The sequence below is a fragment of the Mesorhizobium sp. WSM4820 genome (assembly GCF_055811075.1).
In genome coordinates this window covers 145,403-201,363 of record NZ_JBVVQN010000011.1, presented here as the reverse complement: position 1 = coordinate 201,363, position 55,961 = coordinate 145,403, and the positions used below count along the sequence as shown (strand labels likewise).

53 protein-coding genes and 2 pseudogenes (1 of these 55 cut by a window edge) are annotated in these 55,961 nt (G+C 62.6%); 22 read left to right on the top strand and 33 right to left on the bottom strand.

The features are described from left to right. The 7 genes from AC0L2R_RS19410 to AC0L2R_RS19380 form a co-directional block, all read left to right on the top strand. On the top strand, positions 1 to 452 hold the 3' portion of the coding sequence (locus AC0L2R_RS19410; protein ID WP_473510874.1) for a TetR/AcrR family transcriptional regulator. 232 nt of this gene lie to the left of the window's left edge; the window shows 452 of its 684 coding nt (coding positions 233-684); its start codon lies off the left edge, out of view; it ends in the stop codon at positions 450 to 452. Between the two features lie 359 nt (positions 453 to 811). After that, a complete protein-coding gene (locus AC0L2R_RS19405; protein ID WP_023797333.1) occupies positions 812 to 2,128 on the top strand; it encodes an extracellular solute-binding protein in 1,317 nt (438 codons plus the stop codon). Between the two features lie 66 nt (positions 2,129 to 2,194). Continuing rightward, entirely contained in the window at positions 2,195 to 3,100 is a 906-nt protein-coding gene (locus AC0L2R_RS19400; protein WP_473510873.1) for a carbohydrate ABC transporter permease, read from the top strand. A 1-nt stretch (position 3,101) separates the two neighbouring features. Then, complete coding sequence (locus tag AC0L2R_RS19395) at positions 3,102 to 4,061, top strand: carbohydrate ABC transporter permease (protein WP_473510872.1); 960 nt, start codon at positions 3,102 to 3,104, stop codon at positions 4,059 to 4,061. Next, positions 4,058 to 4,267 carry a hypothetical protein gene (locus AC0L2R_RS19390; RefSeq protein WP_095493280.1) on the top strand — a complete coding sequence of 70 codons (210 nt, stop codon included), beginning with the start codon at positions 4,058 to 4,060 and terminating at the stop codon, positions 4,265 to 4,267. Before AC0L2R_RS19395 ends, AC0L2R_RS19390 begins: the two co-directional genes overlap by 4 nt. Next, entirely contained in the window at positions 4,264 to 5,373 is a 1,110-nt protein-coding gene (locus AC0L2R_RS19385) for an ABC transporter ATP-binding protein (protein ID WP_473510870.1), read from the top strand. Before AC0L2R_RS19390 ends, AC0L2R_RS19385 begins: the two co-directional genes overlap by 4 nt. Beyond that, positions 5,373 to 6,458, top strand: coding sequence for an ABC transporter ATP-binding protein (locus tag AC0L2R_RS19380; protein WP_473510868.1), 1,086 nt, complete (start codon positions 5,373 to 5,375; stop codon positions 6,456 to 6,458). Before AC0L2R_RS19385 ends, AC0L2R_RS19380 begins: the two co-directional genes overlap by 1 nt. Before the next feature lie 70 nt (positions 6,459 to 6,528). Here the strand turns inward: AC0L2R_RS19380 and AC0L2R_RS19375 are convergent, their stop codons facing one another. Then, positions 6,529 to 7,500, bottom strand: a complete 972-nt coding sequence (locus AC0L2R_RS19375) for an AraC family transcriptional regulator (RefSeq protein ID WP_287303083.1) — start codon at positions 7,498 to 7,500, stop codon at positions 6,529 to 6,531. Positions 7,501 to 7,592: 92 nt separating this feature from the next. Here AC0L2R_RS19375 and AC0L2R_RS19370 point away from each other — a divergent pair, with 92 nt between their 5' ends. Further along, a complete protein-coding gene (locus tag AC0L2R_RS19370; protein WP_473510866.1) occupies positions 7,593 to 8,804 on the top strand; it encodes an MFS transporter in 1,212 nt (403 codons plus the stop codon). A 56-nt stretch (positions 8,805 to 8,860) separates the two neighbouring features. Here AC0L2R_RS19370 and AC0L2R_RS19365 read toward each other — a convergent pair whose 3' ends face one another. Beyond that, entirely contained in the window at positions 8,861 to 9,433 is a 573-nt protein-coding gene (locus AC0L2R_RS19365) for a TetR/AcrR family transcriptional regulator (protein WP_473510864.1), read from the bottom strand. A 104-nt stretch (positions 9,434 to 9,537) separates the two neighbouring features. Here AC0L2R_RS19365 and AC0L2R_RS19360 point away from each other — a divergent pair, with 104 nt between their 5' ends. Continuing rightward, positions 9,538 to 10,446 (top strand): SDR family oxidoreductase, encoded by a 909-nt coding sequence (locus tag AC0L2R_RS19360; protein ID WP_473510863.1) that lies wholly within the window; start codon positions 9,538 to 9,540, stop codon positions 10,444 to 10,446. A 57-nt stretch (positions 10,447 to 10,503) separates the two neighbouring features. After that, positions 10,504 to 11,799, top strand: a complete 1,296-nt coding sequence (locus AC0L2R_RS19355; protein WP_473510861.1) for an amidase — start codon at positions 10,504 to 10,506, stop codon at positions 11,797 to 11,799. Between the two features lie 11 nt (positions 11,800 to 11,810). Here the strand turns inward: AC0L2R_RS19355 and AC0L2R_RS19350 are convergent, their stop codons facing one another. The 5 genes from AC0L2R_RS19350 to AC0L2R_RS19330 all read right to left on the bottom strand — a co-directional run bounded on the left by AC0L2R_RS19350 (position 11,811) and on the right by AC0L2R_RS19330 (position 16,066). After that, the gene (locus AC0L2R_RS19350; protein ID WP_473510859.1) at positions 11,811 to 12,197 is read right to left on the bottom strand and encodes a hypothetical protein; all 387 of its coding nucleotides are present in this window, start codon (positions 12,195 to 12,197) and stop codon (positions 11,811 to 11,813) included. A 43-nt stretch (positions 12,198 to 12,240) separates the two neighbouring features. Further along, positions 12,241 to 13,221, bottom strand: a complete 981-nt coding sequence (locus AC0L2R_RS19345; protein WP_473510857.1) for a hydroxyacid dehydrogenase — start codon at positions 13,219 to 13,221, stop codon at positions 12,241 to 12,243. Position 13,222: 1 nt separating this feature from the next. Beyond that, the gene (locus AC0L2R_RS19340) at positions 13,223 to 13,939 is read right to left on the bottom strand and encodes a FadR/GntR family transcriptional regulator (RefSeq protein ID WP_027153131.1); all 717 of its coding nucleotides are present in this window, start codon (positions 13,937 to 13,939) and stop codon (positions 13,223 to 13,225) included. A gap of 2 nt (positions 13,940 to 13,941) precedes the next feature. Then, entirely contained in the window at positions 13,942 to 15,111 is a 1,170-nt protein-coding gene (locus AC0L2R_RS19335; RefSeq protein ID WP_473510855.1) for a mandelate racemase/muconate lactonizing enzyme family protein, read from the bottom strand. 67 nt (positions 15,112 to 15,178) lie between these two features. Beyond that, entirely contained in the window at positions 15,179 to 16,066 is an 888-nt protein-coding gene (locus tag AC0L2R_RS19330; RefSeq protein ID WP_473510853.1) for a sugar phosphate isomerase/epimerase family protein, read from the bottom strand. Between the two features lie 394 nt (positions 16,067 to 16,460). Here AC0L2R_RS19330 and AC0L2R_RS19325 point away from each other — a divergent pair, with 394 nt between their 5' ends. The 3 genes from AC0L2R_RS19325 to AC0L2R_RS19315 all read left to right on the top strand — a co-directional run bounded on the left by AC0L2R_RS19325 (position 16,461) and on the right by AC0L2R_RS19315 (position 19,952). Next, positions 16,461 to 17,516 (top strand): sugar phosphate isomerase/epimerase family protein, encoded by a 1,056-nt coding sequence (locus AC0L2R_RS19325; protein WP_287066992.1) that lies wholly within the window; start codon positions 16,461 to 16,463, stop codon positions 17,514 to 17,516. 155 nt (positions 17,517 to 17,671) lie between these two features. Then, positions 17,672 to 18,859: a Gfo/Idh/MocA family protein gene (locus tag AC0L2R_RS19320; protein WP_473510852.1), complete on the top strand. Its 1,188-nt coding sequence runs from the start codon at positions 17,672 to 17,674 to the stop codon at positions 18,857 to 18,859. Positions 18,860 to 19,070: 211 nt separating this feature from the next. Then, positions 19,071 to 19,952 (top strand): sugar phosphate isomerase/epimerase family protein, encoded by an 882-nt coding sequence (locus tag AC0L2R_RS19315; protein ID WP_473510850.1) that lies wholly within the window; start codon positions 19,071 to 19,073, stop codon positions 19,950 to 19,952. Here the strand turns inward: AC0L2R_RS19315 and phnE (AC0L2R_RS19310) are convergent. The 11 genes from phnE (AC0L2R_RS19310) to phnG form a co-directional block, all read right to left on the bottom strand. Next, positions 19,940 to 21,490 (bottom strand): phosphonate ABC transporter, permease protein PhnE, encoded by a 1,551-nt coding sequence (gene phnE, locus AC0L2R_RS19310; protein ID WP_473510848.1) that lies wholly within the window; start codon positions 21,488 to 21,490, stop codon positions 19,940 to 19,942. The genes AC0L2R_RS19315 and phnE (AC0L2R_RS19310) overlap by 13 nt on opposite strands. A 4-nt stretch (positions 21,491 to 21,494) precedes the next feature. Continuing rightward, positions 21,495 to 22,469 (bottom strand): phosphonate ABC transporter, permease protein PhnE, encoded by a 975-nt coding sequence (gene phnE, locus AC0L2R_RS19305; RefSeq protein ID WP_473510847.1) that lies wholly within the window; start codon positions 22,467 to 22,469, stop codon positions 21,495 to 21,497. Between the two features lie 73 nt (positions 22,470 to 22,542). Beyond that, positions 22,543 to 23,451 carry a phosphonate ABC transporter substrate-binding protein gene (gene phnD, locus AC0L2R_RS19300; RefSeq protein ID WP_473510845.1) on the bottom strand — a complete coding sequence of 303 codons (909 nt, stop codon included), beginning with the start codon at positions 23,449 to 23,451 and terminating at the stop codon, positions 22,543 to 22,545. Positions 23,452 to 23,613: 162 nt separating this feature from the next. Then, complete coding sequence (gene phnC, locus AC0L2R_RS19295; protein WP_473510844.1) at positions 23,614 to 24,471, bottom strand: phosphonate ABC transporter ATP-binding protein; 858 nt, start codon at positions 24,469 to 24,471, stop codon at positions 23,614 to 23,616. A gap of 209 nt (positions 24,472 to 24,680) precedes the next feature. Continuing rightward, positions 24,681 to 25,298, bottom strand: a complete 618-nt coding sequence (locus tag AC0L2R_RS19290; protein ID WP_128173456.1) for a DapH/DapD/GlmU-related protein — start codon at positions 25,296 to 25,298, stop codon at positions 24,681 to 24,683. After that, entirely contained in the window at positions 25,295 to 26,002 is a 708-nt protein-coding gene (gene phnL, locus AC0L2R_RS19285) for a phosphonate C-P lyase system protein PhnL (protein WP_473510842.1), read from the bottom strand. Before phnL ends, AC0L2R_RS19290 begins: the two co-directional genes overlap by 4 nt. A 2-nt stretch (positions 26,003 to 26,004) precedes the next feature. After that, a complete protein-coding gene (gene phnK, locus AC0L2R_RS19280) occupies positions 26,005 to 26,781 on the bottom strand; it encodes a phosphonate C-P lyase system protein PhnK (protein ID WP_023797357.1) in 777 nt (258 codons plus the stop codon). Continuing rightward, a complete protein-coding gene (locus tag AC0L2R_RS19275) occupies positions 26,778 to 27,689 on the bottom strand; it encodes an alpha-D-ribose 1-methylphosphonate 5-phosphate C-P-lyase PhnJ (RefSeq protein ID WP_473510840.1) in 912 nt (303 codons plus the stop codon). The genes phnK and AC0L2R_RS19275 overlap by 4 nt, the downstream gene beginning before the upstream one ends. Beyond that, positions 27,686 to 28,798, bottom strand: a complete 1,113-nt coding sequence (locus tag AC0L2R_RS19270) for a carbon-phosphorus lyase complex subunit (RefSeq protein ID WP_473510838.1) — start codon at positions 28,796 to 28,798, stop codon at positions 27,686 to 27,688. The genes AC0L2R_RS19275 and AC0L2R_RS19270 overlap by 4 nt, the downstream gene beginning before the upstream one ends. Before the next feature lies 1 nt (position 28,799). Then, positions 28,800 to 29,411, bottom strand: a complete 612-nt coding sequence (gene phnH / locus AC0L2R_RS19265) for a phosphonate C-P lyase system protein PhnH (RefSeq protein WP_473510837.1) — start codon at positions 29,409 to 29,411, stop codon at positions 28,800 to 28,802. Then, entirely contained in the window at positions 29,411 to 29,875 is a 465-nt protein-coding gene (gene phnG, locus AC0L2R_RS19260; protein ID WP_473510835.1) for a phosphonate C-P lyase system protein PhnG, read from the bottom strand. Before phnG ends, phnH begins: the two co-directional genes overlap by 1 nt. A 123-nt stretch (positions 29,876 to 29,998) precedes the next feature. On the opposite strand from phnG, the gene phnF reads away from it, so the two are divergent. Further along, a complete protein-coding gene (phnF, locus tag AC0L2R_RS19255) occupies positions 29,999 to 30,748 on the top strand; it encodes a phosphonate metabolism transcriptional regulator PhnF (protein WP_473510833.1) in 750 nt (249 codons plus the stop codon). An 8-nt stretch (positions 30,749 to 30,756) separates the two neighbouring features. Here phnF and AC0L2R_RS19250 read toward each other — a convergent pair whose 3' ends face one another. The 6 genes from AC0L2R_RS19250 to AC0L2R_RS19225 all read right to left on the bottom strand — a co-directional run bounded on the left by AC0L2R_RS19250 (position 30,757) and on the right by AC0L2R_RS19225 (position 38,359). After that, positions 30,757 to 31,773: a zinc-binding alcohol dehydrogenase family protein gene (locus AC0L2R_RS19250; RefSeq protein ID WP_473510831.1), complete on the bottom strand. Its 1,017-nt coding sequence runs from the start codon at positions 31,771 to 31,773 to the stop codon at positions 30,757 to 30,759. Positions 31,774 to 31,838: 65 nt separating this feature from the next. Next, positions 31,839 to 32,804 (bottom strand): ABC transporter permease, encoded by a 966-nt coding sequence (locus tag AC0L2R_RS19245; RefSeq protein ID WP_473510829.1) that lies wholly within the window; start codon positions 32,802 to 32,804, stop codon positions 31,839 to 31,841. Continuing rightward, the gene (locus AC0L2R_RS19240) at positions 32,801 to 34,354 is read right to left on the bottom strand and encodes a sugar ABC transporter ATP-binding protein (protein WP_473510827.1); all 1,554 of its coding nucleotides are present in this window, start codon (positions 34,352 to 34,354) and stop codon (positions 32,801 to 32,803) included. Before AC0L2R_RS19240 ends, AC0L2R_RS19245 begins: the two co-directional genes overlap by 4 nt. Before the next feature lie 116 nt (positions 34,355 to 34,470). After that, positions 34,471 to 35,466, bottom strand: a complete 996-nt coding sequence (locus AC0L2R_RS19235) for an ABC transporter substrate-binding protein (protein WP_027153111.1) — start codon at positions 35,464 to 35,466, stop codon at positions 34,471 to 34,473. A gap of 327 nt (positions 35,467 to 35,793) precedes the next feature. Beyond that, positions 35,794 to 36,792, bottom strand: coding sequence for an aldo/keto reductase (locus AC0L2R_RS19230; RefSeq protein ID WP_473510825.1), 999 nt, complete (start codon positions 36,790 to 36,792; stop codon positions 35,794 to 35,796). Positions 36,793 to 36,853: 61 nt separating this feature from the next. Further along, complete coding sequence (locus AC0L2R_RS19225; RefSeq protein ID WP_473510824.1) at positions 36,854 to 38,359, bottom strand: UxaA family hydrolase; 1,506 nt, start codon at positions 38,357 to 38,359, stop codon at positions 36,854 to 36,856. 259 nt (positions 38,360 to 38,618) lie between these two features. On the opposite strand from AC0L2R_RS19225, the gene AC0L2R_RS19220 reads away from it, so the two are divergent. The 7 genes from AC0L2R_RS19220 to AC0L2R_RS19190 all read left to right on the top strand — a co-directional run bounded on the left by AC0L2R_RS19220 (position 38,619) and on the right by AC0L2R_RS19190 (position 45,653). Beyond that, a complete protein-coding gene (locus AC0L2R_RS19220; RefSeq protein WP_473510822.1) occupies positions 38,619 to 39,512 on the top strand; it encodes a GntR family transcriptional regulator in 894 nt (297 codons plus the stop codon). A gap of 142 nt (positions 39,513 to 39,654) precedes the next feature. Beyond that, a complete protein-coding gene (locus AC0L2R_RS19215) occupies positions 39,655 to 40,011 on the top strand; it encodes a DUF2946 family protein (protein WP_473510820.1) in 357 nt (118 codons plus the stop codon). A gap of 104 nt (positions 40,012 to 40,115) precedes the next feature. Next, positions 40,116 to 40,652, top strand: coding sequence for a copper chaperone PCu(A)C (locus tag AC0L2R_RS19210; RefSeq protein ID WP_473510819.1), 537 nt, complete (start codon positions 40,116 to 40,118; stop codon positions 40,650 to 40,652). A gap of 39 nt (positions 40,653 to 40,691) precedes the next feature. After that, positions 40,692 to 41,210: a YcnI family copper-binding membrane protein gene (locus tag AC0L2R_RS19205; protein ID WP_473510818.1), complete on the top strand. Its 519-nt coding sequence runs from the start codon at positions 40,692 to 40,694 to the stop codon at positions 41,208 to 41,210. Positions 41,211 to 41,264: 54 nt separating this feature from the next. Continuing rightward, the gene (locus AC0L2R_RS19200; RefSeq protein WP_473510817.1) at positions 41,265 to 42,890 is read left to right on the top strand and encodes a copper resistance CopC/CopD family protein; all 1,626 of its coding nucleotides are present in this window, start codon (positions 41,265 to 41,267) and stop codon (positions 42,888 to 42,890) included. A gap of 188 nt (positions 42,891 to 43,078) precedes the next feature. After that, positions 43,079 to 44,506, top strand: coding sequence for an NADP-dependent phosphogluconate dehydrogenase (gndA, locus tag AC0L2R_RS19195; protein WP_473510816.1), 1,428 nt, complete (start codon positions 43,079 to 43,081; stop codon positions 44,504 to 44,506). Positions 44,507 to 44,786: 280 nt separating this feature from the next. Continuing rightward, positions 44,787 to 45,653, top strand: coding sequence for a serine protease family protein (locus AC0L2R_RS19190; RefSeq protein ID WP_473510814.1), 867 nt, complete (start codon positions 44,787 to 44,789; stop codon positions 45,651 to 45,653). Positions 45,654 to 45,818: 165 nt separating this feature from the next. On the opposite strand, the gene AC0L2R_RS19185 is transcribed toward AC0L2R_RS19190, so the two are convergent. The 6 genes and pseudogenes from AC0L2R_RS19185 to AC0L2R_RS19160 form a co-directional block, all read right to left on the bottom strand. Continuing rightward, the gene (locus tag AC0L2R_RS19185; protein ID WP_473510813.1) at positions 45,819 to 47,678 is read right to left on the bottom strand and encodes an ABC transporter ATP-binding protein; all 1,860 of its coding nucleotides are present in this window, start codon (positions 47,676 to 47,678) and stop codon (positions 45,819 to 45,821) included. 375 nt (positions 47,679 to 48,053) lie between these two features. Beyond that, positions 48,054 to 49,112, bottom strand: coding sequence for a hypothetical protein (locus AC0L2R_RS19180; RefSeq protein WP_473510812.1), 1,059 nt, complete (start codon positions 49,110 to 49,112; stop codon positions 48,054 to 48,056). 83 nt (positions 49,113 to 49,195) lie between these two features. Next, a complete protein-coding gene (locus AC0L2R_RS19175; protein ID WP_473510810.1) occupies positions 49,196 to 50,110 on the bottom strand; it encodes an HNH endonuclease in 915 nt (304 codons plus the stop codon). 74 nt (positions 50,111 to 50,184) lie between these two features. Continuing rightward, on the bottom strand, positions 50,185 to 51,144 hold the full coding sequence (locus AC0L2R_RS19170; RefSeq protein ID WP_473510809.1) for a hypothetical protein: 960 nt from the start codon (positions 51,142 to 51,144) through the stop codon (positions 50,185 to 50,187). Continuing rightward, positions 51,137 to 51,421, bottom strand: coding sequence for a hypothetical protein (locus AC0L2R_RS19165; protein WP_473510808.1), 285 nt, complete (start codon positions 51,419 to 51,421; stop codon positions 51,137 to 51,139). The genes AC0L2R_RS19170 and AC0L2R_RS19165 overlap by 8 nt, the downstream gene beginning before the upstream one ends. Before the next feature lie 685 nt (positions 51,422 to 52,106). Next, positions 52,107 to 52,392: pseudogene (locus tag AC0L2R_RS19160) on the bottom strand (LacI family transcriptional regulator); the annotation flags it as partial. Between AC0L2R_RS19160 and AC0L2R_RS19155 the strand changes: the two are divergent. Continuing rightward, a pseudogene (locus AC0L2R_RS19155) lies at positions 52,386 to 52,634 on the top strand (NADP-dependent phosphogluconate dehydrogenase); the annotation flags it as partial. The pseudogenes AC0L2R_RS19160 and AC0L2R_RS19155 sit on opposite strands and share 7 nt — an antisense overlap. A 160-nt stretch (positions 52,635 to 52,794) precedes the next feature. Here the strand turns inward: AC0L2R_RS19155 and AC0L2R_RS19150 are convergent. The 3 genes from AC0L2R_RS19150 to AC0L2R_RS19140 all read right to left on the bottom strand — a co-directional run bounded on the left by AC0L2R_RS19150 (position 52,795) and on the right by AC0L2R_RS19140 (position 55,803). After that, positions 52,795 to 53,769: a LacI family DNA-binding transcriptional regulator gene (locus AC0L2R_RS19150; RefSeq protein ID WP_473510806.1), complete on the bottom strand. Its 975-nt coding sequence runs from the start codon at positions 53,767 to 53,769 to the stop codon at positions 52,795 to 52,797. 98 nt (positions 53,770 to 53,867) lie between these two features. Beyond that, positions 53,868 to 55,370 (bottom strand): tripartite tricarboxylate transporter permease, encoded by a 1,503-nt coding sequence (locus tag AC0L2R_RS19145; RefSeq protein ID WP_473510805.1) that lies wholly within the window; start codon positions 55,368 to 55,370, stop codon positions 53,868 to 53,870. 13 nt (positions 55,371 to 55,383) lie between these two features. After that, the gene (locus AC0L2R_RS19140) at positions 55,384 to 55,803 is read right to left on the bottom strand and encodes a tripartite tricarboxylate transporter TctB family protein (RefSeq protein WP_473493313.1); all 420 of its coding nucleotides are present in this window, start codon (positions 55,801 to 55,803) and stop codon (positions 55,384 to 55,386) included. Positions 55,804 to 55,961: the final 158 nt, after the last annotated feature.

The window sequence follows — 55,961 nt, the reverse complement described above, 5'->3', positions numbered from 1 at the left end:
GGCTCGGGCCGATCCTCACCTGGAAGTCGGCCTCGGCCGATCCCGAGCGCCGCGTCGTCGAGCTGTTCGACACGGCCATGCCACGCATCGAAGCCTTCGAGGCGACGTTCAAGGCGGCGCTGAAGCTGTCGCTCGACCAGTGGGCACGGCGGCAGGCCGGCACGCTGGACGGCGAGCCAGCCTTCACGCGCGGCCATCGCATCGATTTGCTCAAGGACGCGATCGCACCGCTCAAGCACCGGCTGCCGCCACGCGAATTCAACCGCCTGGCACAGGCCCTGTCGCTGATCTTCGGAGTCGAAGTGCTGATCGTGCTGAAGGATATATGGGGGCTGGACAGCCGCAAGATGATGTCGGTAGCGCAATGGGCAGCTGGCGCCCTGGTGCGGGCCGCGGTGATGGAATCGATGACTGGAGGAGGCAGAAGCGCGCCGGCGACAGCTGCGGAATAGTATCGATCTGGTTCGACCAGATGGGGACGCCTACTACTGACAATAGTCGGCGTGCCGTACCGCGAACAAGAGCCTTGCGTATCAACGAGTAGGAAAATTTAAGAAAAACAGACAGATGTTGCTGGAATCTGCTTGTCTGAGGCCCTGCCATCGTCCAAGAAAGAGCTTGACGTGCGTCCGAAATTGGTAATACCAGATCAGGACAATATAGCGGATCGAAAGTGAGGGCTGCGATCCATTTCCGGTTGGGCGAGGAGGCTCGAAAACCGGAACGGCGCCATCACGGAAGGAACTACCAGGGCCGGCGTCGCCGCCGGCTCGGATGATACGGTAGAATGCGCACAAGGGAGGAAATCATCATGCGCAAGACAATGACCAGCATGCTTGCTGGTATCGGCTTAGTGCTCGCCTGCGGAACGTCTGTCTACGCGCAGGATAAGGAACTCACCATCTTCTGGGCTGAGTGGGATCCGGCGAACTATTTGCAGGAACTCGTCAACCTTTACGAGGCCGAGAGCGGCGTGAAGGTCACGGTCGAAACGACGCCGTGGCCGGATTTCCAGACCAAGGCGTTCACCGAGTTCAACGCCAAGGGCAGCGCCTACGACATGGTCGTCGGCGATTCGCAGTGGATTGGCGCGGCCTCCGAGGCAGGCCACTATGTCGACCTCACCGACTTCTTCAACAAGCACAATCTGAAGGAAGTGATGGCGCCGGCAACGGTGAAATACTACGCCGAATATCCGTCCAACTCCGGCAAATACTGGTCGATACCGGCCGAGGGCGACGCGGTCGGCTGGTCCTATCGCAAGGACTGGTTCGAAGACCCGAAGGAGATGGAAGCCTTCAAAGCCAAGTACGGCTACGATCTCGGCGTGCCGAAGGACTGGAAGCAGCTGCGCGACATCGCCGAATTCTTCCACCGTCCCGACGAGAAGCGCTACGGCGTCGCCATCTACACCGATAACTCGTACGATGCTCTGGTGATGGGCGTCGAGAACGCCATTTTCTCCTTCGGCGGCGAACTTGGCGACTATTCCACTTACAAGGTCGACGGGATCATCAACTCCGAGCAGAACGTCAAGGCGCTCGAGGCCTACAAGGAGCTCTATTCCTTCACCCCTCCTGGTTGGGCCAAGAGCTTCTTCATCGAGGACAACCAGGCGATCACCGAGAACCTGGCGGCGATGAGCATGAACTACTTCGCTTTCTTCCCGGCGCTCATCAACGAAGCCTCCAACCCGAATGCCAAGGTCACCGGCTTCTTCGCCAACCCTCCAGGACCGAACGGCGACCAGTTCGCCGCGCTCGGCGGCCAGGGCATCTCCGTCATCTCCTATTCGCAGAATCAGGAAGAGGCGATGAAGTTCCTGGAATGGTTCATCAAGGACGAGACGCAGAAGAAATGGGCGGAACTCGGCGGTTACACGGCAAGCGCCAAGGTGCTCGAGTCGCCTGAATTCCAGAACGCCACGCCTTACAACAAGGCCTTCTACGAAACCATGTTCAAGGTGAAGGACTTCTGGGCGACGCCGGAATATGCCGAGCTGCTCATCCAGATGAACCAACGCGTCTATCCGTACATCACCGGCAATCAGGGCACGGCCAAGGAAGTGCTCGATGCGCTCGCCGCGGACTGGAACGCGACGTTCAAGAAATACAACCGCGTGAAGTAAACGGCACTAACGCTCGGAGGGGGCGGGAGCCCGCCCCTTCCGTTTTCTTTTCCGGAGGAACGGCCCTTGGCCACTGCAGTCATGACCACGCTGGATCCCAAGTCGCGCTCCGCCGCCCGCGGTATGAGCGACCTTACGATCCGCAATCTCTTCATCATTCCGACGATCGTTTTCCTGATCGTCTTCAACATCTTTCCATTGCTCTATTCGCTCGGCTATTCGTTCACCGACTTTCGCGCATCGGGCGCGGCACCGGCAACTTTCGTCGGACTGCAGAATTACCGCGAGCTGCTCAACGACCCGTTCATCTGGTCGAATTTCGCCATCACCGCCAAATATGTCATCGTCTCCGTGGTCGGCCAGGTCGTCGTCGGCTTCGGCGTGGCGTTGCTGCTCAACCGGGATATCCCGTTGAAGGGCCTGCTGACGACACTGCTGCTGTTGCCGATGATGCTGTCGATGGCTGTTGTCGGCCTGTTCTGGAAACTGCTCTACGATCCGTCCTTCGGCATCATCAACTATACGCTCGGCCTCGGCTCCTTCGAGTGGCTGTCCAACCCCGACATGGCGCTCTACGCGGTTGCCATCACCGACATCTGGATGTGGTCGCCCTTCGTCATGCTGCTGTCGCTCGCCGGCCTGTCGGCGGTGCCGAAGCACCTCTACGAGGCGGCCGCGATCGACCGCGCCGGCTCGTTCTATACGTTCTTTCGCATTACGCTGCCCCTGGTCGCGCCGATCCTGATGATCGCGATCATCTTTCGCACCATGGAGGCGTTCAAGACATTCGATCTTGCCTACATCCTGACCAGCCAGCCAACCACCGAGGTGATCTCGATCCGGCTCTACAAGATGGCGTTCCAGGAATGGCAGACTGGGCGCTCCTGCGCGCTCGCCTACATCGTGCTGATCATGATCCTGGCGATCACCAACATCTACGTCAAATACCTGAACAAGGTGAAGGAGCGCTAGCATGGCCGCTGTCACCACCTCTGCCGAGCGTTCGCTCAACAAGCTCGCCATCGTCGGTGTGCTGATCGTCACGATTATATTCCTGGCGCCGATCTACTGGATAGCCTCGACGGCGTTCAAGCCGCGCAACCTTGCCACCACCATTCCACCGACGGTGGTCTTCCAGCCTGAGATATCGCCCTTCGTAAAGCTGTTCACCAAGCGGTCGCAGTTGCGCACTGCGCCGACGCCGGAACAATACGCCGCCGCCCCGTGGTGGGAGCGACTGGTGTTTGACGGCGGCGAGAAGGTGGTGCGCTCGGGCAAGGGCGAGGTGCAGTGGTCCGGTTATCCGAGCCGCTTCATGAATTCGCTGATCGTGGCCATCACCTCGACGATCCTTGCCGTCGGCATGGGCACCTTCACCGCTTACGGTTTCTCGCGCTTCAAGATAAAGGGGGAACAGGACCTGCTCTTCTTCATCCTGTCGACGCGCATGCTGCCGCCGGTGGTGGTGGCGATCCCGATGTTCCTGATGTACCGGGCGGTCGGCCTCAACGACACGCATTGGGGCCTGATCATCCTCTACACCGCCTTCAACCTCAGCTTCTCTGTATGGCTGATGAAGGGGTTCATGGACGAAATTCCGAAGGAGTACGAGGAGGCGGCGCTCGTCGACGGCTATACGCGCATGGAGGCCTTCTTCAAGATCGTGCTGCCGGAGGCGGCCACCGGCATCGCCGCCACCGCCGTGTTCTGCTTCATCACCGCGTGGAACGAATATGCCTTCGCGCTGATCATGACCAACCGGCGGGCCCAGACGGCGCCGCCGTTCATTCCAAGCCAGGTCGGTTCCGGCCTGTCGGACTGGACGGTGATTGCCGCCGGAACCTTCCTGTTCCTGCTGCCGGTCGCGATCTTCACCTTCCTGTTGCGCAACCACCTCTTGCGCGGCATGTCCTTCGGAGCGATTCGCAAATGATCCGCCATGCTACAATCCAGCGCACGGCCGAGATCGTGATGGTGTGCGGCATCATCGCGCTCTGTCAGCCGTGGAACCTCTTCCTGCACCGCTATGGGCTGACGATCATCATCGTCGGGCTGCTGACGTTCATGATCACCGGCTGGGTCGGTCCAAGGCAGAAGCCGCAGGCGACCGGCGCGCCGGAAAAAGAAGGTCACGCATGACCCAGATCGAGCTTCGTGGCGTCCAGAAATTCTTCGGCGCCGTCCAGGTCATCAAGGACCTCAACCTCAAGATCGACGACAACGAGTTCATCGTGCTGCTCGGCCAGTCGGGCTGCGGCAAGACGACGACGCTTCGCGCCATCGCCGGGCTTGAGACGATCGACGGCGGCGATGTCCTCATCGACGGCAAGCCGGTCCAGCATCTCAAAGCTGCCGACCGCGACATCGCCATGGTTTTCCAGTCGTTCTCGCTCTATCCGCATATGAGCGTCTACGAGAACATCGCTTTTCCGTTACGCGCCATGCGCAAGAGCAAGTCGGAGATCGACGGCGAGGTGCGCTCGGTCGCCAAAGTGCTGCAGATCAACGATCTGCTCGGCAAGAAGCCGTCGGCGCTGTCGGGTGGCGACATGCAGCGCGTGGCAATCGGCCGGGCGCTGGTGCGGCGGCCGAAGGCGATGCTGATGGACGAGCCGATCGGCGCGCTCGACGCCAAGCTGCGCGAGGAGATGCGCGCGGAGATCAAGCGGCTGCACATCAAGCAGGGCTCAACCACCATCTACGTCACCCACGACCAGATCGAGGCGATGAGCCTTGCAGACCGCATCGTCATCATGCATGAGGGCGTTCTGCAACAGGTGGGCAGCCCATCGGAAGTGTATACGCGCCCGGCCAATTTGTTCGTCGCGCAATTCGTTGGCTCGCCGGTGATGAACATCGCCAACGCAGCGGTGACGATGAACGGTTCCGGCGCCAGGGTCACCGTCGACGGTGCCGCGGAAGGGTTCGTTTTCCCGGCCGAACTGGTCGGCCAGCTCGACGCCGCGAACGTCGGGCAGGACCGCCTCTCACTCGGCATTCGCCCCGAAGGTGTGATAGTCTCGCGCGAGCCGGCGGACGGTTATCTGCCGGTCGAGGCGCACATCATCGAACCGCTTGGCTCCTACGACATCGTCGACCTCAAGGTCGGGACACAGATGCTGCGCGCCCGAACCCGTTCCGGTTTCGTCGGCAAGGCGGGGGTCCAGGTCTTCGCCAAGCTCGACCCGGCGCAGGCGCATTTCTTCGACACGGCAAGCGGCAATTCGCTGGGGGTGAGACTCTGATGGCCCATATCCAGCTCAAGAACATCTCAAAGACATTCGGCAATCACACCGCATTGACCGGGCTCAATCTCGACATTGCCGACGGCGAGTTCTTCGTGCTGCTCGGCGAGACCGGCGCCGGCAAGACGACGACGCTGCGCATGATCGCCGGCCTGGAAAAACCGGACGAAGGGCAGATATTCATCGACGGCGCTGATGTCGCTGACTGGGGTGCGGCCGAGCGCGACGTGGCGCTGGTGCTGCAGCAATACTCGCTCTATCCGCGCTACACGGTGCGCGAAAATCTCGAATTCCCGCTGAAGCCGAAAATCCGCCGCATCGAGCCCGACGAGATCAAGAGGCGTGTCGACCGCGTTGCCAAGACCTTGCGTATCGAGCATCTGCTCGACCGCAAGACGGATCGCCTCTCTGGCGGCGAGATGCAGCGCGTCTCGATTGGTCGCGCCATCGTCAGGAAGCCGCGCGTGTTCCTGATGGATGAGCCGCTGTCGGCGCTCGACGCCAAGTTGCGCGAGGCGCTGCGCACCGAGCTGAAGAACATCCAGATGAACCTTGGCCAGACCTTCCTGTTCGTCACGCACGATCAAATCGAGGCGATGTCGATGGGCGACAAGGTTGGCGTGCTCAACCATGGCCGCATCGTCCAGACCGGCACGCCCTATGATATCTACAACAATCCGCGCGACACCTATGTGGCGAGCTTCGTCGGCTCGCCGCCGATGAACCTCATCGACGGCAAGCTCGTCAACGGCCGCGCGGTGATGGCGCCGCTGAATTTCGAACTGCCTTTTGCAGGGGGGGCCAGGACGAGCGGCGAGACCGACGGTCGCCCGCTCGTCTTCGGTATTCGTCCCGAGGATCTCTATCTCGAGAGCGGGGCGTCGGTCGAAGCGCGCGTCCATGATGTCGAGAACCATGGCGTCGAAAAGATCCTGACGCTGCGGGTCGGCGACGCCATGTTGCGGGCCACGGTGCCGGCCAGAACCGATGTCGAGATCGAGCAGCCAGTGCGCTTTGCCTGGGATCCGGACAAGGTGGTGCTGTTCGACAAGGGTACCGGGATAAGCCTTCGTCACGCAGGCTAAAGCGCGTCGCGCAAAAATGCGCGTCTGTTGGGCGGGAGGATGCCAGGCGGCTTGAAGCCTGTGGCCAGGTTTAGCCGGCTTGGCGGGTCTCAGCCTGTTCCTCGGCCCGGAAATGGCTGGGAGCCGATCCGATGACGCGCTTGAACGCCCGACTGAACGACGCGTCGGATTCATAACCCAGCCGTGCGGCGACGACGGAAATCTTCAACCGGTCGCGGACCAGCCATTGCCGTGCCTGGTGCATTCTCACCTGGGTGACATATTTGGCCGGCGTTTCGCCGACGATTGTCGCGAAGCGTTCGGCGAAGCCTGATCGCGAGGCGCCCATCATCCTGGCCAGCGTTTCCACCGTCCAGTCGCGGTCCGGTTCGAGGTGGATCGCGGCCAGCACGCGGCCGATCTCGCGATCCCTCACCGCCGCAATCCAGCCGGACGAGTCGCCGCAGCCGCGCTCGACCCATGAGCGAATGACGGTGGCGGCCAGCACATCGGCAAGCCGTGCCAGAATGCCGCCGGAGCCGACACGCTCCATCGTCACTTCGCGGGCCATGGCCTCCAGCAGATGCGGGATACCAGGTTCATAGGCTTCCAACTCGTGCGCGCGCATCACGTCCGGCATCATGCCGAGCAATGGGTGCAAACCGTCGAGGTTGAAATACATGCTGCCGAAAAACAGCAGCGTCCCCGGCCGACAGCCTTCGTTGGACAGGCAGTAAACGCCCTTGCAGACCTCTCCGACCTCGTAACCCTGGATCGGCGAAGCCTCGGTGCCCGGCTCGCTCGCCAGGACGTGTGCGGCGCCGCGCGGCAGCAGCACCGCGTCGCCCGCCTTGAGCTCGACCCATTCGCCGGACGGCTGCAGCAACCAGCATCCTGTGCGGCCGATGAAGTGAAACCGCGCCGCCGTCTGGGCCGGAAACTGGAGGCCCCAAGGCTCCTGCATTTCACAACGGCCATATTCGACGCCGTCGAGCCGTAACCCGCGCAGTATGTCTGTCAGCGGATCGCCGGTGACCGGAACTTTGGACGAATGGTCAAGCATGATGGTGTTTCTAGCATGGAAACTCCAGGCGGTCACCCCCTATGTTGCACTGCAGCCAAATGTTGCGCGCTGCAACCATCGGAGATCCCATCATGACCGAACCCGCGACAGGCGTCATGTCAGCCGTTCTCGATCCGGCGGAAACCGATGAACGAGCCGAGCCGGCGTGGGGAGCGGTCGTATCCCTCGCGCTCGGTGTGTTTGGGCTGGTGACCGCGGAATTCCTGCCTGCCAGCCTGCTGACGCCGCTGGCGCAGGATCTCGGTGTGACCGAAGGCACCGCCGGCCAGGCGGTGACGGCAACCGCCGTTGTCGGCGCGATAGCCGCTCCGACCATGGCCATCGTCACCAAACGGCTGGACCGCAGGCTCGTCATGTGGGGACTGACCGTGCTGCTGATCCTGTCGAACCTGTTGGCGGCGTTTGCGTCCTCGCTTCCCGTCCTTCTGATCGCCCGCATCATGCTCGGGATCAGCCTCGGCGGCTTCTGGTCGATGTCGGCGGCCATGGCGATGCGGCTTGTCCCGATGCGGCTGATGCCGCGCGCCATGTCGATCATCCTCACCGGCGTTTCGGTGGCGACCGTCTGTGCGGCCCCGGTCGGTGCCTATGTCGGCGACATCTGGGGATGGCGAACGGCGTTCATGATCGCGGCTGTTGTCGGCGCCCTGGCGCTGCTGGTGCAGATCGCCACCCTTCCGAAGCTGCCGCCGGCGGGCGTGGCAAGCTTTCGGACTTTGCTGGAGGTAATAAAGCGGCCGATGATCAGGGTTGCGCTCCTGGTGGTCCTGTTGGTCGCCTCGGGACATTTTGCCGGCTTCACCTATGTCCGCCCGTTTCTCGAGAAGGTGCCCGCGCTGGACATCGAGACGATCTCGCTTGTGCTTCTCGCCTACGGCATCGGTGGCTTCTTCGGCAACTTTGCCGGCGCCTTCATGGCCGAACGAAGCCTCAAGACCGCGGTGGGCCTGGCGCCACTGCTGATTGCGGTCGCGGCACTTCTGCTGCTGACCATCGGCGCTTCGCCCGCGGTGGCGGCGATAGCGGTGGCCGCCTGGGGTTTTGCCTTTGGCGCGGTGCCGGTCGGGCTGCAAACCTGGCTTGTGCGAGCCGCTCCCGACCAGGCAGAAAGCGCTGGCGGGCTGATGGTCGCCACGTTCCAGGTTGCCATCGCGCTGGGTGCCGTTTTCGGCGGCCTGCTGGTCGACAATGCCGGCGTTGCCAGCGCTTTCGCCTATTGCGGGATCGCGACGTTGCTGGCGGCCTTGGCGGCGTTCCTGCTCGGCCCGAGGAGCGCAACCTAAGCCATCCGGAGGTGCGTCCCCCCTAGGACGCCTCCAAGAACTGGCCCGAATATCGGTTATGGTTTTCGGGCCTTGACGATTGCGGTGACAAAACGGCCCAGACTGTCTTCGACGTAGGATGCAACTTCGGCCTTCGGGTCGAAACTCCACCAAAGCAGCGAACCTTGCCAGTGCGATGCCATCAGCAGGCCGATGTCCAACGGCGTGTCGACGACAGAGGCAAAGCAAGAGTCGAGGATGTTGCACAGGGATGCCTTCCACGACGCCCCCCGCGCGCGAAGCACCGGATCGCGCAGATCTTCGCGCAGGACGAGCAGGCCCTCGGCATAGGATTCGATGCCGCCATAGTCGCGTGACAGCGCCACCAGCAATTCGATCGCGCCAAAAGGGGTCCTCGGTGTCGCTTCTGCGAGCGTTGTCGTCTTCGCGTCCAGCCTGTCCCATGCCTGCAGCAAGGTTCTTTGCCTGAGCGTGGCCTTGTTCTTGAACCGCTGCACCAGGGTCGAGCCGGAGAGCCCGCAAATTTGGGACAGCCGTTCAAATGTGAGTGCCTCGGGGCCATGCCTGTGGATCAGCCGGTGCGCCGCTTCCAGCACGTCCTCGTCGGATTGCGTTTTTTGCCGAGGCATCTTGACATCCATTTATAACCGAATGATCATTTATATATCTTAACATTGAAGAAGGCCAGCATTGGTTGGTCAGAGCATTGGTTGGTCAGAGTCTGGGGAGTTCAATGACGCTTGAGGGAAAAGTCGCTTTGGTCGCTGGCGCCACGCGCGGTGCGGGGAGAGGCATTGCTGTCGAACTGGGTGCCGCGGGCGCGACGGTCTACGTCACCGGGCGGACGACACGCGCGCATCAGTCCGAATACGCCCGCCCGGAAACCATCGAGGAAACGGCGGAGCTTGTTTCAGCGCAAGGCGGCCATGGCATCGCTGTGCAAGTCGACCATCTGGTTGCCGAAGACGTGCGCAAGCTGGTCGACCGGATACGTGCCGAGCAGGGCCGCCTCGATGTGCTGGTCAACGACATTTGGGGCGGCGAGAAACTGTTCGAATGGAACAAGCCGGTCTGGGAACATGATCTCACGAATGGTTTGCGCATGTTGCGGCTGGGCATCGACACGCATCTGATCACCGCACACTACGCGCTGCCGCTTCTGATCGAGCGCCCGGGCGGCCTGCTGGTCGAAGTCACCGACGGCACCGCGGAGTATAATGCCGAGCATTATCGGCTCTCGCCGTTCTATGACCTCGCCAAAGTGTCGGTGACCCGTATGGCCTGGGCCCATGCCAAGGACCTCGCCCCGCACGGCGCCACCTCGATTTCGCTGACACCCGGCTGGCTGCGTTCGGAAATGATGTTGGAAGCTTTCGGGGTGACCGAGGACAACTGGCGTGATGCGACAGCAAAAGTGCCGCATTTCGTCATTTCCGAGACCCCGCGCTTTATCGGGCGCGCAGTGGCGGCGCTTGCGGCGGACCCGGACCGTTCGCGCTGGAACGGACGGTCGCTGTCGAGTGGCGGGCTGGCGCAGGTCTACGGCTTTACCGATCTCGACGGCTCGCGGCCTGACGCGTGGCGCTACGTTCCCGAGGTTCAGGACGCCGGCAAACCAGCAGATGCGACTGGCTATCGCTAGAGCTATGACGTCAGTGTGCTGGGCTGTTCGGGCGACAATAAAAAAGTAGACTGTGCCATGCAATCAGCCCGCGACCGCCTCGAAGCCGTCCTTTCGCGTCTCACCGTCCGCGCCGACAATGAAAGCGTATTCGTAAAACTCTATCCGGAAGCCGCACGAGCAGCAGCCGATGCCGCCGATGCCAAGCGCAGAGCCGGCGTGACGCTCGGGCCGCTCGACGGAACAATTCTGTCGATCAAGGACCTGTTCGATGTCGCCGGCGAGCCGACCACGGCCGGTTCGTTGTTGCTCAGGACCGCAGCGCCGGCGCTGCGGGATGCCGTCATCGTGCGGCGGCTGCGGCAAGCGGGCGCGGTGATCTTCGGCAAGACCAACATGACCGAATTCGCCTTCACCGCAATCGGCGTCAACCCGCATTATGGCACGCCCGGCAATGCGACCGACGCCGGCCGGATCGCCGGTGGTTCATCCTCCGGCGCCGGTGTTTCCGTTGCCGAAGGCACGAGCGAGATCTCGATCGGTTCCGACACCGGCGGCTCGGTGCGTATTCCGGCGGCGCTGAACGGTGTCGTCGGCTTCAAGCCGACGGCGCGGCGGGTACCGCGCGATGGCGTTTTCCCGCTGTCCGACACGCTCGACTCCATCGGCCCGCTTGCGCGCACCGTCGCCGAATGTGCGGCAGCCGACGCGGTGATGGCGGGCGAAGAGTTCGCGGCTCTTGTTCCGCTTCCGCTTGCCGGACTGCGCATCGGCGTTCCGCGCGGCGTGCTCTTCGAGGATACCGAAGAAGAGGTCGCGGCGGCGTTCGAGCGATGTGCTCGCAAGCTGGAACTCGCCGGTGCACGCCTCGCCGATCTGTCCATTGATGACGTCCTCGCCGATTTGCGCGCGGTAACCAGGCGGGCCTCGATTGCGGCAATGGAGGGCGCCGCGGTCCATGCAGATTGGCTGGCGACAGGTGCGGCGACGCCGGTCGATCCGCGGGTGAGCGAGCCGTTGTCGCGCGCCGCCGCCGTGCCGGCCACGGCCTATATAAGGACAATCCGCCGCCGCACGGCGCTTGTCGCCGCCATGGACGAGCGGCTGGCGTCTGTCGATGTGCTGGCCCTGCCGACCACGCCGGTCACCGCGCCGACCATCGTGTCGATGACCAGCGACGAAGCTCTGTGTGAGCGTACGGAAGGCCTTCTGCTGCGCAACACGCAGGTCGCCAACCAGTTCGACCTCTGCGCGATCTCGCTGCCAATGCCGGGAATGGCGCGCCCGGCCGGGCTGATGCTGGTGGCGCGCCACGGCGACGACCAGCGGCTCCTGCGCATCGCGGCGGGAGTCGAGGCACTGCTTGGCCGTTGAAGATGTGAACGTTATTGCGACGAACAGTGGCCGCGTTCGCTGTCCCTGGACGCGCGTTCGATACCGGTCGCGACCAGCCATGGCAGAGTGTATTTCTTGCCGTTGAGGGTCTGGGTTCGGTTCTCGATGGAGCCAACAACGACGACCTTGCCGGCGTAGAGCTTGTCCGAAAGATCGGGTGCCTTGTCCTGCGGCGGCAGTTCCTCGATGTCGATCGACACGCCCTTGATGATCTTGCCCGTGGCAAGGTCGAGCGCGCTGTTCGACGGACAGGGCGCCATCACGCACCGCAGGCCGTTGTCGCAATAGACGTAATTGCTCTCGGCCGCAGCGACCGAGGGCAGGACGCAGATCGAAACGATCGCAACAAGCAGCGGCGTGCGGCGAAAAACGAGCATGGGGAGCAGCGTCGTGCAGAAATTGGGCGAAACGGCGGTAGCGCTACGCGTCGGCCGGGAACCGTCGCCGGTAGTGCTCAACCACTTCGGGATTGCGCAGATTGATCGGCAATTTGTTGGCCAGCACCAGCAAGGTTTCATCAGCCGAACCGACGCCCATGCGCATCATCGACTGCTCGGTGATGCCGGCCATATGCGGCGTGACAATGACATTGTCGAAGCCGAAATAGGGGTGATTGGGCGGCAGCGGCTGCGTTGCAAAGACATCGAGCGCGGCACCGCCGATACGGTCCTTCTGCAGGGCTTCGATCAGCGCCTCGTCGTCGATCACCGGTCCGCGCGAAATATTGATCAGCAGCGCGTGCGGCTTCATTCGACCGATGCGCTCGCGGTTGATCAGGCCGCGCGTCTCCGCTGTCAGCGGGCAGCACAGAACGATGATGTCGCTCCGCTCGACCAGCGCGTCGATCGACAGGAACCCCACCCTGTCCGGCGCCGGCCTCCTGCTGCGCGTCGTCGCCACCACGTTCAGCTCGAAACCATGTGCCGCGATATGGCCGACTGCCTGTCCGATGGCGCCGAAGCCGACAATGCCGATCGTCTTGCCGGCGAGTTCGCTGGCGAGAATGGTGTGGTCGCGGCCGGCCAGCCAACCCTTCGACCGCAGGTCGCGGTCCACCATGCGGAAGCGCCGCAGCAGTGCCAGCGCCGCGAACATCACGTATTCGGCGACCGAGCGCGCATTGACCGCCGGCACGTTTGCCACCAGCACGCCGGCTGCCGTGGCCGCTTCCATGGGAACCATGTCGAGCCCGGCGCCATGGCGGATTGCGGCCCGAAGCTTCGTCGCCCCTTCGAACAGCGCTGATGGCAGTGGCGCGCGAACGATGATGATATCGGCGTCCCTCGCCTCAGTCGCCAGCGTGTCGGCATCGAGGGCGGAGGCGACGACTAGTTCGCCGGCGCCGGTCAGCGTGGCGGAGGCGCGCGGGTGCAGCGTGTGTGTCGTCAGGATCTTAGGCATGTCAGACCGGTTCGAGCGCTGGGCTGTGAGGTTCTGCCCCGCCGCCCTCGATCAGGCCTTTCCAGTAGCTTTCCGCGCCTTGCAGATGGGCGCTCATCAGCGCCTGGGCGAGGTTGCCGTCGCGGCGCAGCAGCGCCTCGTAGATCTGGATGTGCTCGGCATGCGAGCGCATGCTGCGTTCGGGATCGTTGAAGTAGATCGGCAGGCGTTGCTCGCCCATCAAGTAATAGAGGCTGCATATGTTGTGAAAAACGCTGTTCTTGGTTGCCCGCACGATCTCAAGGTGAAATTCGCGGTCCTCCTTGGCGAGGCCCTCGCCCGCCGCAATACGGTCTTCCGAAGCCTTCAGGATTTCGCGCAGCCGCTCGAAATTTTCCTCGGTGGCGCGCGAGCAGGCAAGCTCGGCAGCCTTGATCTCGTGGATCTTGCGCAACTCGACGGTCTCGTAGATCTGGATCGGATCGAGCGGCAGGCCGGCCTTGGCAAAAAGCGCCATCGCCTCGACGCTGGCCTGCTTGGTGTCGATGTAGATGCCGGACTTGGCTCGGCGCTCGACGATGCGCATGGCTTCGAGGATGGCCAGCGCCTCGCGGATCTGGCCGCGGCTGACGGCGAAATGCTCCGCCAGTTCACGCTCCGACGGCGTTCGGCCGGTCGCCTTGTCGGAGTGGGAGAACAGATAGGCGGCGAGTTCCGCGAGAAGGTTCTTTTCTTTCATGATCAGCCGCGTAGCGCGTGCGCCTCCAGGAACCGTTCCGAAAGGGTGAATCCCAGTCCAGGCTTCTCGGGGATCGCTATCATACCGTCCTTTGCTTCGACAGTCTCCTCGATCAGATCGTGGATCATCGGATTGGCGCCGAGCGAATATTCGACGGTAAAGCTAGCCGGCGAAGCAGCGCAGACATGCAGCCCGGCAAAGAAGCAAGGCGCGCCGGCCCACAGATGCGGCGCGAAGCGCAGATTGAAGGCGCTGGCGATGGTGCCGATCTTCATTGCCTCGCTGATGCCGCCGCAGAAGGCCGGGTCAGGCTGGAAGATGTCGGCAGCCTTGAGCGTGGCGAGGTCGCGGAACGCATAGCGCGTCGCTTCGCTTTCGCCGGTGGCGATCGGGATGGAGCCGGACGCCCGCACTTCGGCCATCCCAGGCTTGTCGTCGGCGATGACCGGCTCCTCGAACCAGGCCAGATCGAGATCGCCGGCGAGATGGATGAAGCGTTTGGCTTCCGCCACCGTATAGGTGCCGTGCGCATCGACCATCAGGTCGACTTCGGGGCCGAGCGCCTGCCTTGCGGCGCGGACGCGGGCGGCGGAATTGTGTGGAGCGCCGTCCATCGCGCCGATCCGCATCTTCAGCGCCTTGAAGCCGCCCCTGGCGATATAGGATTTCAACTGCTCGCCGATCGCCTCGGTGGAGGCCCAGCCGCCGGAAGCATAGGCCGGCATGCGGTCAAGCTTGCGGCCGCCGAGCAGCCGCCAAACCGGAAGCCCCAACGACTTGCCCAGAATATCCCACAATGCGATATCGACGGCGCTGATCGCGGCGACGCTGATGCCGCGCCGCGCCAGTTGCGGCATGGCGTGGCCGTTTTGCGCGGCGCTGTCGTGGCGCACGCCATTGTAGAGCATCTCCCAGATCACCCCGATGTCGGCCGGATCGCAGCCGATCAGCTGCGGGCCGACCTCATGGTTCAGCATGTGGACGAGGGCGCCGTAGCTGCCGGTGCTGCCGGCGGCGTTCTTGCCTTCGCCCCAGCCGACCAGCCCATCGGCGGTCTCGATACGCAGGATTGCGGCGTCGAACGTCGTCACCTGACCGAAGTCGCTGCGGTGCTGCCGCGCGGCTTCGATCGGTATGCGGACCCACCAGGCTTGGACCGTCTTGATGCGCATGTTCATCCTCTGCCTTGCCGCCGTGAGGGGCCGCCGTCGGGCGGAAAGGCTGGTTTCCAGAGATCGATTACTTGATCAGCGGCAGCAGCGTTTCGGCGGTGATGCGCATCTGGTCGGTATAGAATTTTTCCGTGAGCACGCTGGAACCGTGGTCCTGGATGAATTTGAGCTGCTCCGGCGAGATGTCGACCGGGTTGCGATCGACCATGTCGGGATAGGGAGCAGCCGGCGTGCGGTCGACAGGGGCGACGAACTCGTTGGTCAACGCGCCGTCGTAACCGACTTCTTTCAGGGTGCCGACGATCTTCGGCCAGTCGATCTGTCCGAGACCGGCGGCGAAGCGGTTGTTGTCAGCGACGTGGAAATCGAACAGGCGGTTTCCGACCTGCCGGATGGCATCGTAGACGTTGAACTCTTCCATATGGAGGTGATAGGCGTCAAGGCAGACACCGCATTCGGGGCTGACCGCATCGGCCAGCGCCAGCGCCTGGGCGCCGCGGTTGAACAGATAGGTCTCGAACCGGTTGAGCGGCTCGACCGCGATCTTGACGCCCACTTTCTTGGCATGGGTAAAGCATTCCCTGGTGGCGTCGACCACCCATTTCCATTCCTCTTCCTCGGTGCCGTCCGGCACCACCTTGCCGACCGTGGCGGGAACGAGCGTGATGATCTCGCCGTCGAGTTCGCTGATCATCGTCAGCACGTCCTTGACATACTGCACCGAGCGCTCGCGCTGGCCCTGGTCCCTGGCGGCGAGATTGCGCTCGCCCAGCATCAGCGTCACCGCCCCCCAGCAGCGAATGCCGTGCTCCTTCAGGAGGGCACGTGTCTCATTGATCTTGTACTGCGCGGGCTCGCCGGAAATCTCGATCGACTCATAGCCGAATTTCTTGATGCGCTTGAGCGTCGTCTCCAGCGGTTCCGCCCGCATCCAGTTGTGCGTCGAAAGATGCATGGTCTGTCCTTCCCAGAATTCGCCTGTAACAATTCGCCTGCGACGCACCCCAGATTGCGTTGCATGGTTCCTCCCCAAGGCGCTCCAGCATTCGTCGTAACTGGTTCGACCAATTGGGCGTGAAAAGAGGTCTACAGCAATTTCATCTGGACGGCAAGAAATCCTGCAAGGCAGCCCCGTCCCATGATTATTTCTTTGATTAAACTGGCATATTTGGCCGCTGCCCGCTGATTTGCGCAGCGCCGGTTGCGCGTGGCGACGCTTGACCAAACGAGCATATTTGGTAATACCAGAATGGCGGTGCGCACTAGCGCCTGTCGAGAAAAGACCAAAGAGGCTGGCCCTGCTTTCAATCGGCGCTATGCTTGGTCGTGGATAATGAGGGAGGATGCCGATGCCGTCGACAATGAAAGGTCCTGGGCTGTTTCTGGCGCAGTTCGCGGGCGATGCCGCACCGTTCAATTCGCTGCCGTCGATCACCAGATGGGCGGCCGGGCTGGGCTACAAGGGCGTGCAGATCCCGACCTGGGACAGCCGGCTGTTCGACCTCGAGAAAGCGGCGTCTTCCCAGGCCTATTGCGACGAGGTGAAGGGCATCTGCAGCGATGCCGGCGTCGAGATCACCGAGCTGTCGACGCATTTGCAGGGGCAGTTGGTGGCGGTGCATCCGGCCTATGACGCGCAGTTCGACGGCTTCGCACCGCCTGCGGTGCACAACAATCCGAAGGCCAGGCAGCAATGGGCGGTCGAACAGATGAAGTTCGGCGCCAAGGCTTCGAAGAACCTCGGGCTCAAGGCGTCGGTGTCGTTTTGTGGAGCGTTGGCTTTTCCCTACCTTTATCCGTGGCCGCAACGGCCGGCGGGATTGATCGAGGAAGCGTTTTCCGAACTGGGAAAACGCTGGAAGCCGATCCTCGACGTCTATGAGGACAATGGCGTCGATGTTGGCTACGAGATCCATCCGGGCGAGGACGTCTTCGACGGTGCGACATTCGAGATGTTCCTTGACGCGGTCGGCGGCCACAAGCGCTGCAATATCAATTACGACCCGTCGCACTTCCTGCTGCAGCAGCTCGACTATCTCGAATTCATCGACATCTATCACGAGCGGATCAAGGCCTTCCACGCCAAGGATGCCGAGTTCAATCCGACCGGCCGGCAAGGCGTCTATTCCGGTTATCAGAGCTGGACGAACCGGGCCGGGCGTTTCCGCTCGCTCGGCGATGGCCAGGTGGACTTCGGCGGCATCTTTTCCAAGCTCGCCCAATACGACTACGATTCGTGGGCGGTTCTGGAATGGGAGTGCTGCCTGAAGCACCCCGAGGATGGCGCGGCCGAAGGCGCGCCCTTCATCCAGCATCACATCATCAGGGTGACGGAAAAGGCATTCGACGACTTCGCCGGCAGCGCGACCGATAAAAAGGTGCTGCGCGCCATGATGGGAATCTAGCACCGCTTTCCCTCCCCCTTGAGGGAGGGTCGATCCGCGCAGCGGATCGGGGTGGGGTCGCTGGGCGTAGAGCTCGGCATGGACCGACCCCTCCCGGCCCTTCGGGCCACCCTCCCCTCAAGGGGGAGGGGTATTTCATATGAGGGAGAAAAATCATGGTCGGCGCATCGAAGTCGGAAACGGGAGGCGGCCCGATCCGCTACGGCATGGTCGGCGGCGGGCAAGGCGCCTTCATTGGCGCCGTGCATCGGATCGCGGCGCGCATGGACAATGAGTTCGTGCTGGTCGCCGGTGCCCTGTCATCCGACCCGGCGCGTGCCAAGGCCTCGGCCGAGGAGCTCGGGCTCGATCCGGCGCGCAGCTACGGCTCGTTCGCCGAGATGGCCAAGGCCGAGGCCAAGCGGCCGGACGGCATCGAGGCGGTGGCCATCGTCACGCCCAACAATGTGCATGTGCCGGCGGCGAAGGCCTTTCTCGAAGCCGGCATCCACGTCATTTGCGACAAGCCGCTGGCGACGACGTTGGCGGAAGCGAAGAAGCTGGCGGCACTGGTTGAAAAGACCGGCAAGGTCTTTGTCCTCACCCACAACTACACCGCCTATCCGATGGTGCGGCAGGCGCGCGAGATGGTAGCCAAGGGGCAGCTCGGCGACATTCGCATCGTGCAGTCGGAATATCCGCAGGACTGGTTGACCGAGGACCTTGCCGCCACCGGCCAGAAGCAGGCAGCGTGGCGCTCGGATCCCAAACAGGCCGGCGCCGGCGGCGCGCTGGGCGACATCGGCACGCATGCCTACAATCTGGCACGCTTCGTCTGCGGGCTTGAGCTTGATGCGCTTTCCGCCGATCTCGACGCCTTCGTGCCGGGGCGGCAACTCGACGACAATGTCAATGTGATGCTGCGCTTCAAGCCGGTCGGCAAGTCGCACCCTGCCAAGGGCATGTTGTGGGCGAGCCAGGTGGCGCCCGGCCACGAGAACGGGCTGAAGCTGCGCATCTACGGCTCGAAAGGCGGGCTTGAATGGGTGCAGGCCGACCCGAACTACCTCTGGTACACGCCGTTCGGCCAGCCGAAGCAGTTGATCACTCGAAATGGCGCCGGCGCGCTGCCCGTCGCCGGGCGCGTCAGCCGCGTTCCGTCAGGCCATCCGGAAGGCTATCTCGAAGGCTTCGCCAACATCTACCAGGAGGCGGCCCGCGCCATCCGCGCGGCGCGCCGGAAGAGTGGCAAGCCGGCTAAGGATGTCATCTACCCGACCATCCAGGACGGTGTCGAAGGCATGGCATTCATCGAGGCCTGCGTGAAATCGTCGAAGAAGAACGCAGCCTGGACGAAGCTTTGATCGCTGCGCCCCCTCACCCAGATTGCCAACCGAATTGCAAGGGTAATTCGGGGCAATCCGACCTCTCCCCGAGGGGAGAGGAGACGCCGGCGCTGCCGTCTGCCTCTTCTCCCCAGCGGGGGAGAAGGTGGCCGCGAAGCGGCCGGATGAGGGGGCTTATGGCGAAGTCGGCGGATGAGCCAGCCGGCCGTCAAAAAGGGAGGGGGCGTCGATGAAAATCGGCATGTGCATGTTTTTGTGGACGACGGCCGTGTCGAAGAAACACGAGCCGCTGCTCAGGGATATCAAGGCGACCGGCTTCGACGGCGTCGAGATACCGATCTTTGCCGGCACGCCGGACGACTACAAGAAGCTCGGTGCGCTGCTCGACCGCATCGGGCTGGAGCGCACCGCCGTTTCGGCGATGGGCGATCCGGCGATGAATTTGATCTCGGCCGATGCCTCAACGCGCAAGGCCGGCATCGACTATATGAAATGGGCGATCGACTGCACACAAGCGCTTGGCGCCAAGACGCTGAGCGGCCCGCTGCATTCGACGCTCGGCGCCTTCTCCGGCAGCGGACCGACGGCGGCGGAGAAAAAGCGCTCCGTCGCCTCGCAACGCGCCATCGGCGATCATGCTGGCAACAAAAACGTCACCATCGGGCTGGAGGCGCTCAACCGCTTCGAATGCTATCTGCTCAACACGATGGACGATCTGTCGGAGCATGTCGACACGATCGATCGGCCGCACATCAAGGCGATGTACGACACTTTCCATGCCAATATCGAAGAGACGGACGCGATCGGCGCCTATTCGCGCAACCGCAAAAATGTCGTCCATATCCATATTTCGGAGAATGATCGCGGCGTGCCGGGGCGCGGCCATATTCCGTGGCAAGAGACGTTTTCGGCCATCCGCAAGAGCGGCTATGACGACTGGCTGACGATCGAGGCCTTCGGCCGCTCGCTGAAAGATTTGGCGGCGGCCACCAAAGTGTGGCGCGATTTTTCGGAAAGCCCGGAAGCCGTCTACCGCGACGGCTACAAGCACATCAAGAGCGGCTGGAAAAAGGCTGGTGCCTGGACGCAGCCTTCCTCTCAGGCGATCTGAACTGCCGGCGGCCGGGCGGAAACGCGCCGCTCATCATTGCTGTTTGCGACAGTCCCCATCAGCTTGCGGCGGAGATAGCTGGAGATGCTGTCGAAGACAAAAACGACAAGCAGGATCAGCAGAACCATGTAGAAAACATTGGCCCAGTTGGTGTTGGTGCGCATGGCCTCCCACAATTTCAGGCCGATGCCGCCGGCGCCGACAGCGCCGATGATCGTCGCTGACCGGGTGTTCGATTCCCAGAAATAGAGGGATTGGCTGAGGAATACCGGCAGAACCTGGGGCAGCACGCCGTAGCGCTGCACCATTGCCGGGGTGGCGCCAACCGAGCGGATGCCCTCGCGCTGCTTGTCGTCGATGTTTTCCAGCGCCTCGGAATAAAGTTTGCCCAGGGTTCCGGTGTCGGTGAAGAAGATAGCCGACATGCCGGCCAGCGGCCCAGGACCAAAGCCGCGCGTAAAAAACAGCGCCCAGATCAGCATGTCGACCGAGCGCAGGAAATCGAAGAAGCGCTTTGTCACCTGGTTGGCTATGCGGCTCGGCGTGACGTTGCGCGCAGCCAGGAAGGCGAGCGGAAAGGCGACGATCGAGGCCAGCACGGTGCCGACAAAAGCCATGACGATGGTCTGCAAGAGTTTCAGCCAGACGTCGCCGTGCTGCCACTCGGCGTTGTTCAAAATGTTGTCCCAGGCGAGCGCCGCGTTTGACCGCGCCGGGTCGATGCGAGCCCCGGCGACGATCAGTGAAGCGACCTCGCTGAACGGCTTTCCCCAGAATGGCGAGTTCGTGTCGAACACGAAATTGGCCCAGCCGAAGAAACGTCGCCAGGCGACCACCTCGTCGTTCTGCACCTCAGCGCGGCCGAGAAATCCGAACGAGACATAGGCTGTCGAGCCTGGCCTGCGTTGCTCGATCCAGCCGGGCAGCGGTGTGCGCGGTGTCACAGAACTGCCCTTGGCGATGTCAAAAACGACGGTTTCGGCGCCGCGCGTCACGGTGACCAGCTTTGGCGTGACGGCGATCTGGCCATTGCCAAGGGTGACGGTCGCCGCCACGACGGCGTTTTCGCGCACCGTTTCAGGCACCGCAGGAGCGGATTGGCCCGAGGGGGCGGCCGGCTTCTCGGCAGTTGGCGCACCAGGCGCCATGAACGAATCCTGCGACGACTTGTTGGTCGCGACCGCCGGTGCCGGCACTGCCTCGACCTGCCGCTCGATGACGGCCATCTGCTTGGCCACCCAGTCGGGATCTGGATTGGATCCCAGCTTGGAGAAGCGGGAGTAGTCGATTGTCAGATGATTGTCCTTGAATTCGATGTCGGGCCGGATTTCGTAAGACACCCAGTCGGCGAGATACGCGCCGGCAAGGTTCCAGTTCGCCTTTTCCAAAACTCCGGCGACCGAGAAGAACCACGAACAATAGAAGGTGTAGAGAATGCAAAGAAGGATGCCGATCGGGGTGGCGTAGCGCTTCCACGGCGAGCGCCGGAAAGCGTCCGGGTGGCGAGCGGCGACGTCGTTGATGGCATCGGCGTTCATTCTCTTACTCTCCGCGCCCGTAGGCGAACGCCTGCCGGCCGACAAGACGATGTCTTAGCCATGCCGAAAGCTGGTCGACGGCGACAATCGTGCAGAACAGCAGGAAGACGATGGCGATGGTCTTGGCCTCATGGCCCCGGCCGATCGAAAGACGCAGGGATTCGCCGATGCCGCCGGCGCCGACGGCGCCAAGTATGGTCGAAGCGCGCACATTGATCTCGAAGCGGAGCAGGAAATAGCTGATGAAGTTGGGCAGGACCTGAGGCACGATGCCGAACCACACCCGCTCGACCCAATTGGCGCCCACCGCCCGCAAGCCTTCTTCAGGCTTCATGTCAGCATTTTCGACGACTTCGAAGAACATCTTTCCGAGCGCGCCGACGGTATGGATGCTGACCGCAATGATCGCAGGAATCGGCCCTAGCGAGAAAATCGCCAGGAAAAAGCCGGCAATGACAATTTCCGGAAAGGCGCGGACGATTTCAAGGAAGCGGCGCGTGAAGAAACGGAGCCAGCGGCTGGCCGTGATATTGCCTGCGGCGAAGAAGCAGAGCAGGAAGCCGAATGTGGCGCCCACCAGCGTCGAAAACAGGGCGATGTTCAGCGTCTCGACCATCCGGTGGAAATACTCCGGAATGTAGATGCTCTGGGTGAGGTAGACCCGGCCCTCCGGGTAGTCGAACTTGAGGCTGCCGTCGTCATAGGGGGACGGCAGGTCGAACAGTGCGCGCACCGGGTCGAACCAGTCGCGCGGCTTCAATTCGGCGAAAAAGTCGGCGACGTAGGGAAGGCGGTCGAAGAACTTTCCGGCGTTGGTTTCGTTGGCAAACCAGAGCGAGCCAGAGAGTGCAAGAAACAGCAAAACCAGGCCGCCGATCGTGTAAAGGCGCCGGCGGGCGGCGAGATCGCGCCAGTGTCGCTCGACGGTGGCTCCCTCCGGTGAAAGCGCGGGCGCGCGGTAAATTTCGGTCGCACTCATCGCTAGATCCCCGGCCCCTGATGCGGCAACGCCGCCGGCGGCACGTGGCCCCGGCGGCGTTGTGGCAGTTTGCTTAAGAGCCGATCTTCGCCTTACGGGCGTCGATGATCGGCTGGTAGAATTCTGGGGTGACCGGTGAATAGCCCTTGTAATCGCCGCCTTGTATCGCCGAGAAACAGGCCGGATCGGTTTCCGGAAGCTTGGTCAGGAAATCGGTGATCTTCTGCCTGGCGCCGGCGTCGATCGACGTACGCAATACCAGCGGGCCGTTCGGGATCAGCGGCGACTGCCACAGTTCGACGAGGTCATCCATCTTGAGGACGCCCTTGTCGACCATCTTGCGCAGATTGCCCGAGCTGTAGCCGTCGTTGAAGTCGCCGACGCCGGAGGCCCAGGTGGTGCCGGCATCGAACGTGCCCTTCAGGACTTCAAGGACAAGCTGTTCATGGCCGCCGCCGAAACCGGTCGACGCGAAGTAGCTCTTCACATCCATGCCGATGTCCTTGGGCAGTGACGTGACCGGGATCAGGTAACCAGAAGTCGAATCGGGATCGGCGAAACCGAGCTTCTTACCCTTCATGTCGGCGAGCGTCTTGATGCCGGAATCAGCACGCGCAACCATGACCGCACGGTAGCCGGTCGAGCCGTCGGTCTGGATCGTCGTCAGGATCGGTTGAACCGCGTCCTTGTTTTCGAGATAGACCTTGGCATAGGCCGAAGCGCCGAGCTCGGCAAAGTCGAGCGTGCCGCCGAGCAGGCCCTGGATGACGCCGTCGTAGTCGGCGGCCGGGAACAGCGAAACTTTTTCGACGCCGAGGACTTGCTTGATGTGGTCGGCGAAGCACTGGTAGTTGCGCAGGCGGTCGGCTTCGTTCTCGCCGCCCAGAATGCCGACGCGGAATTCCTTCAGATCCTGTGCCTGAACCGCGCCCACCGCCATGGCGAGGATGGAAACGGCACCGAAAAGTATTTTTCTAAACATTTCGCGTCTCTCCTGTTGGTTCCGGCATCGCGCCGGCAGCGTTCGAATTTTGACGGCGCTTTGTTATGCCCGGCCTTGATGCGCGTACTGGCGGTCCAGGCGCTCTTTCGTCGTCTGCTTTCGTATACTCGTATACCGGTATCCACTTGCCGGATCGTCGACCTAGTAGCCGGGAAATGCGGGCTCGAGCGGTCCGGCGGATGCGACGATTTTTTGCTTGATGGTGACGCTGGTCGAGGTGATCGCCTCGGAGATTTCGCCGCCATTGCTGTCGGCGCCATAGACCATGCGCACAGCCTCCCGATTGAGCTCTTCGGGCGGGCCGTCGAACACCACCTTGCCGGCGGCCATGCCGATGATGCGGTTGCAATAGTTGCGCGCGGTATCCAGCGTGTGCAGATTGGTGACCACGGTGAGGCCCTCGCGCAGATTGATGTCCTGCAGCGAATCCATCACCACCTTGGCGTTGAGCGGGTCGAGCGAGGCGATCGGCTCGTCGGCGAGGATGACTTTCGGCTGCTGCATCATGGCGCGGGCAATCGCGACGCGCTGCTGCTGGCCGCCGGACAAGGTGCCGGCCGGCTGAAGCGCCGTGCCGGCGATGTCGAGACGCTCGAGCGCCGCGATCGCCTCGGCCCGTTCCTCGCGGGAGAAGACACCGAGCAGATTGACAACGGTCGAGCGGTGATTGAGCCGGCCGAGCAGTACATTGGTCAGCACGTCGAGACGCGGCACTAGGTTGAATTGCTGAAAGATCATGGCGCAATCGCGCTGCCAGCGCCTGAGCAGCGAACCGCGCAGGCTCGAGACTTCGGCGCCGTCAAAGAAAATCGAGCCCTGGCTGGGATCGATGAGGCGGTTGATCATGCGCAAAAGCGTCGACTTGCCGGCACCCGAGCGGCCGATGATGCCGACCATCTGGCCGTGCGGGATCGAGATGTCGACATTGCTGACGGCGGTGTTCCTGCCAAACCGGCGGGTGACGCCGCGGATTTCGAGCGTGGCTGAGGTTGCTGACATAGGCCGGTTCCAGTCCAGTCGCGTTTCGAAGGTCTGTTAACCTTGGCTAGCGCAGCCGCGTGAAACCGCGGTGTCGGATTGATGTCAGTTTTGTTACCATCCACAGCCTGGAAGGGGCGAGCCGGCGGACGCGGTTCGATCAAGTGAATGGTGAATGGTGACAAGAACGGCTTCCCTGCCGCCATTCACTATTGACCATTCACCATTCACTAACCGCCGTATTTTTCCAGAAATGCTTCCGCCGAAAGCGCGCGAAAATCGTCGAGCGCGGCGCGCAGGCGGGCATGGTCCCAATCCCACCAGGCAAGCGCCTGATAGCGTTCCGCCGTGCGGCGGTCGAAGCGTTCGCGGATCGGTTTGGCCGGCACGCCGCCGACGATGGTGTAGGGCGCGACGTCCTTCGACACCACGGCGCCGGCGCCGACCGCTGCGCCGTCGCCGACGCTGACGCCGGGCAGGATGGTCGAGCCGTGACCAAGCCAGGTGTCGTGGCCGATGGTGACCCGTTTGGCGCGGCGCTGGGCAAAGAATTCGCTCTCGTGCTCGGCGTCGTCCCAATAGTCAGAGGCGCGATAGGTGAAATGGTGCAGCGTCGGCCGCCAGGTCGGATGGTTGGTGGCATTGATGCGCACGCTGGCGGCGATGTTGGCGAATTTGCCGATCGTCGCGCACCAGGCGCTGCAGTCCTGCATCATGTAGGAATAGTCACCGAGCGTACTTTCCGAAAGCCGGCAGCGTTCGGCGATCTCGGTCCAGCGGCCGAGCGTCGAGTTGTCGACTTCCGCCGTTTCGTGGACCAGCGGCGTTTCCGACAGTTTTCTGGTCATGCGGCGATTTTCCCGGCGGCAAAAGCGGTCACGTCGATGACGCGGTCGGCCACTGCCTCGCGCACATCGTGATCGTGGAAGATGCCAAGCAGGGCGACGCCGGCCGCCTTCTTGGCCGCGATCAGCGCAATCACCACGTCGCGGTTGCTGGCGTCGAGCGAGGCTGTCGGCTCGTCGAGCAGCAGGATCGGGTGGTCGGTGATGAAGCCGCGCGCGATGTTGACGCGCTGCTGCTCGCCGCCGGAAAAGGTCGCCGGCGGCAGTGCCCAGAGCTTTTCCGGCAGGTTGAGTTGCGCCAGCAAGGCGCGTGCCTTGCCGCGCGCGACCTCGCGGTCCTGGCCGCGCTCGACCAGCGGTTCGGCGACGACATCCAGCGCCGAGACGCGCGGCACGGTGCGCAGGAACTGGCTGACATAGCCGATCGTGAGCCGGCGCACGGCAAGCACGGTGCGTGGGCTGGCCGTCGCCAGATCGATGAGCCCGTCCTCGTGCTGGACGATGATCTGGCCTGCATCGACGGCATAGTTGCCGTAGAGCATCTTCAGGATCGAGCTCTTGCCGGCGCCGGAGGGGCCGCCGAGCACGGCGCATTCGCCGCTCCTGATCGAGAACGACACGCCGGCGACGACCGGCAATCTGATGCCGTCGCGCAGATGCATGGTGAAGCTCTTGGCGACATCGGAGACGACGAGCGGGGTTGCCATGATCACACCTGCAGAATGGAAGAAACGAGAAGCTGGGTGTAGGGCGCGCGGGGATCGTCAAGCACGCGGTCGGTGAGGCCGCTTTCGACGACGCGGCCGTCCTTCATCACCATCATGCGTTGCGACAGCAGACGCGCCACCGCAAGGTCGTGGGTGACGACGATCGCCGCCAGGCCGAGATCGGTGACCAGGCCGCGCAACAGGTCGAGCAGGCGCGCCTGCACCGAGACGTCGAGGCCGCCGGTCGGCTCGTCCATGAACACCAGCCGCGGCCCGGTGACGAGGTTGCGGGCGATCTGCAGGCGCTGGCGCATGCCGCCGGAAAAGGCGCGCGGTTCGTCGTCGATACGGTCCTCGTCGATCTCTACGCGCGACAGCCAGTCGACGGCGGTAGCGCGGATTTTGCCATAGTGGCGATCGCCGACCGCCATCAACCGCTCGCCGACATTGGCGCCGGCCGAAACCGTCATGCGCAGCCCGTCGGCGGGGTTCTGATGGACAAAACCCCAGTCGGTGCGCATCAGGAAGCGGCGCTCGGCCTCGCTCATGCGGTAAAGCTCGCGGAACTGGCCGTCGCGCATGCGGTAGCTGGCGGTGCCGGAGCTCGGCAGCAATCTGGTCGACAGGCAGTTGAGCAGCGTCGTCTTGCCGGATCCGGATTCGCCGACCACTGCCAGCACCTCGCCCGGCCACAGGTCGAAGCTGACGTTCTCGCAACCAATGCGCGAGCCGTAGAACTTGGACAGCGCGGAAACGCGCAGCAGCGGCTCGTCGCTCATTGCGCCGGCTCCCTTTTTTCCAGGGCAGGAGGGGTTTCGGGCGCAAGGTGGCCGCGATGGCCTTGCTCGCGCCGCTTCTCGCAATGGTCGGTATCGGAGCAGACGAACATGTGGCCACCATGGTCGTCGAGGATGACCTCGTCGAGATAGACGTTCTCGGCCGCGCACAGTGCGCAGGGCTGGTCGAAGGTCTGCACTTCGAACGGATGGTCCTCGAAGTCGAGGCTGACTACCTCGGTGAAAGGCGGCAGCGCATAGATGCGCTTTTCGCGGCCGGCACCGAACAGTTGCAGGGCCGGCGAACGGTGCATTTTCGGGTTATCGAACTTCGGCGTCGGCGACGGGTCCATCACATAGCGACCCTCGACCTTGACCGGATAGGCGTAGGTGGTGGCGATGCGACCGTGCTTGGCGATGTCTTCGTAGAGTTTTACATGCATGAGGCCGTATTCCTCCAGCGCATGCATTTTGCGCGTTTCCGTCTCGCGCGGCTCGAGGAAGCGCAGCGGCTCGGGAATCGGCACCTGATAGACCAGCACCTGTCCTGCGGTCAGCGGATGTTCGGGAATGCGGTGGCGGGTCTGGATTATGGTCGCCTTCGCCGTGTCGGTGGTGACGGCGACATTTGCGACCTTCTTGAAGAAGGCGCGGATCGAAACCGCATTGGTGGTATCGTCGGCGCCCTGGTCGATGACCTTCAGCACATCGTCGGGGCCGATGATCGAAGCGGTAACCTGGACGCCACCGGTGCCCCAGCCATAGGGCATCGGCATTTCGCGCGAGGCGAACGGCACCTGATAGCCGGGAATGGCGATGCCCTTGAGGATCGCGCGGCGGATCATCCGCTTGGTCTGCTCGTCGAGATAGGCGAAGTTGTAGGTTGCGATATCGGTCGGTTGTGCGGTCATTCCGCGGCCTCCCTTTTTTCTTCGACCTTGCCGGCATTCTCGCGGGCGTCATGCTCGGCGCGCATGCGGCGCACCAGGTCGAGCTCGGCCTGGAAGTCGACATAGTGCGGCAGCTTCAGATGCTCGACGAAGCCGGTCGCCTGGACATTGTCGGAATGCGAGATGACGAATTCCTCGTACTGGGCAGCGGCGACGACATCTTCGCCGAATTCGGTTGCACGAAGCGCGCGGTCGCAGAGCGCCATGGCCATCGCCTTGCGCTCGCTCTGGCCGAAGACGAGGCCGTAGCCGCGGGTGAATTGCGGCGGCGCCTTGGCCGAGCCCTTGAACTGGTTAACCATCTGGCACTCGGTGACACGCGCAGTACCCAGCGGTACGGCGAAAGGCAGCTCCGGCACGTCGAGTTCCAGCTCGACCTCGCCGATGCGAACCTCGCCGACGAAGGGATGGTTGCGGGCATAGCCGCGCTGGGTGGAATAGCCGAGCGCCAGCAAAAAACCCTCGTCGCCGCGTGACAGCGCCTGCAGGCGGATGTCGCGCGCCATCGGGAATTCCAGCGGCTCGCGGGTGATGTCGCCAGGGATATGGTCCTGCGGCATGTCGCCGTCGGGCTCGATCAGGCCTTCGCGGGCGAGGATGGCGGAGACGCGCGGCATGGCTTCCGCGTCGCTGGCGCGCTGCAGCGGCTCGGCGACATCGCCGCCGGCGGCAAGCTCGGGATCGAGCAACCTATGCGTGTAGTCGAAGGTCGGGCCGAGCAGCTGGCCGCCGGGCAGATCCTTGTAGGTCGCCGACACGCGCCGCTCGACCAGCATCGCCCCGGTGTCGATCGCCCTGGTGTAGCCGAAGCGTGGCAGCGTGGTGCGATAGGCGCGAACCAGGAAGATCGCCTCTATCATGTCGCCGCGCGCCTGAACGATGGCCAGCGCCGCCAATTCGCGATCGTAGAGCGAACCTTCGCTCATCACCCGGTCGACGCCGAGCGCCAGCTGCTCGACGATCTGGTCGAGGCGCAGCGCCGGCACGGAACGGTCGCCGCGGCGGCGGTCGTCGAGCAGGGCGTGGGCGTTGGCAATGGCCGCTTCACCGCCTTTTACTGCGACATACATATCACGCCTCCATCGTCTTGATGCGCGTCGTGCGCGGCAGGCAGGCAACGCCTTCCGGGGTGGCGAGGATAATGTCGACACCACGGGGAAAACGCTGATTGTTCTGCTTCCATTGTTCGACGAAGTGGCGCGGCATTTGCGCCGGCGCGATTGTCGCGGTTGTTTCGATGCCGGGACCTTCGAGCAGCAGAGGGGCGCCTGAGACAAGATCGCTGACCTGCAGGATCAGCGTCGTCGAGCGGTCGGGATAGTCCTGGGTGCCCTGTGAAAAGCCGTCGAGCGCCATCATCTCGGCCGGCGTGGCGATCAGCGCGAAATGCGCATCGGCTGGCGTGTGGGCCAGTGGCGCGCCGGTGTGGAAGCCGAGCCAGGATTTTATCGCTGCCGGGGCCTGCAAAACGAGGTCGAGCCAGAGCGGCGTGTCGTTGTCGCACAGCGCCAGCGCGATGGCGCCTGCGGTGGCCGACAGCGGCGCCGGCGGGCGGGCAAAGACCGGCAGAGGCTGCAGGGTGCCCGGCCGCGCCATTGCGTCCATCACGGCGCGGAACACTGTCTGGGCGTCGAACACCGGATCGGCAAAGCCGCCCTCGATCGCCTGGGTTGCGATGTCCATCAGTCTTCTCCGCGCACCATGGTGAAGAAATCGACCTTCGTTGCCGCCGTCTCGGCGCGCCGCCGCTCACGTCCGCTGGCCAGTGCGGCCTGCAGCGGGGCAATGAGTTTGCTCTCGACCTCGTTGCGGCTTGTGGGATCCTGCCAGAGCGCGTCGGCGATCGCCGCCAGTTTTGCTTTCTGCTTGTCACGGCCGAGCGCGTAGCAGTGGCCGACCTCTCCCGAGGCAAGCCGCACCGTCGCGCGGGTGACCGTCGCCTCGCCGACGTTGAACGGCGCGCCGCCGCCGCCGATGCGGCCACGCACGGTGACCAGGCCGGTTTCGGGGCCGCGCAGGAGTTCTGCTTCCGAAGGCAGGCCGGCTTCGTTCCAGAGGCGGACGATATCGTCGCCGGTCGATTGCGCCAGCGTCGCCATGACGGCCTTGCGCTCAAGCTGCTGATCGCGCGCTTCCTGTCCTCGCATGGCGGCTGTTCCTTCTATTTCCAAATTTGTATAATGATGTAGACAATTATACAAATTATAGCTATTTTCTAAAGCGTGTCCATGACGGATGGATGACAGCGCGAAAAAGATCGGGGCAAAGAGATGATCGGTCAGCAGATGGCCAGCAGCTTGGAGCGGCGCAGCGGCGTCTCGCTGTGGCGGCAGATCGCCGACCAGATACTGCAGTCGATCGCCGTTGGCGACTTTGCCGAGAATGCTGCGTTGCCACCGGAAGTTGCACTGGCCGAGCGCTATGGCGTCAACCGCCATACGGTGCGCAGCGCCATCGCCGCACTGGTGCAGGATGGCGTGCTCAGGGCCGAACAGGGACGCGGCACCTTCGTGCTGTCGCGCAAGCGGCTGTCCTATCCGATCGGCGCGCGCACCCGCTTTTCCGAGGGCTTGCAAGGGCAGGCGTCGGAGCGCCGCAGCGTGCTGCTCGAATCGGCGGTCGAGCCGGCCAGCCGGCGCGTCGCCGAAGGGCTGGGGCTTGCCAGGGGTTCTGTTGTAATACGCCTCGAGACACGCGGCGAAGCCGATGGGCAACCGGTCTCGCGTGCCACCGGCTGGTTCGATGCGGCTCTCTTCGCCGGCATCGATGCCGCCATGGCCGAAACCGGATCGGTGACCGCCTCATTCCAGCGTTTCGGCATCGGTGACTATCTCAGGCAATCGACGGTGCTGTCGGCCCGCCACGCCGACGCCGCCGACCTTGCCGATCTCGATCTGCAGCCCGGCGCCATCGTGCTGGTCACGGTCGCCGTCAACGTCACGCCGGACGGCCAGCCGATCCAGTTCGCCGAAACGCGGTTTCCGGCCGAGCGCGTCGAGCTCAAGATATCGGCGCTTTAGGTCCGGTCTTATCCGACCTGGATGACAGCTTTGATCAGGCCCGATTTCTCGTGCGCCCAGCGGGCGAGGTCGCGCGGCGTGTCGCCAAGCGTCGTGCGATGGGTGACGAGCTTTTCCAGCGGCACAGCACCATCGCGGATCGAGGCGGCGACATGGTCGAAGTCGGCGCGCAGAGCGTTGCGGCTGCCGATCAGCGTCATCTCGCGCTTGTGGAATTCGGGATCGGAAAAGACGATGTCGTCCTTGACGACGCTGACCAGGACCAGCGTCCCGCCATGCGCGACATGGGCGAAGGCCGACTGCACGGACTGAGTGTTGCCGGTGGCATCGAAAATCACGTCAAAACCTTCGCCGTTGGTCGCCTCGCGCACCAGATCGGTCGCAGACTGCCGCGAACCGTCGAGGGTGGCGAAGCCGAGTTCGCTTGCAGCAAAACCCAGCCTCTCCGCACTCATGTCGAGCAGCGTCACGTCGAGGCCGGCGATGCGGGCAAACAGCGCTGTGCCGAGGCCGATCGGCCCGGCGCCGATGACCAGCGCGCGCGCGCCGGGATCAGCCAGCGAGCGCCGCACGGCATGCGCCCCGATCGCCAGGAATTCGACGGCGGCGGCATCGGCCAGCGACAGGCCGTTGGCCGGGTAAAGATTTTGCGCCGGCACCAGGATCCGTTCGCACATGGCGCCGTCGCGGTGGACGCCGAGCACTTCGATCCCGACGCAGCAATTCGGCTTGCCTTGCCGGCAGGCGATGCATTTGCCGCAAGCGAGATAGGGATTGATGATCACGGGGTCGCCGACGGCCAGATCGACGCCTTCGCCGGCCTCGATCACGGTGCCGGAGACCTCGTGACCCATGACGCGGGGATAGGCGAGGAACGGATGCTTGCCCTCGAAGATGTGATAGTCGGTGCCGCAGATGCCGACATGACTGACCGCGACCAGCGCCCAGCCCGGCGGTGGTGTGCTCGGCGCCGGGCGGTCTTCCACAACAAGATCGCCGGGCGAACGGCAGATGACGGCTTTCATGCTTTGATCCAGTCGGTTCATGGCGTCGCTGGCCCGATCGCCGGGCCGGCGGCTTTTAAGATGGTCTATTTGCCGCGGCGGCGCAGGCCGTCGAAATAGACGATGACGATGATCAGCACGCCGGTAATGATGCGCTGCCAGAAGGCATTGACGTTCAAGAGATTGGCGCCGTTGTTGATAGTGGCGAGGATGAAGGCGCCGAGCAGCGGCCCGTGCACCGAGCCGACGGCGCCGAACAATGAGGTGCCGCCGATCACCGACGAGGCGATCGCCTGCAACTCCCAGCCCTCGGCCTGCGTCGGATTGCCGATGCCGATGCGCGAGGCAAGCAGCACGCCGACAAAGGCCGCGCAGAGGCCCGACAGCGTATAGGCCATGTAGATGGTGCGCTGGACGTTGACGCCGGACAGACGCGAGGCCTCGGCGTTGGAGCCGACCGAGAACAGATACCGGCCCCAGCGGCTGTGATGCAGGAAGATGTAGGCGGGGATGCCGACCAGGATCACCATCCAGAACAGATTGGGGACGCCGAGGAACGAGCTGCGCGAAAACAGCTGGAAGGCGTCGTTGTTGATCGAGATCGAGTTGCCATTGGTCATCAAAAGGCCGATGCCGCGCAGCGAGGTCAGCGTCGCCAGCGTGATGATGAAGGGCGGCAGGCCCATCTTGACGATGCCAAAGCCGTGGAACAGGCCGATGGCGACGCCGACCAGCAAGGTGATCAGGATGGCGAGGGAAATCGGCACGCCGGCATTGATCAGCATCGCAACGATGACGGTGGCGAAGCCAACCACGGCGCCGACGGAAAGGTCGATGCCGCCGGTGATGATGACGAAGGTCTGGCCGACTGCCAGGATGGCGATCATCGAACCTTGCCGCAGCAGGTTCGAGATGTTGTTGGCGGAGGCGAAGCTCGGCGTCGCCACCGACAGGATAACCCACAAAAGAACCAGCAGCGCCAGCAGTGTCAGCCCGAACAGGGCGTTGTAGTTGCGTTTCGGCCTTTCGGCCGCGATCGCCTCGGTGCTCATATCTGTCCTCCCGTTTTTTCTTGTTTCTCGGCCAGCGCCTGGGTGAGGATCTCCTCATGGTCGGCAGTGTGGAAACCATGAGTGGCCACCAGCTTGCCGCGCCGGAACACATGCAGCGTGTCGGCGAGTTCATAGACCTCGGGCAGGTAGGACGAGATCAGGATGATGCCGGCGCCCTTGGACAACAGTTCGCCGAACAGGCGGTAGATTTCTGCTTTGGTGCCGACATCGACGCCCACTGTCGGCTCGTCGAAGATGAACAGCTTGGCGCCGTGCGCCAGCCATTTGCCGATGACGATCTTCTGCTGGTTGCCGCCGGACAGGCTGGAGGCGAGCGCGTGACGCGTCGGCGTCTTGATCCTGAGATTGGCGATCTGGCGATCCGCCTCGGTCTTCTCCTGTGCGCTGGAGATCAGCAGATTGCTGGAGATGCGCTTGTAGATCGGCAGGTTGAGATTGAGGCCGACCGGCAGGTTGAGGCAGAGGCCCTGGTCGCGGCGGCTTTCCGGCGCCAGCGCCATGCCGAGCCTGATGGCGTCATGCTCGGAGTTGACCTGAACCTCCTTGCCCTCCCAGAGGATCTGGCCGGCCGACTTGCGGTGACGGCCGTAGAGCGTGGTGACGAACTCGCTGCGCCCGGCGCCGATCAGGCCGTAGAGCCCGACGATTTCGCCGGCACGGACCGTCATCGAGACATTTTCGAAGCCCTTGCCGGAGAGATTCCTGGCTTCGAGCAGCGTCGCGCCCGGGGTAAAATGCTCCTTGTGATAGACTTGCTCGATCGAGCGGTTGATCATCATCTTGACCAGCTCGGCGTCGTTCGTCTCGGCGATGTTCCTGGTGCCGACAAGCGTGCCGTCGCGCAGCACCGAGACGCGGTCGGCGAGCTCGAACACCTCTTCCATGCGGTGGCTGATGTAGATGATGGTGACGCCTTCGCCCTTCAGCCGGCGGATCAGCGTGAACAGCTGGTCGGCTTCCTTGCGGGTGAGATAGGCAGTCGGTTCGTCGAAGATCAGGAACTTGGTGCCGCGCACGGTGGCGCGGGCGGCAGCGATCAGCTGCTGCTGGCCTATGGTCAGGTCACCCAGCACGACATGCGCCGGCAGATCGAAGCCGAGATCGTCGATGATCTTCTGCGCTTCCCTGACCATGGCCCGCTGCTGCAGTATGCCGAAGCGGGAATCCTCCTCGCCGAGGAACATGTTGGCCGCGACAGTGAGATGGCGGCACAGAACGACCTCCTGGTGCACGGCATTGATGCCGAGCGCCATCGCCTCATGCGGCGTCGCCAGCGCTGCCGGCTTTCCCTCCCAGATGACATCGCCGGAGGTGCGCGGCATGACGCCGGTCAAAAGCTTGATCAGGGTGGATTTGCCGGCACCGTTCTCGCCGACAATGGCGTGGATTTCGCTGGCCTTGAAGGCGAGGTTAACCGGCTTCAGCGCGTGCGTGCCGGGATATCGTTTTTCCAGTCCCTTGAGTTCGAGGATCGTCCTGCCCGGTTCCAGCGTTGGGGCGGGATGCAGTTCCTGCGCCGTCGACGTCATGACGTTCCTCCCAATTGGCCTCCCAGATTGGCCTCCCAGATCGGCCTCACGAGTGGCACGCGTGTAGGTCGTTTCCGGGGCAAAAAGCCCCGGAAACGGTGTCCCAATGCCGGTGCTCAGTCGAGCTTCGGATTGAGCAGCGCGTCGATCTTCGGATCTTTCATGTTAGCCTTGGTGACGAGGTTGGCGCCGGTGTCGACATTGGCCTCGACCTTCTCGCCCTTCGAGGCAGCGAGCGCCGTCTTGATGCCGTCATAGCCCATCCGGTACGGATCCTGGACGACGAGGCCGGAAATGACGCCGTCATTGAGGAACTTGACCAGCTTCTCGTCGCTGTCGAAACCGATCAGCCCGACCTTGCCGGCAAGGCTGTTCTCGGCGATCGCCTGACCGACGCCCTGCGCCATGATCAGGTTGGAGGCGAAGATGCCCTTGAGGTTCGGGTTGGCGGTGATCAGGTCGGTTGCGATGTTGAGGCCGGTGGTGGCCTGGCCGTCGGCGTATTTGTCGGCAATGAGCTTGAGGCCGGGATATTTGGCGGCAAGCTGTTCCTTGAAGCCCTGGGCGCGCTGCTCGAGCGAGCCCGCACCCGGAAGCGCGGTGATCAGGGCGACGTCGCCCTCGATTTTGCCGCCATTGGCTTCGCCGATCGCGGCCGCCAGCCCGTCAGCGGCGACCCGGCCGCCCTGGATATTGTCGGTGGTCAGGAACGAGGTGAAGGCCTTGGAGTCGGCGCCGGAATCGATGCCGATGATCTTGACGTTGGTGGCTGCCTCGTCGATCGGCTTGCCGAGCGCCTTGGCCTCGGTCGGTGCGATGACCACGGCAGCCGGGTTGCCGGCGACGGCGTTTTCAAGGATCGAGATCTGGCCGTTGACGTCGGTCTCCGCCTGGGCGCCGAGTTCCGGCACATTGACGCCGAGGTCCTTGCCGGCCTTGCGGGCGCCGGCCAGCACGATCTGCCAGTAGAAAGAGGTGGTGTCCTTGACGATGATCGGAATGGTTACGTCCGCCGCCGAAGCCGGCGCCGAATGCATCACGCCGGCAAGCATCGAGGCGGCGGCGAGCGCCACGAATGCGCGGCGGTTGAGAATGCTGGTCACGAATTTCATTTAGACTTCCTCCCTAGGTCGCCCGGTGAACGTAGCGGAAGCTCGGTTTGGATAGGCGCTGGCCAAACGGAACTTTATCAATAAAAAACATTTACCGCATTTTGATAGTGCATCGGTCCGGTCGACGCAAGCGGTGTTTCGTATCGTCCTGCCTATGCCTCGACCGGAAAGGGAGTGCCGTCAAACCCCACAAATCCTCTCCAAAAAGGTATGGAATATTAATTCCATCTACCAGTCAAGATGGAATATCCATTCTTTTTTGAAGCATAGGGTGGGGCGCCCCCTGATCGCACCGTCCGCCGTTCAACCGGCGAAGGCCGCAGCGCATCAGCCGAGCTTCTGAACGACCGTGTAGGGATCATATTTGGCGAATTCTGTTTCGGGCACCTGGATGTCGAGCAGTTGCAGATTTCGTTCCAGATTGGCCGGCTTGGCGGTGCCCGTCAGCACAGAAGCCACCACAGGCTCGTGCAGCGGGAACTGGAATGCCGCCGCGGCAAGCGGATAGCCGCCCTCGGCGGCGATTTTTTCCATGGCGCCGACGCGGTCGAGAATGTCCTGGGTGGCCGGCAGGTAGTCGAAATGCGCACCCGGCACCGGGCCGGTCGCCAGGATGCCCGAGTTGAAGACACCACCGATGATCAGCGAGGTCTGCCGTTGCCGGCAAAGCGGCAGCAATTCGGCTTCGGCGGTGCGGTCGAGCAGCGAATAGCGGCTGGCGAGCAGGATGCAGTCGAGCGACGCCTGGCGCAGCACATCGAGACAGATCTGCACCTCGTTGACGCCAAGGCCGTAGGCGGAAATGACCCTGGACGACTTCAGCTCTTCCAGCGCCTTCAGCCCGCCATCCATAAACTGGCGGAAATGCACCTTCGTTTTCTCGACGCCATGCGTATAGACACCGATGTCGTGAACGAACAGGACGTCGATTCGATTGAGGCCAAGCCGCGCATGGCTGAACTCGACCGAGCGCATGATGCCGTCGTAGGAATAGTCGTAATCGGGCGCAAAGGGCAGCGGATCAACATAGGAATGGTCCGGAATCCGGTCTTCCCGCACCGGCCGCAACAGGCGCCCGACCTTGGTCGACAGCACGTAGGAGTCCCGCGGCTTGTCGCGCAGGAAATCGCCGAAGCGGCGTTCCGAAAGGCCGAAGCCGTAGAACGGCGCGGTATCGAAATAGCGCAAGCCGGCATCCCAGGCGACCTGAAGCGTCTGCATCGCCGTCTCGCGTGGACAGGCTCGGTAGAGCCCGCCGACCGCCGCGCCGCCGAAGCTGACCTCGGTTATTTCCAGCGCGGTGCTGCCGACACGGCGTTTCTTCATGCAAAGCCTCCCACCGGCCATTTGCCGGCCCGTCCATGTCTTAAGTCAGTTAATGGCTGGTCTAGAGGGTCGCGCCGAGGTGCCACGGCACGAACTCGTTGTCGCCGTAGCCGAACTCCTCGCTCTTGGTCTTGCGGCCGGAAGCCGTCTCGACGATCAGCTCGAAAATCTCGCGGCCCATGCCGGCAATGGTCTTTTCGCCCGAAGCGATGACGCCGCAATTCACGTCCATGTCCTCTTCCATCGTATGGTACATGGTCGAGTTGCTGGCGACCTTGATCGACGGTGTCGGCCGGCAGCCGAAGCAGGAACCGCGGCCGGTGGTGAAGACGATGACGTTGGCGCCGCCTGCCACCTGGCCGGTGGCGGAAACCGGGTCGTAGCCGGGCGTGTCCATGAACACCAAGCCGTGGCCGGCGACCTTCTCTGCGTAGCCAAAGACGCCGTTGAGCGGCGTCTGGCCGCCCTTGGCGACCGCGCCAAGCGACTTCTCCAAAATGGTGGTCAGGCCGCCGCGCTTGTTGCCTGGCGACGGATTGTTGTCGATGGAGGCGCCATGCTTGGCAACATGGTCTTCCCACCATTTTACATAGCCATCGAGCTTGGCGGCGATCTCCGGGGTCGCCGCGCGATAGGCCAGAAGATGCTCGGCGCCGTAGATTTCCGTCGTCTCGGAAAGGATGCCGATGCCGCCGACGCCGGCCAGGATGTCGACGGCGGCGCCCAGCGCCGGATTGGCGGTGATACCGGACATGCCGTCGGAGCCGCCGCATTGCAGGCCGACGACGATCTCGCTGACCGGGATCGGCTCACGCTCAAGCTTGCCGACCTCCTCTGCTATCTCGGCCAGCACGACCAACGCCGTCTCGACAGATTTGCGCGAGCCGCCGGCTTCCTGGATGTTGAAATGGCGCTTTCCCGCGGCGACGCCCTTCTGGCCATAGAGGGTGAGCTGGTTGACCTCGCAGCCGAGACCGACCATCAGCACACCGCCAAAATTCGGGTGACGGGCATAGCCGGCAAGCGTGCGGTGCAGCACCATCATGCCGTCGCCGGTGGCGCTCATGCCGCAGCCCTGGCCGTGAACGATGGGAACGAAGCCGTCGATCCCCGGATATCTGGGCAGCAGCGTCCGGTTCGCCTCGTCGGCGATGGCGTGGCAAACGGTGGCCGAGCAATTGACGCTGGCGAGAACGCCGATGAAGTTGCGCGTGCCGGCACGGCCGTCGGCGCGGCGGTAGCCCATGAAGGTGCGGGCGCGATCGGCCTCTGTGGCGTGCACGGCCTCGCTCGGCGGCACCACCGGCAAACGCCCGGATTCGAAGACCAGATTGTGCGAATGGACATGCTCCCCGGGCGCAATGGCTTCAGTGGCGCGGCCGATCGCCTGGGCGTATTTGACCACGGCCTCGCCGGCGGCGATCGGCTTGATCGCCACCTTGTGGCCGGGTTCGATCAGCGCCTTGGCAACGGCGCCGCCCGGCAGCACCGCGCCGATCTCGATGCGGCCGTTGGCGACCGCGACATTGTCGGCGGGGGACAGAAGAATGCTGTTTGCGGTGTTCACGGGCAGTTTCCTGGGATCGGCAAGCGCTTGACACGCGCCTGTTAACAGTTAATGTCTTTTATCGTGAAAAAACAGTTTTGCGTCAATTGTTTTTTCGTGACGAAGCCGCGCGTTCCTGTGGATGCGCAGAGGACCGGACGCTGGAACCAGGCCTGACTTCCGAAAAGCGATTCCGCTTCCCGGGAGCCTGCGCCAGAAGCATCTGCATATCGCGCTTCAAGCCGGCCGCCGCAAGCGCCGGCGCGCAACGGGGCAGGGGATGTCGAAGAGCAACAACGTCTATAAGGACGCCTACAATCGCGGTTTGCAGCTGCTCGGCGAAACAAAAAGCCTGCCGTCGGAGCCCGAGCTGGGCACCCTGCTTGGCGTCAGCCGCACGACGATCCGCACCATCCTTGCGCGCATGGAAGAGACCGGGCTGATCGCCTGGAACAAACGCAGCAAGACGGTTTTGCGCGTGCCGCGGCCGGACGACTTTTTTCCCGAAGAAGAAACCGACACGCTCTCGCAGATCATCGAGCGCTCCTTCATGCGGCGGCTGCTTGCCGGCGGTGCTGAACCCGGCATGCAGATCAACGAACTCGAGCTGGCGCGCGAGATCGGCGTTGGCACCACCAGCGTGCGCGAGTTCCTGATCCGCTTTTCCCGCTTCGGGCTGATCGAGAAGCGCCGCAACAGCCATTGGGTGCTGAAAGGTTTTACCCGCGCTTTCGCGCTGGAACTGACCGAAATCCGCGAGATGTTCGAACTGCGCTCGGCAGCCGCCTTCGCCGCCCTGCCGGAAGACAGCCCGGTGTGGGCCGACCTCGACCTGCTGGAGGACGAGCATCGCCTGCTGGCGCGCCAGATCGCCACGCGCTTCAACGAATTCTCGGAGCTCGACGAGCGCTTTCACCGGCTGATCCACCGCGCGTCGCACAATCGCTTCATCGTCGATTTCTACGACGTCATCGCCATGATCTTCCATTACCACTATCAGTGGAACAAGGCGCAGGAGCGGGAGCGCAACGAAGTGGCGGTCGCGGAACACCTGGCCTATATCGCGGCGCTCAAATCGCGCGATCTCGGCAAGGTAGACGCCGCCTGCCGCAAGCATCTGAAGTCCGCGCGGCACACGCTGCTGACGTCGATTCCAGAAGGCCAGCAAGCGTAGCGAGCTTTAGGTTGTTGCATTAAAGCGCCGCGTTGCCGCAGTGGTGATTTGGCGATTTTCCGACCGCCGGCCGCGTGCTAGATATCTTGCCGTTGCTGCGTGAAGAGGCAGGCATTTGAATATCCGGCGGAGACGATGGAGCATGCCGGCGGCATTCGCCGCGGCCTATTTGCTGGTGCTCCAGTCGGTGCTTGGCGCATTCGCCTTCGGCATCGGGCCGGATGCTTCGCAACGCGACGCTTTCGGCAACGTCATCTGCACCCAGGAGGGCGCTGCCCAGCGTCCCGGCGGCGATCCGCACCAGCAGCACATGCCGGCTTGCTGCATGCCTGGCTGCGGCATGGCTTCGGCTGTCTACGCGCCGCCGCCCGCTGCCGCCACCGTGTCCAGCAATTTTTCCGTCGAAACCGTTGCGTTTATGCTGCCGGCGTTCAGGCATCTCGACTTTGCCCGCGACCGCTCTCCGTCGAATCCGCGCGCGCCTCCGGTGACGGCCTGATCCGTCCCAGTTCGCCTTGCGGAATATTTCGCGGGCGAATTCGTTCAACATCGAAACTGTTCGCGACCGGCCGACGGCGCGATTTCTCAGTTGCTGGAGCTATCATGTCTCACACTTTCCGCGCCCGGTTCGGCCGCAACAGCTCGTTCCTGCGCCACTTCGAGGAGCGACTCGGCATCACCGTGTTCCTCCTTGCCCTGCTGTTCGTCAGCGCCCAGACCGTTTTCGCGCATGAGTTCAGGGTCGGCGACCTCGAGATCGTGCATCCCTGGTCGCGCGCCACGCCGCCCGGCGCCAAAGTGGCCGGCGGCTATTTCACCGTCACCAACACCGGCAGTTCGCCGGACCGGCTGCTGTCGATCTCCTCGGAAATTTCGGCCAAGGCCGAATTGCATGAGATGGGCGTCAAGGACGGCGTCATGACGATGCGGCCGGTCAGCGGCCTCGAAATCCCGGCCGGCGGCAAGGCCGCGCTAGCTCCCGGCGGTTATCATTTGATGTTTGTCGGCCTCAAGCGTCAGCCCAAGCAGGGCGAGACGTTTCCCGCCACGCTGACTTTCGAGAAGGCCGGCACGGTCGCCGTCGAGTTCACGGTGGAAGGCATGGGCGAAACGGGCGGCATGCACGACCATGCCAATTGATCCGGCCAGATCCGCTCAATTCAAACTCGAGGAACCATCATGAACAATTATCTTCTGTCGGCCGGCGTGTTTTTCGTCTTGGGGACAAGTGCTGCCTTTGCCCACATTACGCTGGAAGCGCAGGAGGCGGCGGTCGGTTCGACCTACAAGGCGGTCCTGCGCGTGCCGCATGGCTGTGAAGGCAAGGCGACGACCGCCGTGCGCGTGCAGATCCCGGAGGGAGTGATTTCAGTGAAGCCGATGCCGAAGGCCGGCTGGACGCTGCAGGTCAAGAACGGCAGATACGAGAAATCCTATCAGCTCCATGGTCAAGAGATGTCCAGCGGCGCTAGGGAAGTCAATTGGAGCGGCGGCAGCCTGCCGGACGAATTCTACGACGAATTCGTCTTCCGCGGCACACTGGCGGCGGATCTGCCGGCCGGCCAAACGCTCTACTTCCCGGTGGTGCAGGAATGCGACGGCGCCGCCGAACGTTGGATCGAGATACCAGCGGCCGGCCAGGATGAGGACGCGCTGGAATATCCGGCGCCCGGCCTCAAGCTTGCGCCGAAGCAATGATTATTTGGCGGCGCGCATTGTTCGAAAGAGTGCGCCGCTGTTTTGTGCCGTGACATGAGTGCTGCATCCCTGCTGCGAACGGTCTGCGCAACCGGCCGATTTGTGATCTGCCAGCTGGCTGCGATCGTGCTGCTTGCCGCCATTGCCGCGCCAGGTCAGGCCTTCGCCCACGCGGCGCTGGTCACAACCGAGCCGACGGACGCCGCCGTGCTGGCGCAGAGCCCCGCGCAGTTCTCGCTGACCTTCAGCGAGCCGGTGTCACCGCTGATGCTGACCTTGGTGCGGCCCGATGGAACGCCGGTTCCTCTGACATCCTTTCGGCTCAACGGCCAGACGCTCGACATCGACAATCCGCAACGGCTCGGATCCGGCACGCATGTGCTGAGCTGGCGGGTGATCTCCGCCGATGGCCATCCGGTCGGCGGCTCGGTGCTGTTCTCGATCGGCGCGCCGAGTGCGGCGCCGGCCGTCGCCGAAGCTGTCGACCGGGGTCTGAGGTCGGCGATCTGGATCGGCAAGGTCTTTCTCTATGTCGGCCTGTTTCTCGGCGTCGGCGGCGCCTTTGCCATCGCCTGGCTGGCGAAGGGCGGGCGTTCCGGCCGGCGCTTCGTCATCGCCGCGATCCTGTGCGGCCTCGTCGCGGCGCCGTTGTCGCTCGGCTTGCAGGGACTGGACGCGCTCGGCGCACCGCTCGCCCGGCTGGCGCAGCCAGGCGTCTGGCAGGCCGGGCTCGCCACCAGCTTCGGCTGGACGGTGCTGGTCGCGCTGGTGGCGCTCGGGCTTGGCCTGCTGTCGCTGGTCGGGCCGCGCGGCGGCGCAAAGCTGTTTGCCCTGGTCGGCCTGGCCGGTGTCGGTGCCGCCCTCGCCGCCAGCGGACATGCAAGTGCCGCCGAACCGCAATGGCTGACAAGGCCGATGGTGTTTCTGCACGGCGCCGGCATTGCCTTCTGGGCCGGGGCGCTGGCGCCGCTCGGCCTCACTATCAGGCGGAAGCCGGCCGAGGCCGCGCCTTTCCTGCGCCGGTTTTCCCTGGGGATACTGCCCGTCGTGGCCGTGCTTGCGGCCACTGGCTTCGTGCTGGCTGTCATCCAGGTACAGGCGCCCGCAGCTTTGCTCGAGACCGCCTATGGCCGGCTGCTGCTGGTCAAGCTGGCGCTGCTGTTGTTTCTGTTCATTCTGGCCGCCATCAACCGCTGGAAGCTGACCGGTCCCGCGGAAGCGGGAGAGACGGAAGTACAGAAGAGGCTGGTCCGCTCGATCGGCATTGAGATGCTGATCGTTCTGGCGATATTCGGGGTTGCCGCCGGCTGGCGCTTCACGCCGCCGCCACGCGCCCTGGCGATCGCAGCGGCGCAGCCGGCTTCGGTGCATATCCACACGCCGAAGGCGATGGCCGACCTCAGCATCACACCCGGCCATGTTGGGCCGGTTGCCGCCTCGATCGTCATCATGACCGGCGATTTCGGCCCGCTCGACGCAAGCCAGGTGACGTTGGTGCTGTCAAAACCCGACTCCGGCATCGAGCCGATCAAGCGCGCGGCGACAAAGCGTGGCGACGGCACCTGGCGTGTCGACGATCTCGTCGTCCCGGTCCCGGGCCGATGGACGGCGCGGCTCGATATTCTCGTCTCGGATTTCGAGATCGTGAAGATAGAGGCGCCGATCGATATCAGGCGATGAGGACCAGCCGGCAGTCTGCGCAACACATTTCGGCGAGGCGGTTGACGCGGCCTTGAAGGCCCGTCATTCATTTCGGCAAGATTGGCATTTCGGCAAGATTGGCATCTCGACAAGAATGGCATCCCAAGAAGAATGGGCACCGCTAAAAAACGCGCCTCAACAAAAGATCCGAAAGCAGGGAAGAAACGATGGAAAAAGCCGAAATCGGCCTGATCGGCCTCGGCACGATGGGCTCCAACCTGGCGCTCAACATCGCCGAGAAGGGGCACCGCATAGCCGTTTTCAACCGCACGGCGGCACGCACCGACGCCTTTGTCGAAAATGCCGGGGCGCTCAGGGATATGGTCGTGCCCTGCTACAGCCTGGAGGAACTCGCCGCCGCCATCCGGCCGCCGCGGCCGATCATCATCATGGTGCTGGCCGGCAAGCCGGTCGATGAGCAGATCGCGGCACTGCGCGGCGTGCTGTCGGCCAACGACATCGTCATCGATGCCGGCAACGCCAATTTTCGCGACACGATGCGGCGCTTCTCCGAACTTTCCGATTCGGGTCTCACCTTCATCGGCATGGGCGTGTCCGGCGGCGAGGAGGGCGCGCGCCATGGACCGTCGATCATGGTCGGCGGCACCGAACAGTCCTGGAAACGCGTCGAAAAGGTGCTGACCGCCATTTCGGCCAAGTTCAGGGACGAGCCCTGTGCGGCATGGCTTGGCACCGATGGCGCCGGGCATTTCGTCAAGACCATCCACAACGGCATCGAATATGCCGACATGCAGATGATCGCCGAGATCTACGGCATCTTGCGCGACGGGTTAGGCATGGGGCCGAAGGAGATCGCACAGGTGTTTGCCGGCTGGAACAAGGGCCGGCTCAACTCCTATCTGATCGAGATCACCGCCAAGGTGCTGGCCGCCGACGATCCGAAGACAGGCAAGCCGGTGGTCGATATCATCCTCGATCGCGCCGGCCAGAAGGGCACCGGCAAATGGTCGGTCATCGAGGCGCAGCAGCTCGGCATTCCGGCCACCGCGATCGAGGCCGCGGTGGCGGCGCGCGTGCTGTCGTCGATCAAGGACGAGCGGCTGGCCGCCGAAAACGCCTATGGCAAAGGCGGCGTGACCACAATTTCCGGAGACAAGGACGCGCTTCTTGGCGATCTCGAACTGGCGCTGTTCGCCGGCAAGATATCAGCCTATGCGCAAGGCTTCGCGGTGATGAGCGGCGCATCGAAGGAATTCAACTGGAACCTGCCGATGCCGACCATCGCCAAGATCTGGCGGGCAGGCTGCATCATCCGCTCGCAATTGCTGGACACGATGGCGGAAGCCTTCGGCACCGGCGGGGCGGCCACCAATCTTTTGATGGCACCGGCCTTCATTGCAATGATGCAGGAAGCGCATCCATCGCTGCGGCGCATCGTGGCAAGGGCGTCGGAAGCCGGCTCGCCGGTGCCGGCGCTGTCGTCGGCGCTTGCCTATTTCGACAGCTATCGCCAGGGCCGCGGCACCTCGAACCTGATCCAGGCGCAACGCGATTTCTTCGGCGCGCACGGCTTCGAACGCATCGACGGGCCGGGCGCTTTCCATGGCCCTTGGGGGAGCGGAGCGGGCGGCTAGCGCCCAATTTCGGCCATCCAGGACCCCTCAGCGACTTCCTGAAAGCTGCCGTCCACTCAAGGGGTGGCAGGCGGCTGAAATGGGGTGGGAACCGGAATGACGACTTTCGGGGAGCCGCGCGCCTCAGCGGACCTTCGGTCGACCATCGCCATTTCCTGCTTCTGGCCCATTGCGGTCATTGGCGCGGTGAATAGCCCGTCCGTTTTTCTAGATCTTTTTGATCGGCTCAAGGCAATGATAGATATGCCACTCGCTCCGTGTCGCCAACGAAGGAACGCAAATGCCAGAGAAGGGAGTAAGATCGACCTACTCACAGGCCCCGTTCAGGATTTCGACACATGATCTTGGCGGTCAGATCGCGACGGGGACGGCTTTTCACTATCTTCACAATGGAAAGCGTTTCATCGTGACGAACTGGCACAACTTAACCGGCCGAGACTTCTTCACTGGGAGGAACCTCAACGAACAAGCGCGGACGCCGCTATGGATCGAGGTACACACCGCTTTGTGGCAATCTCCTGCTACGGAACCGGTTCGATATTTCGGGATAGTCAGCCGGAGGGTCGAAATCTACGGCGATCCTAATGCGCACCTCGACCGCTTGTGGTTGGAGCATCCGCAACTCGGTGGACAGAGTTGTGACATAGTCGCGATCCTAGATCCCAAACCGGACCAAGAGCCGGAGTTCATGCACAATAGCGTCAACTTAATCAGTGACGCTCGGGTGCCAGTCCTTCCCGGCGAACTCGCCTTCGTCATCGGATATCCTCGGGGGCTTCGTACGGGATTTGGCCTTCCGATCTGGAAATCGACATTCATTGCGTCGGAGCCTCACTACAATGTGGAGGTGGCGGAAAGGAGCCTCCCTGCATTCTTCCTAGACGGATATACCCGTGAAGGTATGTCGGGCTCTCCCGTATTCGCACGGTTCCGAGGGATGTGGGACGCAAAAGACCCTTACAAACCGGTCAATCCTAGTGAACCGGGCTTCTGGAACCGAGATGATGTAAACATCTTTGGGTCGGAAGCGACGGAGTTCATTGGGATTTACAGCGGGCGCATACCGGAGAAAGAAGGAGAGGCAGCATTGGGCCTATGCTGGAGGAAAGATGCTATCGAGCAAGTTTGCTCAGCGCACTTCCTATAGGGCACTGACCAGCAGCACGGTAACAGCGCTCGCTGATGATCGATTTGATTTGAATGCTTATGGCCGCTTTTGGCGCGAAGCCACCCGTCACCTACGCTTATTGGGATGCGCCTGCGCCGCGTTGCGACCGGCTTGAGGTCGAATGCGGCTGCGGCCACCTATCCGCTAAGCTCCCGCCCGAGCGCGATGCATACTTGCATAACTGCCGCCGGCTGCGAGCAACTCGGCATGAGTACCCCGTTCGACTACTCGGCCGCGTTCGATCATGATGACGCGGTCGGCACGCTCAATGGCGGATGCGCGATGCGCGACCACGAGCACCGCCTTTTCCGTCGCAATCGCTTCCATGGCATCCAGAATTCCCTCTTCACGCTCGGTGTCGAGGTGCGAGGTCGCCTCGTCCAGTATGAGCAGGGGCCGATCGCGCAGCACCGCGCGGGCTATGGCAATGCGCTGTCGTTCTCCACCAGAGAACCGCTTCCCTCGCTGGCCGACCATTGTACCGAGACCGTCGGGCAACTGCCGCAGCAGATCTCCGAGCCCTGCTTTATGCAGTGCATCCACAAGCCGTTCATCGGTTGCATCCGGCAAGCCGTAGTTGAGATTGTCGCGCAGTGACGCATCGCGCAGGTAGACGTCCTGACTGACCAAGGAGACGGACCGCCAAACGTCCTCCTCCGTCAGCTGGCGCGTGTCCAGGCCCTCTACCCTTACGGTCCCGTTCGAAGGCCGGACCGTGCCACAGGCGAGGCTGATGATGGTCGACTTGCCCGATCCGGAATGCCCGGCGATGGCAACCGTTTCACCACGGCGAACTGAGAACGAAATGTCATTGAGAAGGTCGGACGGACGGTCGTCGCTCTCAGGTTCTTCCGCCTCGTTCAGCCGCGTCAGAGATACGCCGGCAAGGAACCCGCTCATGCCCGAGCTCGCGCTCGCGACATCGGAAAGACTGTTGACCGCCACTGCGCTTCGATCGGGATAGGCATAGGACACCCCCTCAAACGTCAGCACGTTTTCTGATGGCAACGGATCCGCCGGACGTGCGGAGGCTGCCACGGTCCCAAGGCCTGTGTTTGGTGACTGCAGTACAGCCTCGACACGATCCAACCCCATGCCGGCGCGGATCAGCGGATAGCGCTGCCCTACGACTTCGCCCAGCGGCTGCCGGACGAGGCCGACAAAAAACAGTGCCGAGACGACGCTGCCGATCGAGATTTGTCCGGCGGACGCCAGCAACACGCCGATGCCAAGAAAAAGCACCGTGGTCAGGTCGAAGCAGAGTCGATAGGCAACGGAGATGACAGCCCGCCAGTTGTCCATGCGGTATGCGATCTCGATCGATTGGTCGGCAATTTCACCGAAGCGGCGTTCCTCCGCCTCCGTGGCCCGCGCCTGGCGGACGAGGCTGACCGCATCGCCGCTGGTCGTGCTCTCGATCTGCGAGGCGGCTGCCGCGTTGACCTTATAGGAGTCCTTGATCGTCGAATTGATTTGCCCCTCGGCAAAGCGCACTGCCAGGAGGGCAATCGGAACCAGGGCAAAAGCAACGAGGAACCAGATGTTGATCAGCGCCAATGCGATCGCGACTGCGGCTAACCCGACCCACCCGTGCACGACGGCCAGCGGGACTGTGGCAAAGAGCGGATCGACCATGCGCATATCGTTGGTCAGGCGACTGTTCAAGACGCCCGGATTGATGGTGGAATACGTGAGCAGCGGCATGCGGAGGAGATGGCCATAGAGACGCCGCGCTAGCTGCCAAGACAGGCCATAGCCCACGCGAGCGCCGAGTGAGTTTGCCACGACCTCGGCGACTGCCGCGGCGACAGCAATGGCGGCGACCAAAACCAGAAGTGGTAACAGCTCGATGAGTCCTGCGCCGCGCAGCGCGGCATCAATGGTTCGACCCAGTATGAGCGGCAAGCCAACTGGCAAGGCGGCGGCTATGGCAGTGCACGCGACCACAGGCAGGATGCGAAGCCAGTTGATGTCGAGGCCGAGCTGAAGGACCCTCCGCAGCATTTCGGTCTCCTCGACCCGACAACCAAGTCGCCATCCCTACATGCAGGCCGAGCAATTTCAAGGAGCTGATAGCTTTGCTGCTTCGCGCAGGAAGCCTTCTTTCGCCAATTGCATATCCGCTCTTGACAAGAGCGATTCTGCGCCATTTGCGACGGAGAAGTGAAGAAAAGACGGAGCGGCGTGAGATCAAGGGTGGAATACCCTACACTGTTTCCCCTGGAGTTCTAAAGAAAGCACTTGAGTCTATTATTGCCGCCGAACGTCCCGGATGGAAGCCCTTGGGCCTGATGTCCGACTCCCGTCTACCCTCGCCGAGGAGTTTCGGCTTCCAGGCAGGGGCATGCGAAGTCTGAAAAGGGTTTTGACGCTAGCCAACTAGAGCTGCCCCATTAGATTGAGCAGTCCGCCCATGGGGGTGTTCCATGCTCGAAAAGGAATCTCAATCTTGGTGTTGTCAGGGGAGGTCTTGATCAGCTTCATTCCACCCCTTTCGAGAACGTCGACCGCTATGTCTCCGATTGGATTGAACTCGGCTCTATCATCCCATTCGCCGAACCGCTCCCATAGTTTTTCATAAGCGGTTTCGAGTTTTTCGAAATACTCGGCGAACCAGTGATCGTTGAGTGCTTCAGCCAATTCGGGGAGATCGCCGATCTTCTTATCAAGGCCGTGCATCGTGCCAATCAGATAAGATGCCCATTTTATGAGGTTGCCGTATAGTGGCGGGACTTCTGTAAGAATTTGGTCGATGTCTCCATGCGTCCGATAGGATAGAATGAATTCATTCGCCGATTGATCTGTTTCCGAAAGTGCCTTGACGAACGTGCTGACATAACCGTCCGTCGGGTCTGTACCCCAGCATGCACTCGCCCGCGTAGCACCGTACTCTTCCCAGCATGCATCGGTGACCTCTAGCCGGAAACGGTCGAAGTAGTTCGATGCACCCTCACGTAGAATCACATTCGGAAATCGGTTGTCGAATGCTGTATGCAGCATCGCATGAGCGCATTCGTGTGCGAGGGTATGGATAGCCAGCGGGAATAATTCAGATTCAGGTTCTGCCAAGCCCAGGATCGCATGGACGTGAAAGACCAAGTGGGTTTTGAGTTTTCCATCTCTTAGAACCGCTGGTGCCATTGCTATGCCGATTACACCGTCTTCGTCGGTGGAGGCCGACAAAGGTCGGAGGTCGTCTATGCCGCGATCGAGAGCGGCTAAAGCTTCATGGTAGTCCCCAGAAATGGTAACGCCATCGACCCCGCTGAGGTCCATTGATCTGCCGAGAACCTTCATCGCCCCTAATACTCGATAGGCAAACTCGCGGGCTTTATCCTCGCTCTCAAAAGGGCCGCTGAGGCCAATACCAACGTTAGTTGGCAGCGTTGTAGGCTCCTCAGAACCATCGACGGCGATGGGTTCGCTATCATCAGCCATGCAGGGTAACTCCAGAGTGGCCATAAGATCGGTATCGTATTGCTTCTGTTCAAGAATATTCGTTGGTCGCTGCAGGGTCCGGGCTAGGCCAAGGTTGCCTGCTCGGTGATTACACTTCTCAGCTCGGCTATTGAATACGGCGGATTTCGACGATGCACGACGTGATGACAATTTGCGCAGAGTGGCACGAGATCGCGGATCGGGTCGACCTGATAGGCTTCGCCGATCTTCGAGAGAGGCGTTAGATGGTGAACGTGGATGAGATTGGCGCCAATCGGACCATACCTATCTTCATAGCTGAGATCGCATGCCTGGCATCGGTAGCCGAAGTGCTTGATACACTCACGTCGAGCTTCAGCGTTGCGTTCGTATTTTGTGAGTTCAACCGTTTTTAGCTCGCCTTCGGTTAGGACGCCGGCGGGGATCCCCAAACCCCCGTCCGTCGCCGTAGTGGGAGGGACCCGTCCGATCACGAAGTCCCCCGCGACCCCGGTGACGTGCATCTCCCAGATACTCCACTGACCAATGGAAAGGCTGGATTCCGGCGGGGCGGGATGCAAACCCGATGCCATCTCTCCTGTCACCGGGTCGCGCCATAAGCGGCGCATGTCGCGATTTCGTTCATGGAGATACCATGCCGGCCACTCGCCAAGTTGGTATGCCCAGGATTCGGCACGAGCGTGACACCTCCGCGCGATGGCCAAGCATTCCGAAGCGGGTGGAACTGCTATTGATATCCGGAAGTTGGGGCCTGGCTGATCTGCGGGTGGTGTTAAATAGGCGTAGTTCTTCGTCTGCTTGACAAGCGACCATCCCCGCCTTGGAAGAATCACGCTCAGCGTGAGGGAAGCTCCGAACCGATAGGTATTCGGTCCATACTTCTTTGGTGCCTTCCCACTTGCACTGAACTCGATCACTTCGATCGGCCAACCTGGAGGGGTGTGGGTGCGCGCCGCTGGTTCGTCGAGTTCCCAGGTATCTGCCTCTTCTTTGGCCACGAATCTGTTTCCCGTTAGAGGGTCGCGAGCTCGGATATCGTGCCATCCGGCTTGCTCGGTCGGGGTCTCAGGACCTAATCGTCCTTCGACAACGTGTGATCGCAGTAGTCGCAGAGTCGAGGATTGTTGATAGACTTGTTGCTTATCCTAAGTGACTCACCACACCTCGCGCAGTCGCCGCCCACAGCGTAGCCGCAAAAGAAGCATTTTACGGTGATGCCTGTTTCCACATATGTGGCGTTGTAACACTCAGGACAGTCGTGAATCGTCGGCTCCAGCCCCTCTTTGGCAGCCATGTAGTCATCAATGCCGAAGCCTGCCTGTACAACTATCTCGACGGTCTTCTCGGCTGAGAATGTATCGCCGCATGCCTTGCAGCACCCCTCTATGTCACCCGGCTCGTCGTTGGTGTCGTCTTTCTGGTAAACGAGCGACGATCTACAGTTCGGGCACGAGATATCATCGCGCTCGGCGATCTCTGACCACCAGGGAATTTCCTGAAATGTCGCGTTGCACGTGTCTTTCAGCTTTCTGAAGAACGCGCGTTCTGCAAGCATCAGATCCCACGTGTCGCCAAGCTCAACCTTGGGCGATTTCTCCAGTATTGCAAAGAATCCTTCCACCAAAGGAAAGCAGTCGGCTATCACTTGCCGTATTGCTGGTTTCGGCGTTGCAGAGTGGTAGTGCTCAAAGTCATTCCGGAGCTTCTGGAGGCCTTTGATGTCGCCAGCAGGCCATGTGAGCTTGAAGCCCTTGAAACGGTCACGGAGTTCAGCCAAGTCAATGGTCTGCTGGCCTTTTGCTGCATATGCTACCTCGCCGTCGTCGTCCAAAATAGGGGCGAATTTTGATGCAAGGATTTCCATGGGTTCGGCATCGTCTGGCGCAGCATTCAAAAGACATTGTTTTCCGAGAAGCAGCACCCCGGCATAGAAATTCCGGAGCGCGCTTATCGGCCGGAGTTCGTCGTTGGATTGAAAATCCTGGATACCAAGCCTGATCGAGGCGATGGCGTTCTCGTAGATGTCACTCATCGCCTCTGAATCCTTGGTCCGCGTGGACAGCCATAGCCGCCACGTGATCGAACATCTTCTTTAGATGCTTGCTCACGAGCGCCTGTGTGGCCTTCGGAGCTTGCCCTGAATCGTAGACGGAGCCTTCGACAGCTTCCCGAAACTGTTTCACGGCCGCGCTTGGGGTGGTTCCAGCCAGATGGGCATAGTTGCTGGCCGAGAGCAGGGCCAACGCGTGAAAGGCGTGTTCAAGAGCCAGCAGCCTTGCCAAGTCGTCCTCACCCCAATTGGCGCTCATTGTTCGCTTCCTTCGCCTGCGCAATCTCTGACCGATTCCCCTTCGCTTCTCAATTGTTGACAAGGGAATCCTTGGGGGCCGTACACCTCCGCATACCAACCAGGTGTACGTTTCTTGCTTCTGGCGGTTTTTGTCAGCGCTATTTGCGCTTTAGAGTCAATCGAGGACCACGACGTGGACTCGAACCCCTATTTCTGACCAAGCACTTATTGGTTTCACGCCCGCCAGTAACCAAGATGTTGAGGCAGACACTGATCCAAATCTGATCGTTTGTTGGAGTCGTGTGCAGCGCACCGCGCCGATTTTCTGGAGTGATAAGCCGAGCCCGACGCGGCGATTCGTAACCCTACTCGGCGGCCGTCTCCGATGGCGCCTCTGCCGGCCCCGAAGGCTCGGCCTCGGCACGGGGCGAAGGAGACCGATATGGGCATTACCACGCCGGCCGGATTGAAATGGACTGCAACACTGCGGCATCGCAAGCAACGTCGTTGCGGCCAAGATGGGGTGCCAGCGGAATGGCCTTTCAGGCTAGTTCGTCCCAGAACCGGATCGTCCGCTCGCGGCCCCAAGGCTGCCGGTCAGCAGCGCGCATTTTGCAGCCAGTGGAATCACTTCGCGCCGCAGAAATGCGGCTAAGACAAATAGATGGAGCGGGATGCCCAGTTCAATTTAAACGTATCCCGCTCTAGTCGGGAGGGCGATAGGCCAGAACCCGGTCGGCTTGCTCACGCTCTGCAAGGAGCCAGGTGTTGCGCCGCCGATCCAGCTCAGCACCGAGCGGGCATCTCGGCGCCGTCCAGCCGGAAGTTCTCGTTGACCACCAGCAATTCCCTGCGGAATAGGCGCAGCAGGTCGGACGACTGCTTGAACACCACGTCGACGTCCCGGCCGACCCTGAGGCCGGCGTCCTCGATGCCGGCGACGATGGCGAGTGTCGCGGCAACGGCACTGCTGACGAAACCGTCCGGCCTTCATCGCGATGATGCAGGAAGCGCATCCGTCGCTGCGGCGCATCGTGGCAAGGGCGTCGGAAGCCGGCTCGCCGGTGCCGGCGCTGTCGTCGGCGCTTGCCTATTTCGACAGCTATCGCCAGGGCCGCGGCACCTCGAACCTGATCCAGGCGCAACGAGATTTCTTCGGCGCGCACGGCTTCGAACGCATCGACGGGCCGGGCGCGTTCCATGGCCCTTGGGGGAGCGGAGCGGCAGGTTAGCGCCTAATGTCGGTCGTAAGAATCACCTTGCCGGCCCCGGGAAGCAGATATTGTGCGTGACCAGCTAGAGGTCGTGGTCGCGCGAGAAGTCGTCGTTACAACTGGTTTGTGGAACCTGACATCGCTTCACAGGGTCCACGGGGTTGCCGTCGAAACGTGCTCAGGCTGATGCTCGCCGAATGATCCTGAACCCGATGTCGATGACGTTCTCCGCCTGCTCCTCGCCGCGGAAGCGCGACAGGATGGCCTCGGCGGCGGCAGCGCCGAGCGCTTCGCGGTCGACGCGTACGGTGGTCAGCGCAGGTTCCACCGCGGCGGCATATTCCTGGTCTCCGAAGCCGATCACCGCCACGTCGCCCGGTACGGAAAGTCCTCGCGCAAGCGCCTCGATTAGGACGCCGTGCGCGAGCAGATCGGAACTGCAGAACACGACGCCGCCCGAAAAGCCTTCCCGCAGCAGGCGCGAAAGCCCGGCCCGGCCGTTGGCCAGAGTCGCCGGCGCGTCGAAAGCCGCTTTCAGGACGGCATGGCCGCTACTCCGCTCGAAGCGGTCCGAGAACGCCTGCTGGCGCCGGCGCGCCCGCTCGTCGCCGGCCGACACGCAGGCCGCGCGCGGGTAGCCTGCGTCGATCGCGAAGTCGGCCGCCGCGCGGCCCGCCTCGACATGCGAGAAGCCGACGCAGATGTCGATCGGCGTGGTGCTGATGTCCCAGACCTCGACGACCGGAATGCCCGCCGCCAGCAGCATGCGCCGCGCCTGCGCGGAGTGGTGAATGCCCGTGAGCAGCATCGCGTCGGGCCGGCGCGAAAGGTGGGTGGCGATGAACGCCTCCTCGTCGCCGGGGTCGAAACCCGTTTCCGACAGCAGAATCTGGTAGCCGCGCGCGCGCATGCGTTCGTTGAACGAGGTGATCATCGAGGCGTAGACGATGTTCGAGATCGACGGAACCAGCGCCGATACCAGCATGCTCCTCTGGGAGGCGAGCGCGCCGGCGAGCGCATTCGGAACGAAGCCGGTGACGCGGATCGCCTCGTGGATGCGCCGAAGCGTCTCAGCAGAGACCTTTGAGGGTTCGGAAAGCGCGCGCGAGACCGTGACCTGCGAGACGCCGGCCATACGGCCGACCGTCTGCATGGTCACCGCCCCTGACGAGCGTCTGCGCCTGGCGCGAGTCGAAGTCTCCTCCACAACCATGTACGACTTATTTCTTCGGACGGCCCGAAAGGCAAGTTTCAACCGGCGGCGAGCTTCTCCGCGCGCTGGCGGCGGCCGATGACGACCGAAACCGCAATCGACGCCACGATCAGGACCCACAGGAAGGCTGCGATCCAGCTCTTGGTGAAGAAGATCGTCAGGTCGCCAAACGACTCCAGGCTCTTGACGAAGTAGATTTCGGCCGAAGGCCCGAGGATGAAACCGATGATGAACGGAGCGGTTTCGAGCCCCAGCTTGACGCCGATCCAGCCCGCGACGCCGAAGAAGAGCAGCGTCCAGACGTCGAACATGATGCCGTAGTTGATTGTATAGGCGCCGATGACGCACATCATCAGGATCACCGGATAGAGGATCGCCTTCGGAATCGCCACCGCCAGCGAGAACCAGCGGATCGCGTAGTACATCATCGCGAACGTGACCAGGTTGGCGAGCAGCATCGCGATGATCATCGAGTTCCACGTTTCCGGATGCTGGCCTATGAACAGGGGCCCGACCTGGATGCCCTGAAGCGCGAAGGCGCCGATCAGAAGGGCAGTGGTCGAATCTCCCGGTATCCCGAGCGACAGCAGCGGCACCAGCGCTCCGCCGGTCAACGCGTTGTTGCTCGTCTCCGAAGCGATGACGCCCGCCGGTTCGCCCTTGCCGAACGTCTCGGGATGCGACGAACTCGTCTTCGCCGCCGTATAGGCGAGGATCGACGCCGCCGACCCGCCGATCCCCGGCAGGATGCCGACGAAGGTGCCGATGCCCGACGAGCGGATGAGATTGATCGTCTGGCCCCGAAATAACGACCACGAGAACTTCGACCTGCCGCCCGACTCCAGTTCCTTGACCGAAGGCCCCTTCGGCATGCCGATCTCGGCCTCCTCCAGCACCGTCGTCAGCCCGAACAGCGCGATCAGCACCGGCAGCAGCGCGAAGCCGCCGTAGAGGATGTCCTCCATGCTGGGCGGGATCAACCGGAAATGGCCGTTGCCGCCATCGGTCACGTCATAGACCCCGACGAGGCTGACAAAGATGCCCAGGAAGCCCGAGAAGATGCCCAGCAGCATGTCGCTCGACAGCGCGCCCATCACCGTCAGCGCGAACAGGATGATCAGGAACTTTTCGACGTAGGAGAAGCGGATCGCGAAATCGGCCAGCCACGGCGTGAACAGATAGAGCGCCGCCAGCGAGATCAGGCCGCCGATCAGTGAACCGATGATGGCGATACGCATCGCCTGCTCGCCTTTGCCCTGACGGGCCATCTGGAAGCCGTCGAACGTGGTCGCGACCGACGACGGCGTGCCGGGTATGCCGATGAGGATCGCCGGCACCACCCCGCCTGAGATGCCGCCGACATAGAGACCGATTAGCAGGGCGAGGCCGTTCTCGAGCCCAAGCGAGTAGGTCATCGGCAGGCAGACGGCCACCGCCATCGTCGCCGTCAGGCCGGGAATGACGCCGAAGACGATACCGATAGCCGTTCCGCCGGCGATCAGCAGCACAAACAGAGGCGTGACGAAACCGAACAGTTCCATTGGGTTCTCCCTGTCAGGGCAGCGTCAGGAAGAAGACGTGCGCGAACACCCACCACACCAGCACGGGCGCGGCGACCGCCACCACGCCAAGCACGATGACGGCGGACCTTGTACGCTCCTGCAGGTAGAGCAGCCCGCTGAGCGCCACGAACGGGATGGAGCAGATTAGGAAGCCCATGCCCGTGTTGGGCCAGATGTCACCGACAGGGACCATCAGCAGGAAATAAACCAGCGTCAAAGCGATCGTCCCGAAGAAGCGCGGCTTGTCCATCGCCGCCAAGGTCTGCGACCAGTACCGGCCGGCGCCAGCGATCGCCTGCCGGCGCGTGATGAGAATGGCCATCCCCAGCGCAAGCAGAATGCCGCCGATCAGTGTCGGAAACACCAGGTGCGAGGTCTGGAAATCGATCGTGACGCGCGTAAAATCGCCCATCTGCCGTGTGCTCCTCCATGCGCGAGCAGCGTGGGGGGGGGGGGGGGGGGGGGGGGGAAAAAAAAAAAAAAAAAAAAAAAACCCCCCAAATCGGGGGGGGGAGCGGGTTTTTTTTTTTTTTATGTTTTTTATAAAAAACAGAAGCAGATATATTGAGG

Coding starts and splice junctions, on each gene's coding strand:
- AC0L2R_RS19390 (WP_095493280.1), top strand. CDS start 4,058: ATGATCCGCCATGCTACAATCCAGCGCACGGCCGAGATCGTGATGGTG.
- phnH (WP_473510837.1), bottom strand. CDS start 29,411: ATGGACATCGCAACCCAGGCGATCGAGGGCGGCTTTGCCGATCCGGTG.
- phnE (WP_473510847.1), bottom strand. CDS start 22,469: ATGAGTGCGACCGAAATTTACCGCGCGCCCGCGCTTTCACCGGAGGGA.
- AC0L2R_RS19200 (WP_473510817.1), top strand. CDS start 41,265: ATGAGTGCTGCATCCCTGCTGCGAACGGTCTGCGCAACCGGCCGATTT.
- AC0L2R_RS19345 (WP_473510857.1), bottom strand. CDS start 13,221: ATGCCTAAGATCCTGACGACACACACGCTGCACCCGCGCGCCTCCGCC.
- AC0L2R_RS19190 (WP_473510814.1), top strand. CDS start 44,787: ATGCCAGAGAAGGGAGTAAGATCGACCTACTCACAGGCCCCGTTCAGG.
- AC0L2R_RS19290 (WP_128173456.1), bottom strand. CDS start 25,298: ATGACCAGAAAACTGTCGGAAACGCCGCTGGTCCACGAAACGGCGGAA.
- AC0L2R_RS19235 (WP_027153111.1), bottom strand. CDS start 35,466: ATGAAATTCGTGACCAGCATTCTCAACCGCCGCGCATTCGTGGCGCTC.
- AC0L2R_RS19325 (WP_287066992.1), top strand. CDS start 16,461: ATGCCGTCGACAATGAAAGGTCCTGGGCTGTTTCTGGCGCAGTTCGCG.
- AC0L2R_RS19170 (WP_473510809.1), bottom strand. CDS start 51,144: ATGAGTGACATCTACGAGAACGCCATCGCCTCGATCAGGCTTGGTATC.
- AC0L2R_RS19395 (WP_473510872.1), top strand. CDS start 3,102: ATGGCCGCTGTCACCACCTCTGCCGAGCGTTCGCTCAACAAGCTCGCC.
- AC0L2R_RS19180 (WP_473510812.1), bottom strand. CDS start 49,112: ATGGCTGATGATAGCGAACCCATCGCCGTCGATGGTTCTGAGGAGCCT.
- AC0L2R_RS19240 (WP_473510827.1), bottom strand. CDS start 34,354: ATGACGTCGACGGCGCAGGAACTGCATCCCGCCCCAACGCTGGAACCG.
- AC0L2R_RS19185 (WP_473510813.1), bottom strand. CDS start 47,678: ATGCTGCGGAGGGTCCTTCAGCTCGGCCTCGACATCAACTGGCTTCGC.
- AC0L2R_RS19375 (WP_287303083.1), bottom strand. CDS start 7,500: ATGCTTGACCATTCGTCCAAAGTTCCGGTCACCGGCGATCCGCTGACA.
- phnF (WP_473510833.1), top strand. CDS start 29,999: ATGATCGGTCAGCAGATGGCCAGCAGCTTGGAGCGGCGCAGCGGCGTC.
- AC0L2R_RS19335 (WP_473510855.1), bottom strand. CDS start 15,111: ATGCGCATCAAGACGGTCCAAGCCTGGTGGGTCCGCATACCGATCGAA.
- AC0L2R_RS19385 (WP_473510870.1), top strand. CDS start 4,264: ATGACCCAGATCGAGCTTCGTGGCGTCCAGAAATTCTTCGGCGCCGTC.
- AC0L2R_RS19150 (WP_473510806.1), bottom strand. CDS start 53,769: ATGCAGACGGTCGGCCGTATGGCCGGCGTCTCGCAGGTCACGGTCTCG.
- AC0L2R_RS19165 (WP_473510808.1), bottom strand. CDS start 51,421: ATGAGCGCCAATTGGGGTGAGGACGACTTGGCAAGGCTGCTGGCTCTT.
- AC0L2R_RS19365 (WP_473510864.1), bottom strand. CDS start 9,433: ATGCCTCGGCAAAAAACGCAATCCGACGAGGACGTGCTGGAAGCGGCG.
- AC0L2R_RS19215 (WP_473510820.1), top strand. CDS start 39,655: ATGCCGGCGGCATTCGCCGCGGCCTATTTGCTGGTGCTCCAGTCGGTG.
- phnE (WP_473510848.1), bottom strand. CDS start 21,490: ATGAACGCCGATGCCATCAACGACGTCGCCGCTCGCCACCCGGACGCT.
- AC0L2R_RS19380 (WP_473510868.1), top strand. CDS start 5,373: ATGGCCCATATCCAGCTCAAGAACATCTCAAAGACATTCGGCAATCAC.
- gndA (WP_473510816.1), top strand. CDS start 43,079: ATGGAAAAAGCCGAAATCGGCCTGATCGGCCTCGGCACGATGGGCTCC.
- AC0L2R_RS19340 (WP_027153131.1), bottom strand. CDS start 13,939: ATGAAAGAAAAGAACCTTCTCGCGGAACTCGCCGCCTATCTGTTCTCC.
- phnL (WP_473510842.1), bottom strand. CDS start 26,002: ATGGCAACCCCGCTCGTCGTCTCCGATGTCGCCAAGAGCTTCACCATG.
- phnK (WP_023797357.1), bottom strand. CDS start 26,781: ATGAGCGACGAGCCGCTGCTGCGCGTTTCCGCGCTGTCCAAGTTCTAC.
- AC0L2R_RS19355 (WP_473510861.1), top strand. CDS start 10,504: ATGCAATCAGCCCGCGACCGCCTCGAAGCCGTCCTTTCGCGTCTCACC.
- AC0L2R_RS19405 (WP_023797333.1), top strand. CDS start 812: ATGCGCAAGACAATGACCAGCATGCTTGCTGGTATCGGCTTAGTGCTC.
- AC0L2R_RS19145 (WP_473510805.1), bottom strand. CDS start 55,370: ATGGAACTGTTCGGTTTCGTCACGCCTCTGTTTGTGCTGCTGATCGCC.
- AC0L2R_RS19350 (WP_473510859.1), bottom strand. CDS start 12,197: ATGCTCGTTTTTCGCCGCACGCCGCTGCTTGTTGCGATCGTTTCGATC.
- phnG (WP_473510835.1), bottom strand. CDS start 29,875: ATGCGAGGACAGGAAGCGCGCGATCAGCAGCTTGAGCGCAAGGCCGTC.
- AC0L2R_RS19250 (WP_473510831.1), bottom strand. CDS start 31,773: ATGAAAGCCGTCATCTGCCGTTCGCCCGGCGATCTTGTTGTGGAAGAC.
- AC0L2R_RS19210 (WP_473510819.1), top strand. CDS start 40,116: ATGTCTCACACTTTCCGCGCCCGGTTCGGCCGCAACAGCTCGTTCCTG.
- AC0L2R_RS19370 (WP_473510866.1), top strand. CDS start 7,593: ATGACCGAACCCGCGACAGGCGTCATGTCAGCCGTTCTCGATCCGGCG.
- AC0L2R_RS19230 (WP_473510825.1), bottom strand. CDS start 36,792: ATGAAGAAACGCCGTGTCGGCAGCACCGCGCTGGAAATAACCGAGGTC.
- AC0L2R_RS19275 (WP_473510840.1), bottom strand. CDS start 27,689: ATGACCGCACAACCGACCGATATCGCAACCTACAACTTCGCCTATCTC.
- AC0L2R_RS19220 (WP_473510822.1), top strand. CDS start 38,619: ATGTCGAAGAGCAACAACGTCTATAAGGACGCCTACAATCGCGGTTTG.
- AC0L2R_RS19245 (WP_473510829.1), bottom strand. CDS start 32,804: ATGAGCACCGAGGCGATCGCGGCCGAAAGGCCGAAACGCAACTACAAC.
- phnC (WP_473510844.1), bottom strand. CDS start 24,471: ATGTCAGCAACCTCAGCCACGCTCGAAATCCGCGGCGTCACCCGCCGG.
- AC0L2R_RS19270 (WP_473510838.1), bottom strand. CDS start 28,798: ATGTATGTCGCAGTAAAAGGCGGTGAAGCGGCCATTGCCAACGCCCAC.
- AC0L2R_RS19330 (WP_473510853.1), bottom strand. CDS start 16,066: ATGCATCTTTCGACGCACAACTGGATGCGGGCGGAACCGCTGGAGACG.
- phnD (WP_473510845.1), bottom strand. CDS start 23,451: ATGTTTAGAAAAATACTTTTCGGTGCCGTTTCCATCCTCGCCATGGCG.
- AC0L2R_RS19315 (WP_473510850.1), top strand. CDS start 19,071: ATGAAAATCGGCATGTGCATGTTTTTGTGGACGACGGCCGTGTCGAAG.
- AC0L2R_RS19140 (WP_473493313.1), bottom strand. CDS start 55,803: ATGGGCGATTTTACGCGCGTCACGATCGATTTCCAGACCTCGCACCTG.
- AC0L2R_RS19205 (WP_473510818.1), top strand. CDS start 40,692: ATGAACAATTATCTTCTGTCGGCCGGCGTGTTTTTCGTCTTGGGGACA.
- AC0L2R_RS19360 (WP_473510863.1), top strand. CDS start 9,538: ATGACGCTTGAGGGAAAAGTCGCTTTGGTCGCTGGCGCCACGCGCGGT.
- AC0L2R_RS19320 (WP_473510852.1), top strand. CDS start 17,672: ATGGTCGGCGCATCGAAGTCGGAAACGGGAGGCGGCCCGATCCGCTAC.